The organism is Saccharopolyspora elongata (assembly GCF_004348985.1).
Classification (GTDB): domain Bacteria; phylum Actinomycetota; class Actinomycetes; order Mycobacteriales; family Pseudonocardiaceae; genus Saccharopolyspora; species Saccharopolyspora elongata.
This window is the reverse complement of record NZ_SMKW01000074.1, coordinates 1-46,787: the sequence shown is the minus strand read 5'-3', so window position 1 is coordinate 46,787 and position 46,787 is coordinate 1. Positions and strand designations below refer to the sequence as shown.

At 70.1% G+C, this 46,787-nt stretch carries 42 protein-coding genes; 23 read left to right on the top strand and 19 right to left on the bottom strand.

Going from position 1 to position 46,787, the window contains the following annotated elements; translation table 11 throughout:
* On the top strand, nucleotides 1-1,876 hold a 1,876-nt coding region (locus E1288_RS36595; RefSeq protein WP_235884065.1), incomplete at its 5' end, for a GH116 family glycosyl hydrolase.
* Here the strand turns inward: E1288_RS36595 and E1288_RS36590 are convergent.
* Nucleotides 1,859-2,986, bottom strand: coding sequence for a hypothetical protein (locus tag E1288_RS36590; protein WP_132493267.1), 1,128 nt, complete (start codon nucleotides 2,984-2,986; stop codon nucleotides 1,859-1,861). The genes E1288_RS36595 and E1288_RS36590 overlap by 18 nt on opposite strands.
* Before the next feature lie 158 nt (nucleotides 2,987-3,144).
* The gene (locus tag E1288_RS36585; RefSeq protein WP_132493266.1) at nucleotides 3,145-3,963 is read right to left on the bottom strand and encodes an alpha/beta fold hydrolase; all 819 of its coding nucleotides are present in this window, start codon (nucleotides 3,961-3,963) and stop codon (nucleotides 3,145-3,147) included.
* Nucleotides 3,964-4,041: 78 nt separating this feature from the next.
* On the opposite strand from E1288_RS36585, the gene E1288_RS36580 reads away from it, so the two are divergent.
* Both E1288_RS36580 and E1288_RS36575 read left to right on the top strand, forming a co-directional pair.
* Nucleotides 4,042-4,569 (top strand): CGNR zinc finger domain-containing protein, encoded by a 528-nt coding sequence (locus E1288_RS36580; RefSeq protein WP_132493265.1) that lies wholly within the window; start codon nucleotides 4,042-4,044, stop codon nucleotides 4,567-4,569.
* Between the two features lie 36 nt (nucleotides 4,570-4,605).
* Nucleotides 4,606-5,082 carry a hypothetical protein gene (locus tag E1288_RS36575; protein ID WP_132493264.1) on the top strand — a complete coding sequence of 159 codons (477 nt, stop codon included), beginning with the start codon at nucleotides 4,606-4,608 and terminating at the stop codon, nucleotides 5,080-5,082.
* 83 nt (nucleotides 5,083-5,165) lie between these two features.
* On the opposite strand, the gene E1288_RS36570 is transcribed toward E1288_RS36575, so the two are convergent.
* Both E1288_RS36570 and E1288_RS36565 read right to left on the bottom strand, forming a co-directional pair.
* A complete protein-coding gene (locus E1288_RS36570; RefSeq protein ID WP_165968449.1) occupies nucleotides 5,166-8,225 on the bottom strand; it encodes a TIR domain-containing protein in 3,060 nt (1,019 codons plus the stop codon).
* A gap of 82 nt (nucleotides 8,226-8,307) precedes the next feature.
* Nucleotides 8,308-10,671 (bottom strand): xanthine dehydrogenase family protein molybdopterin-binding subunit, encoded by a 2,364-nt coding sequence (locus tag E1288_RS36565; RefSeq protein WP_132493262.1) that lies wholly within the window; start codon nucleotides 10,669-10,671, stop codon nucleotides 8,308-8,310.
* Nucleotides 10,672-10,940: 269 nt separating this feature from the next.
* Between E1288_RS36565 and E1288_RS36560 the strand changes: the two genes are divergently transcribed.
* The 3 genes from E1288_RS36560 to E1288_RS36550 all read left to right on the top strand — a co-directional run bounded on the left by E1288_RS36560 (nucleotide 10,941) and on the right by E1288_RS36550 (nucleotide 12,617).
* Complete coding sequence (locus tag E1288_RS36560; protein WP_132493261.1) at nucleotides 10,941-11,516, top strand: GNAT family N-acetyltransferase; 576 nt, start codon at nucleotides 10,941-10,943, stop codon at nucleotides 11,514-11,516.
* A 257-nt stretch (nucleotides 11,517-11,773) separates the two neighbouring features.
* The gene (locus E1288_RS36555) at nucleotides 11,774-12,139 is read left to right on the top strand and encodes an STAS domain-containing protein (protein WP_165968448.1); all 366 of its coding nucleotides are present in this window, start codon (nucleotides 11,774-11,776) and stop codon (nucleotides 12,137-12,139) included.
* A gap of 259 nt (nucleotides 12,140-12,398) precedes the next feature.
* Complete coding sequence (locus E1288_RS36550) at nucleotides 12,399-12,617, top strand: hypothetical protein (protein ID WP_132493259.1); 219 nt, start codon at nucleotides 12,399-12,401, stop codon at nucleotides 12,615-12,617.
* 72 nt (nucleotides 12,618-12,689) lie between these two features.
* On the opposite strand, the gene E1288_RS36545 is transcribed toward E1288_RS36550, so the two are convergent.
* Complete coding sequence (locus tag E1288_RS36545) at nucleotides 12,690-13,133, bottom strand: DUF4383 domain-containing protein (protein ID WP_132493258.1); 444 nt, start codon at nucleotides 13,131-13,133, stop codon at nucleotides 12,690-12,692.
* A gap of 169 nt (nucleotides 13,134-13,302) precedes the next feature.
* Between E1288_RS36545 and E1288_RS36540 the strand changes: the two genes are divergently transcribed.
* A complete protein-coding gene (locus tag E1288_RS36540) occupies nucleotides 13,303-14,703 on the top strand; it encodes an Nramp family divalent metal transporter (protein WP_132493257.1) in 1,401 nt (466 codons plus the stop codon).
* 52 nt (nucleotides 14,704-14,755) lie between these two features.
* Here E1288_RS36540 and E1288_RS36535 read toward each other — a convergent pair whose 3' ends face one another.
* Nucleotides 14,756-15,520 carry an SDR family NAD(P)-dependent oxidoreductase gene (locus E1288_RS36535; RefSeq protein WP_132493256.1) on the bottom strand — a complete coding sequence of 255 codons (765 nt, stop codon included), beginning with the start codon at nucleotides 15,518-15,520 and terminating at the stop codon, nucleotides 14,756-14,758.
* 124 nt (nucleotides 15,521-15,644) lie between these two features.
* On the opposite strand from E1288_RS36535, the gene E1288_RS36530 reads away from it, so the two are divergent.
* The 4 genes from E1288_RS36530 to E1288_RS36515 all read left to right on the top strand — a co-directional run bounded on the left by E1288_RS36530 (nucleotide 15,645) and on the right by E1288_RS36515 (nucleotide 19,167).
* Nucleotides 15,645-16,136, top strand: a complete 492-nt coding sequence (locus E1288_RS36530; RefSeq protein WP_132493270.1) for a GNAT family N-acetyltransferase — start codon at nucleotides 15,645-15,647, stop codon at nucleotides 16,134-16,136.
* Nucleotides 16,133-16,600, top strand: coding sequence for a GNAT family N-acetyltransferase (locus E1288_RS36525; protein WP_132493255.1), 468 nt, complete (start codon nucleotides 16,133-16,135; stop codon nucleotides 16,598-16,600). Before E1288_RS36530 ends, E1288_RS36525 begins: the two co-directional genes overlap by 4 nt.
* Nucleotides 16,597-17,133, top strand: a complete 537-nt coding sequence (locus tag E1288_RS36520; RefSeq protein WP_132493254.1) for a GNAT family N-acetyltransferase — start codon at nucleotides 16,597-16,599, stop codon at nucleotides 17,131-17,133. The genes E1288_RS36525 and E1288_RS36520 overlap by 4 nt, the downstream gene beginning before the upstream one ends.
* Before the next feature lie 72 nt (nucleotides 17,134-17,205).
* Nucleotides 17,206-19,167 (top strand): P-loop NTPase fold protein, encoded by a 1,962-nt coding sequence (locus E1288_RS36515; protein WP_165968447.1) that lies wholly within the window; start codon nucleotides 17,206-17,208, stop codon nucleotides 19,165-19,167.
* Here the strand turns inward: E1288_RS36515 and E1288_RS36510 are convergent.
* Entirely contained in the window at nucleotides 19,158-20,834 is a 1,677-nt protein-coding gene (locus E1288_RS36510) for an acyl-CoA dehydrogenase family protein (protein WP_132493252.1), read from the bottom strand. The two genes, E1288_RS36515 and E1288_RS36510, sit on opposite strands and share 10 nt — an antisense overlap.
* Before the next feature lie 175 nt (nucleotides 20,835-21,009).
* On the opposite strand from E1288_RS36510, the gene E1288_RS36505 reads away from it, so the two are divergent.
* Nucleotides 21,010-21,498, top strand: a complete 489-nt coding sequence (locus tag E1288_RS36505; RefSeq protein WP_132493251.1) for a SixA phosphatase family protein — start codon at nucleotides 21,010-21,012, stop codon at nucleotides 21,496-21,498.
* 58 nt (nucleotides 21,499-21,556) lie between these two features.
* Here E1288_RS36505 and E1288_RS36500 read toward each other — a convergent pair whose 3' ends face one another.
* The 5 genes from E1288_RS36500 to E1288_RS36480 form a co-directional block, all read right to left on the bottom strand.
* A complete protein-coding gene (locus E1288_RS36500) occupies nucleotides 21,557-23,128 on the bottom strand; it encodes an alkaline phosphatase D family protein (protein ID WP_132493250.1) in 1,572 nt (523 codons plus the stop codon).
* A gap of 135 nt (nucleotides 23,129-23,263) precedes the next feature.
* Nucleotides 23,264-25,348: an acetate--CoA ligase family protein gene (locus tag E1288_RS36495; RefSeq protein ID WP_132493249.1), complete on the bottom strand. Its 2,085-nt coding sequence runs from the start codon at nucleotides 25,346-25,348 to the stop codon at nucleotides 23,264-23,266.
* Nucleotides 25,345-25,782 (bottom strand): Zn-ribbon domain-containing OB-fold protein, encoded by a 438-nt coding sequence (locus E1288_RS36490; protein WP_132493248.1) that lies wholly within the window; start codon nucleotides 25,780-25,782, stop codon nucleotides 25,345-25,347. Before E1288_RS36490 ends, E1288_RS36495 begins: the two co-directional genes overlap by 4 nt.
* Nucleotides 25,783-25,785: 3 nt before the next feature.
* Nucleotides 25,786-26,931, bottom strand: a complete 1,146-nt coding sequence (locus tag E1288_RS36485) for an acetyl-CoA acetyltransferase (protein WP_132493247.1) — start codon at nucleotides 26,929-26,931, stop codon at nucleotides 25,786-25,788.
* Nucleotides 26,928-28,100 carry an acyl-CoA dehydrogenase family protein gene (locus tag E1288_RS36480; RefSeq protein WP_132493246.1) on the bottom strand — a complete coding sequence of 391 codons (1,173 nt, stop codon included), beginning with the start codon at nucleotides 28,098-28,100 and terminating at the stop codon, nucleotides 26,928-26,930. Before E1288_RS36480 ends, E1288_RS36485 begins: the two co-directional genes overlap by 4 nt.
* A 268-nt stretch (nucleotides 28,101-28,368) precedes the next feature.
* On the opposite strand from E1288_RS36480, the gene E1288_RS36475 reads away from it, so the two are divergent.
* From E1288_RS36475 to E1288_RS36455, 5 genes are all read left to right on the top strand, one after another.
* Nucleotides 28,369-28,998, top strand: a complete 630-nt coding sequence (locus E1288_RS36475) for a TetR/AcrR family transcriptional regulator (RefSeq protein ID WP_132493245.1) — start codon at nucleotides 28,369-28,371, stop codon at nucleotides 28,996-28,998.
* Nucleotides 28,998-29,807 (top strand): thioesterase family protein, encoded by an 810-nt coding sequence (locus tag E1288_RS36470; protein WP_132493244.1) that lies wholly within the window; start codon nucleotides 28,998-29,000, stop codon nucleotides 29,805-29,807. The genes E1288_RS36475 and E1288_RS36470 overlap by 1 nt, the downstream gene beginning before the upstream one ends.
* 120 nt (nucleotides 29,808-29,927) lie before the next feature.
* Nucleotides 29,928-30,683 carry a DddA-like double-stranded DNA deaminase toxin gene (locus E1288_RS36465; RefSeq protein ID WP_132493243.1) on the top strand — a complete coding sequence of 252 codons (756 nt, stop codon included), beginning with the start codon at nucleotides 29,928-29,930 and terminating at the stop codon, nucleotides 30,681-30,683.
* Nucleotides 30,684-30,685: 2 nt separating this feature from the next.
* Entirely contained in the window at nucleotides 30,686-31,132 is a 447-nt protein-coding gene (locus tag E1288_RS36460) for an Imm1 family immunity protein (protein WP_132493242.1), read from the top strand.
* Between the two features lie 157 nt (nucleotides 31,133-31,289).
* Nucleotides 31,290-31,745 (top strand): Imm1 family immunity protein, encoded by a 456-nt coding sequence (locus E1288_RS36455; RefSeq protein WP_132493241.1) that lies wholly within the window; start codon nucleotides 31,290-31,292, stop codon nucleotides 31,743-31,745.
* Nucleotides 31,746-31,786: 41 nt separating this feature from the next.
* Here the strand turns inward: E1288_RS36455 and E1288_RS36450 are convergent, their stop codons facing one another.
* Both E1288_RS36450 and E1288_RS36445 read right to left on the bottom strand, forming a co-directional pair.
* Nucleotides 31,787-32,461 (bottom strand): PHP-associated domain-containing protein, encoded by a 675-nt coding sequence (locus E1288_RS36450; RefSeq protein WP_165968446.1) that lies wholly within the window; start codon nucleotides 32,459-32,461, stop codon nucleotides 31,787-31,789.
* Entirely contained in the window at nucleotides 32,458-33,375 is a 918-nt protein-coding gene (locus tag E1288_RS36445; protein WP_132493239.1) for an SDR family oxidoreductase, read from the bottom strand. The genes E1288_RS36450 and E1288_RS36445 overlap by 4 nt, the downstream gene beginning before the upstream one ends.
* Before the next feature lie 157 nt (nucleotides 33,376-33,532).
* On the opposite strand from E1288_RS36445, the gene E1288_RS36440 reads away from it, so the two are divergent.
* From E1288_RS36440 to E1288_RS36430, 3 genes are all read left to right on the top strand, one after another.
* Nucleotides 33,533-35,014: an MFS transporter gene (locus tag E1288_RS36440; protein ID WP_207954753.1), complete on the top strand. Its 1,482-nt coding sequence runs from the start codon at nucleotides 33,533-33,535 to the stop codon at nucleotides 35,012-35,014.
* A 70-nt stretch (nucleotides 35,015-35,084) separates the two neighbouring features.
* Nucleotides 35,085-35,675: a cysteine hydrolase family protein gene (locus tag E1288_RS36435; protein ID WP_132493237.1), complete on the top strand. Its 591-nt coding sequence runs from the start codon at nucleotides 35,085-35,087 to the stop codon at nucleotides 35,673-35,675.
* A gap of 208 nt (nucleotides 35,676-35,883) precedes the next feature.
* Nucleotides 35,884-36,789, top strand: coding sequence for a GlxA family transcriptional regulator (locus tag E1288_RS36430; RefSeq protein WP_132493236.1), 906 nt, complete (start codon nucleotides 35,884-35,886; stop codon nucleotides 36,787-36,789).
* 89 nt (nucleotides 36,790-36,878) lie between these two features.
* Here E1288_RS36430 and E1288_RS36425 read toward each other — a convergent pair whose 3' ends face one another.
* The 4 genes from E1288_RS36425 to E1288_RS36410 all read right to left on the bottom strand — a co-directional run bounded on the left by E1288_RS36425 (nucleotide 36,879) and on the right by E1288_RS36410 (nucleotide 40,677).
* On the bottom strand, nucleotides 36,879-37,319 hold the full coding sequence (locus tag E1288_RS36425; protein WP_132493235.1) for a hypothetical protein: 441 nt from the start codon (nucleotides 37,317-37,319) through the stop codon (nucleotides 36,879-36,881).
* Nucleotides 37,320-37,321: 2 nt separating this feature from the next.
* Entirely contained in the window at nucleotides 37,322-38,275 is a 954-nt protein-coding gene (locus E1288_RS36420; RefSeq protein ID WP_207954752.1) for a ribonucleotide-diphosphate reductase subunit beta, read from the bottom strand.
* Nucleotides 38,276-38,279: 4 nt separating this feature from the next.
* On the bottom strand, nucleotides 38,280-39,545 hold the full coding sequence (locus E1288_RS36415; protein WP_165968445.1) for an MFS transporter: 1,266 nt from the start codon (nucleotides 39,543-39,545) through the stop codon (nucleotides 38,280-38,282).
* A 241-nt stretch (nucleotides 39,546-39,786) separates the two neighbouring features.
* Nucleotides 39,787-40,677 (bottom strand): LysR family transcriptional regulator, encoded by an 891-nt coding sequence (locus tag E1288_RS36410; protein WP_132493233.1) that lies wholly within the window; start codon nucleotides 40,675-40,677, stop codon nucleotides 39,787-39,789.
* A 155-nt stretch (nucleotides 40,678-40,832) separates the two neighbouring features.
* On the opposite strand from E1288_RS36410, the gene E1288_RS36405 reads away from it, so the two are divergent.
* Nucleotides 40,833-42,554: an AMP-binding protein gene (locus tag E1288_RS36405; RefSeq protein ID WP_235884064.1), complete on the top strand. Its 1,722-nt coding sequence runs from the start codon at nucleotides 40,833-40,835 to the stop codon at nucleotides 42,552-42,554.
* 3 nt (nucleotides 42,555-42,557) lie between these two features.
* On the opposite strand, the gene E1288_RS36400 is transcribed toward E1288_RS36405, so the two are convergent.
* Nucleotides 42,558-43,703: an FAD-dependent monooxygenase gene (locus E1288_RS36400; RefSeq protein WP_235884063.1), complete on the bottom strand. Its 1,146-nt coding sequence runs from the start codon at nucleotides 43,701-43,703 to the stop codon at nucleotides 42,558-42,560.
* A 171-nt stretch (nucleotides 43,704-43,874) separates the two neighbouring features.
* Between E1288_RS36400 and E1288_RS36395 the strand changes: the two genes are divergently transcribed.
* Together E1288_RS36395 and E1288_RS36390 are read left to right on the top strand one after the other, a co-directional pair.
* Complete coding sequence (locus E1288_RS36395) at nucleotides 43,875-45,248, top strand: M20 family metallopeptidase (protein WP_132493231.1); 1,374 nt, start codon at nucleotides 43,875-43,877, stop codon at nucleotides 45,246-45,248.
* Nucleotides 45,249-45,355: 107 nt separating this feature from the next.
* On the top strand, nucleotides 45,356-46,630 hold the full coding sequence (locus E1288_RS36390; RefSeq protein WP_132493230.1) for an MFS transporter: 1,275 nt from the start codon (nucleotides 45,356-45,358) through the stop codon (nucleotides 46,628-46,630).
* The last annotated feature ends 157 nt before the right edge of the window (nucleotides 46,631-46,787 follow it).

The following is a 46,787-nucleotide window of genomic DNA, read 5'->3' as shown; positions in this document are numbered from 1 at the left end:
AAGAGACATGCCGGAACTGCCGGACCACGGCAGCGTCACCCTGGCCGTGCTCGGCGCCGACCGGGCGCGGGTCTGCCCGGCGACGGAGACCTTCGAGTCACCGAGCGACGTCTTCGCACCGGCGCCAGGATCATCCACAGTAGACGGACTGACGCGACGCGGCGCCGGAGTGGTCGCGGCGGCCGTGATGCTGAATCCGGGTGAACAGCGGACGATCCGGTTCGCGCTGGCCTGGTACTTCCCGGTGCCGGACCGGGAAGGGCTGGCGTTTCTGGAGCACGGCCTGGAGCTGCTGCGGCACTACGCGAACCGCTTCGGCAGCGCGCAAGACGTCGTCGTGCAGCTGGCTCGCGAACAGGATCGGCTGCTCGGCGCGACGCGGGCGTGGACTCGCGCCTGGTACGAGGATTCGACGCTGCCGCACTGGTTCCTGGAGCGGATCGCCGCGAACACCACGATCCTGTCGACGTCGACCTGCTACCGCTTCGCCGACGGCCGGTTCTACGGCTGGGAGGGCGCCTACTGCTGCGCCGGCACCTGCACGCACGTGTGGCACTACGCGCACGCGCTCGCCCGGCTGTTCCCGGCCATGGAGCGGGACACGCGGGAACGCGTCGACCTGGGCATCGGATTCCACGCCGCGACCGGACAGCTGAGCATGCGCGGCGAGGCCGACCGCAGCCCGGCCGTCGACGGGCAGGCCGGGACGGTCCTGCGGATCTACCGCGAGCACCAGATGTCACCGGATTCCGGCTGGCTGCGACGCGTCTGGCCGCGAACCCGGCAGGCGGTCGAGTACCTGATCGGCTCCGACGCCGAGCCCGACGGGATCCTCGACGGCGCGCAGCCCAACACCCAGGACGCCACCTGGTTCGGCCGCAACAGCTGGCTCTCCGGGCTGTACGTCGCGGCGCTGCGGGCCGGGGAGGCGATGGCCCGCGAGGTCGGCGACGACGCGTTCGCCCGGCGCTGCGCCGGACTGGCCGCCAGCGGGACCGAGGTGATCGTCCGGGACCTGTTCAACGGCGAGTACTTCGTGCACGAGCTCGACCCGGCGCACCCGGGCTCGGTCAACACCAACCGGGGCTGCTTCGCCGACCAGCTGCTCGGGCAGAGCTGGGCCGCCCAGCTCGGGTTGCCCCGCGTGCTGCCGCCCGAGCCGACCAGGTCGGCGTTGCGCAGCATCTGGCGGCACAACTTCGTGCCCCGGCCGATGGAATACCGGGAGCACAGCCCGATCGACGGCGGGCGGATCTTCTACGACGCCGACGTCCCGGCGCTGGTGATGTGCACCTGGCCGGACGGCGGCGGCGACGAGGCCGGCGACAACTGGTCGACCAGCTACTTCAACGAGGCCTGGCACGGCATCGAGTACCAGGTGGCCGCGCATCTGATCGCCGAGGGCATGGTCGGCGAGGGCCTGGCGATCGCCCGCTCCGTGCACGACCGGTACGGCCCGCTGCGGCGCAACCCGTACAACGAGATCGAGTGCAGCGACCACTACGCGCGCTCGATGGCCAGCTTCGGCACCTACCTGAGCGCGCTCGGCTTCGAACACCACGGCCCCAACGGGCATCTGGGTTTCGCCCCCAAGATCCGCGCCGAGGAGTTCGCGGCGGCCTTCGCGACGGCCGAGGGCTGGGGCCGCTACCGGCAGACGCGCAGCGAATCCGAACGCACCAGCACGATCGAGCTCCACCACGGCCGCCTGGAGCTGCGGACCCTCCGCCTCGACGCGACCACCGCCGAGCCGCGAGCCACCCTCGACGGCGCTCCGGTCGACGTGCGAGCGAGCGCCGACGAATCGGGCCCGCTGCTCCGATTCCCCGAGACCTGCACGATCAGCGCAGGTCAGTGCCTAGACGTCCACCTCTGACCGCCTCGAGTCGAGCGCCCGCAGCGCCTTCGCGTACCGGTCGACCGAGTCGTGCAGCTCCTCGGCCGACCTGCCGAGGATGGTGGGATCGCGATCGCCGGCGGCAGCGCAAAGCTCGTGCAACGGGGTCACGATCAGCTGGAAGGCGTCCGGGGTGTTGGGCCGGATCTTCGGCATCCAGTCGTCCGCGTCCCCCACCAGGTCCTGGTAACCCCAGTGGTTCGGCCCGTTCCGGATCAGCGTCTCGCCGAGGTAGCGAACCGCGCCCACGACGAACGGATCCTTGGCGGCCTCGCGGACCGCCGACCGGTCGGGGAACCGGTCGAGCACGAGCCGCCCCAGCGCGCCCAGGGAGCTCATGGAGAAGTCGAAGGGGAAGCCCTCCGGCAGGAACCCGGAACGCCACCGGTCGAGCGCACCGTCCATATCGGACAGCCACTGGTCGAGGAACTCCTTGGCCGATTCGGTCATGAGCCGGCGGTCTTCCTGCAGGTACCACTCGACCGTGCCCGGCTCCGCCGTCGGTGCCGCCCCGCGACGCGGCCACTCCACGTCCGGCCCGTAGAAATCGAGGCCGAACTCGTCGCGAAGCGTCCTGGCCTGCGCCGGCGACGCCAGGACGTGCACATCGTCCTGACATGCCTCCACCGCCTCCCGCCGGAGTTGGTAGAACACGCGCGGGTCGCCGCCGCCCGGGGTCAGGTCGATGATCTGCGTCGCCACTGCTCCCTGGTCCGCGTAGTCATCGGACTGGTGCTCGACCGACCACCAGACGGGCTCGCCGTTGCGCAGGAAGTGCAGGAACTCGTAGTCGTCCTCGTCGCGTACCAGCACGAGATCCGAGACGACCACCGCGCCACCCGTGCACGCGGACACTTCCCGTTCCAGCAGGTAACGGTAGTAGTCCTCGACGTAGTCGACGTCTTCACCGTGCACCGAGATCGCGATGCCGAATTCCGGCAGCCAACCGAAGATGTCGTGTTCCGCCAGCTCCTCGTCCAGATCGTTCCGCTTGCCGATGCCGGCCAGCACCTCGGCGGACTTCTCCTCCGCCACCATGCCCGAACGAACCAGCAGGCCGGCCAGCTCCCGAACCGTTCTCCTCGCCATGCCGCGAGATTCTGGCACCGACCTCCGACATGACGATCAAGCCAGGCCGCCATCCGCAACCGGTCAAACCCGTCCTACGGGCCGGGAGGGCTGGCTGCTCTCCCGATCATGCTCAAGGGCTTCAGCGGCTTCGACGCGAGCCCTGGGGCGCCTCGCACTCACCGGTCGAGGAAGCCGGTGACGAGCGCGGTCACCTTCGCCGGGTTGTCCTCCTGCACCAGGTGACCGGCTTCGCCGATCCAGGCCAGCTCGGCGTGCGGGATCCGCTTCGCCAGGTCCTTCGCGCGCTCCGGCGGCAGCCACGCGTCCTGGTCGCCCCAGGCGATCAGGACCGGGCAGTCGAGTTCCCCGTAGCGGTCCTCGACCTCGCGGGTGAAGCGTTCGTCGGCCTGGGCGATCTGCCGGTAGAACGCCGGCCGGCCCGCCTCGCCGAGCCAGGGCGCGACCAGCGCGTCGAGCACCTCGCCGCGCAGCTCGCGGTGCGCCGCCGTCGTGATGTAGCGGCGGACCAACGCCTCGTGCAGGTTCGGCGGCAGCGCCTCGAAGACCTCGTGGTCGTCATGCACCAGGCGGAAGAACTCCGAACCCCACGGGCGCACGCTCACCGCGTCGATCAGCGCCAGAAGTCCATATTGGACACCGTCCAGCAGCGCCGTCCGCAGCGCCACCGCGCCGCCGAAGTCGTGGGCGATCACCGATGGGGCGTGCAGACCCCAGTGCCGCAGCAGGCCCGTGAACACCTCCTGCTGGGCGGCCAGCGAGACGTCCTGGCCGTCGCGCTTCTCGGACTGCCCGTAGCCCGGCATGTCCCAGACGAACACCTGGTGCCGGGCGCTGAGCGCTCCGGCGACATCGCGCCAGACGTACGAGGAGAACGGCGTCCCGTGCATCAGCACCACCGGATCGCCCTGCCCCAGGCTCGCCCAGCGCACCGTTCCGTGCGGCGACTCGTGCCGCTCCGGCAGCTCCCAGTTCATCTCGACCTCCTCGTTACTAGCTCAAAGCCTATGGCGGTAACGTTACCATCAGATTCGACATGCCGGTAATCTGATGTCGTGGCATACGACCGACCGGCCGCACCGGGCGAGCTGGAAGCAGTCGAAGCGTTCGGCAACTCCGCGCGCTTCCTGCACGACGAGGACGCCTTCGCGGACGTGACAGGCGCCCAGGCCTGGCTGCGCGCGCACGACTGGCCCCAGGCGGCCGACGAGCTGGACGAACCCGGGCGTCAGGAGATGGTGCGCGCCCGGGAGGCGATCCGCGACCATCTCGCCGGAACCGGCTCCGCGGAGTTGAACCACTACGCGAGCCGCCTGCTCGAGGCACCTCAGTGGCAGGACGGCCAGGTGGTGATCCCGACCGCGCACGGGTCCGCCGTCGAGCGGCTCGTCGGCCGGCTCATCGCGACCCTGGCGGTCGACGGGCTGGCCGGCAAGCAGGGCCGGCTCAAGGTCTGCCGGGCCGACGACTGCCGCTGGCTGTACTACGACAGGTCACCGGGCAACAACAGCATCTGGTGCAGCATGGACATCTGCGGTGCGCGCCACAAGATGCGCGCCTACCGAACGCGCCGCAAGGCCTGATCCGACCGGCGTTCACCACGAGGAAGAGGACGTTCGATGCGGGTTGCGATCACCGGGCACAGGGGCTTGCCTGCGGAAACCGCCCGAATGGTGGCCGACGGGCTGCGCGCGGAGATCGGCGGCTACCAGGCCGCCGAACTCATCGGGCTCACCTGCCTCGCCGACGGCGCGGACAGCATCTTCGCGCGGCTCGTGCTCGACCACGGCGGCCGGCTCGCCGTGATCCTCCCGGCCAGCGAATACCGCGACTCGCTGCCCGAATCGCACCTCGCGACCTTCGACGCGCTCCGCGCAGAGGCGTCCGAGACCGTCGAGCTCGACTACGTCGCCGCGGAACCGCAGGCCTACCTCGCGGCCGGGCTGCGCATGCTCGACACGGCGAACCACCTGATCGCGGTCTGGGACGGCCGCCCGCCCGCCGGACCCGGCGGCACCGCCGACATCGTCGCGGCCGCCCGCGACCGCGGGCTCCCCGTCACGGTCATCTGGCCGGCGGGCGCCCGCCGCGCCTGACCCGAACGCTCGTGAGCGCTCACGGTTCTCACCGGCATGGCCCACTCACGACCCCGGGCAAGGATGAACGGAGCCTCCACTGCTCAGGGCTGTTGGCATGGTGGGGCGTAGGGGCGGTTCGGCAGGTACCACTGCCACTGTTGCGGGGAGATCGGGTCGCCGATCGCGTTGCAGAGCTCCGGGATGATCCGCGAGGGATCGGTGTCCCAGAGGTCGACGCCCGCGTCGGCACGGGTGACGGCGAGGGTTCGGCCGTCGGGGCTGTACGCGAACGAGTAGAAGCTCGCTCCGGCGCTGGGAAGGTGGAACTGCCGGACCGGCGCCCCGGGGACGGACACGTCCCAGATCTCGATGCGCTGTTCGGACGAGTCCGTTGTGCTGATCAACGCGAGGTGCGTGCCGTCCGGGCTGAAGGTCAGCTTCCCGCTCTCGCCGACGCGCACGTTGACCGGTTCGCCGACGAGCCGGTGCTGATCGACGTGCCACAGCTGGAGCAGCCCGGCGCTGGTGTACATCGCGAACAAGGCGCCGTCCGGCCGGTATTCGAAGGAATCGTAGGCGAGGCCGTCACGCGCGGGAAGGTCGTGCGTCCACAGTTCGGTGGGGTTTGCGGGATCGGTGATGTTCCACGTCCGCAGCTGAGTCCAGACTTCTGCGCGCTTTTCGTCGGGGATCGACTGGGTGCGATCCGCGCTCGCGGTGAGCGCGGCTCCGTCCGGGGAGAAGACGACCGAGGTCACAGTCACCGGAAGCTGGGCGAGCTGCCGCGGTTGCCGGGGATTGGCGATGTCATACATCCGGAGGGTGGGCGGCGCGTGGTTGTTGGCGTCCACACCGTTGTAGTCCGAGATGACGAGGATGGGTGCCGTCGGGCTGAAGGCCAGCACGCCGATGCCGTTGTCCAGTTCCGTGATGGTCGACAACGGCTCGCCTTCCGGATCGGCGGTGCTGCGCAGCCGCACGCCCACGTCCCCGTCTTCGCTGATGACCTCGGCCGCGGCGAGCATGCTGCCATCGGGGCTGAGCGAGATGTCCTGGCCGATGTACATGTTCGGTGCCGGGCTGGCGCCGAGTAATGCGCGGTTCTGCGGATCGGTCACGTCCACGAGCGTGTTCGTGGGACCGCCGGAGTAACTCTGGTACGCGATCAAGTGCCGTTGCCCGAAGGCTCGGTAGCTGATCTTGGCTCCGGGGGCCGGCGGCACCGGAAGGAAGGACTTGGCACCGGGCTGGGCGGCGTTGGAGAGGTCCCAGACCAGCACGCCGTGGTCGGTGGCCTGCAGCAACCGACGTGAGGTACTGGGATCGAACACGACCAGATTGCCCTGCATGCCTCCGGATGGTGCTGTGCTCGTGGCACCACGCCCGATCACGTCGGGGTTGTCGCGTCCGTAGGACCAGACCTGCCAGTTGACCCCGCACGCGCCGACGATGTGCTGGTTTGCCGGGCTGAACGCCAGCGAGGAGACGCCTTCCCAGCAACTACTCCCACCGGGGCCGAAGCCCGAGTCCTCGGTGGTGGCGCTGCTCAGGCGCGGATTCCGCGGATCCTCGATTCTCCACAGGTTCAGCTTGTCGTCGCCGTCCTCGGAATCCCCTGGTGTGGCGAGCAGATCGCCGGAAGCGTCGAAGGCTACGCGGTGCAGCGGTTTCGCCTCGCTCAATCGCCTCTCGTACGCCGCGCCGGCGAGTTCGGTGACCGGAACCGGACTCGCCGCATTCGCGACATCCCACAGCCGGACCTTGCCGTCGACACCCATGCTGGCGAGCAGTTTGCGTTGCGGCGCAACGGCAAGCGAGTCGACGGTCGCCGCATGTGCACCGAGCGTCGGCAGGCTCGTCGGCGCTTGGTCGCGGACGTCCCATAACAGGATTTCGCCGACCGCCGTGCCTGCGTAGAGGGTCGAGTCGTTCAAGGTGAGCGCGGTGATGGCGGCGTTCTGCGTCGACGCGGCGATCTCCCTGGGATGGGTGAGGTCCGTGATGTCCCACAGCCGCAGGGTGGTCGACCCCGAGACCGGCCCCGTCTCGGCGTTGTCGTACGTCGCGGCGGCGAGGGTTCTCCCATCTCGGCTGAGCGCAATCGGCCCGACCAGCTGGCCATCGATCCGCCCGGAGCCGGTGCCGCGGCCGTCGCGCAGGACGATTTCATTGCGCGTGGAGATCGCGAGCACCCGGCCGTCCGAGCTGGTGGCGAGGTCGGTGGCGGGTTGCCCTTCGTTGATGACGCCAGGGGTCTGCTGGCTGTTGGACAGCGCGTCGCGGCCGGCTTCCCGGTCCATCTGGTAGGAGAGCAGGCTCAGTTGTTTGGCCAGACCGGGCTGGCGTTCGCGGATCACCTCCGCCTCGGCCGCGAGGAACCGGGCGAGGTTCCGGTTTCCTTCCTGCTCCGCTTGTCGCTGGAACATGATCGAGCCGGCCAATCCCGCGGTGGCCAGCAGCATCAGCACCACGAGGGTCGTCCCCGCGATCCTAGCGGTGCGCATGGTTCTGCGGTGCTCGCGGATGTGCCCGCCGATCAACGTGTCCTTGTCCACGCCGTGCAGCGGGGCGGCGAGATCGGCGACGGCTTCGCGGAAGCGCGGATCCTCCCGGTCGATGTGCTCGACCTTGTTCAGGTTTCGCAGATCGATCCAGCGCGGCTCGTGGGGCAGACGATCACGCAGCACCTCGGGCAGCGCGTCGGTCCGCGACCAGTCGACCTCGCCGTTCTCGTCGAAGGCCAGGTCGCCGCTGGTCAGCGCGATGAGGAAGGTGTCCGCGGACCGCTCCCGCAGCCATAGATCGACTTCCTTCGCGACCCACTTGGACGCGGCCGCCTCGGGCGAGGCCAGCAGGATGAACCACCGCGACGCCCGCAGCGCGTTCTCGATCGCCGGCCACAGACCGGGGTTGGCCCCCATCGTGGCTTCGTCGCGGAAGACACGCAGCACCCGGGGCCGATACCACGGCTTGGCGAAGCGTTCCAGCTCGTTCTGCACGGCCGGCGCGAGCTTGTCGTCCAGTGCATGGCTGTACGAGATGAATGCGTCGTACTGCGCGTTCCGCTCCCGATTCACGGCGCGATTGTGGCACCAGAGTTCCGCCACCAAGCCGAAAACCGTTGCGAGGGACGGAATACATAACCCGAACAGACCACCCACAGGAGTCGTACGAGTGAACGGGGAAGGGCATCCCCGCCGAGTTGCTCGGTGGGGATGCCCTTCGCCCACCCCTCGAACCTGATCAGGCGACGGCCTCGTCGGCGTCGTCCGGGGCGTCGTCCGGACGCAGCGGCAGCGCCTCGAACGCCGCCGGCGGCTCCTGCCAGTGCGTCGCGGACGCGCCGGCCTCGATCGCCCGCCACACCCGCTCCGGGGTGGTCGGCATGTCGATGTGCCGGACCCCGAGGTGCTTGAGCGCGTCCACCACGGCGTTCTGCACCGCCGGGGTCGAGCCGATGGTGGCGGACTCACCGATTCCCTTGGCGCCCAACGGGTTGTGCGGGCTCGGGGTCTCGGTGTTCGACACCTCGAAGGACGGCAGGTCCGCCGCCGACGGGATCGTGTAGTCGGCAAGGGTGCCGGTCTCCGGGTTGCCCTCGGCGTCGAAGGTCACCTGCTCCCACAGCGCCTGCGCGATGCCCTGCGCCGCGCCGCCGTGCTGCTGGCCGCGCACGAGCATCGGGTTGAGCACCCGGCCGCAGTCGTCCACCGCGACGTGCCGCAGCGGCCGGACGAACCCGGTCTCGGTGTCCACCTCCACCACCGACACGTGCGCGCCGAACGGGAAAGTCGCGCCACCGGGCGCGAAGTCGACGTTCGCGGCCAGCCGGTCGCCGTCGCCGGCGGCGGCGCGGGCGAGCTCCGCCCACGCGATCGTCGCGCTCGGCACCCCGGCCACGCCGAGCTCGCCGCCGTCGGTCACCTGGATGTCGTCGACGGACGCCTCCAGCCGGGACGCCGCGAGCTCCTTGGCCTTCTGCAGCACCGTGGTGCCGGCCTCCTGCACCGCGCTGCCCGCGATCTGCAGCGACCGGGACCCGCCCGTGCCGCCGCCGCGCGGCACCTGCGCCGTGTCGGACTGCACGAACTCGATCGACTCCATCGGGATGCCCAGCGTGTCGGAGACGATCATGGCGAACGAGGTCGCGTGCCCCTGCCCGTGCGCGGACGTGCCGACCTTGATCCGGGCGCCGTCCTCGTGCACCTCGACCTCGGCGTACTCGCCCGAGCCGCCGCCGGTGATCTCCACGTACGCGGCCACGCCGATGCCCAGCAGCACCTTCTCACCGGCCGCGATGCGCCGGGCCTGCTCGGCGCGCAGCGCGTCGTAGTTGGCCAGCCGCAGGGCCTCGTCGAAGGGCAGCTCGTAGTCGCCGCTGTCGTAGTTGGCGCCGACCACCGTCTTGTACGGGAAGGACTCCGGCACGAGGAAGTTCTTGCGCCGCAACGCGACCGGGTCCACGTCCAGTTCGGCCGCGGCCAGGTCCATCATCCGCTCCAGCATCGCTGCGGCCTCCGGCCGCCCCGCGCCGCGGAACGCGCCGGTCGGCGTGGTGTTGGTCATCGCGGCGACGGCGTCGTAGCTGATCTTCGGGATCTGGTAGACGCCCTGTGCCATCATGCGCGTCGAGCCCATGGCCAGGATGCCGCCCCAGCCCGCGTAGGCACCGGAGTCGCCGATCACGCGGCAGCGCAGGCCGACGATCGTGCCGTCGCGCTTGAGGCCCAGCTCCGCGAACTGCACCTGCGCCCGGCCGTGCGGCATCGCCTGCATGTTCTCCGAGCGCGTCTCGATCCACCGGACCGGCCGCCCCAGGCGGTTGGCGACCGCGACCGCCACCGCGTGCTCGGGGATCACCCCGGCCTTGCCGCCGAACCCACCGCCGACGTGCGGGGAGATCACCCGCACCCGCTCCGGCTCCCAGCCGAACGCCTTGGCCACCCCGTCCCGCAGGCCGTGCGGCATCTGCGTCGAGACGTGCACCGTGGCGTCGTACTCCTCGTCCGGGCTGCCCGGCTGCACCGCGATCGCGTTGCCCTCCAACGGAACCACCGCGACGCGCTGGTTCTCGATGCGGGCGCGGACCACGACGTCCGCCTCGGCCAGCACGTCCGCCCCGACCGCGTCGCGATATCCGGCGGCCACGTTCGAACCCAGCTCCGGGAACTGCTGCTCCGCCTCGGGGGCCAGGGCCTGCTCCGGGTCGGCGACGGCGGGCAGCGGGTCGTAGTCGACGTCGACCAGCTCGATCGCGTCGGCGACCGCCGCGGCGCTCTCGCCGACGACCACGGCGACGGCTTCGCCGACGAACCGGACCCGGTCGGTGGCCAGCGGCGGCCGCGCGCACTGCGCGTTGAGCTCGATGAACGGCGGCGGAATCGGCACGTCCAGGTCGGCCGCCGTGAAGGCCGCGACGACGCCCGGCGCGGCGGCGGCCGCGGTGACGTCCACATTGCCCAGCCGCGCGTGCGCGAGCGGCGAGCGGACGAACCCGAGGTGCAGCATGCCCGCCAGTTCGAGGTTGCCGACGTAGGTGCCCCGACCGCGGAGCAGTTCCGGGTCCTCGACCCGTTGGACTTCGGTCCCCAGCAATGAACCCACCATGTTCGAAACCCTATCCGTCCCGTCGCCGACAAGCACCGGAAATCCGGTTGCGGTCGGAGCCCAACGCCGATCACCCGCCGGAAATTCCCGCTCCGTCCGGAACCTGGCGGCACCGGGACCGACCGACCGCGCCGGATGGTCCGCCATGGCGAACAGCCTCTTGTTTCCCTGCTGCTATCCAGGTTCCGGCGAGCACCCCGGCTCTGCGCGGACTGGGCGGTGCCCGCGAAGACTGCATTGGCCCTGGAATGGGCGGCTATCCTGGCAGCATGGCTCGGCAGCTGGTCACGGACAGGTTGCTCCTGCGGCCCTGGCGCATCGAGGACGCAGAAGCGGCGCTCGACGTGTACGGCAACGCCGAGGTGACGCGGTGGCTGAGCCCGATCATGGAGACGGTTCCCGACATCGTGGCCATGCGCCTGTTGTTGCGGCAGTGGATCGCCGAGGACGTCAGAGCCATCCCGCCCGTGGGACGTTGGTGCATCCAGCGACGCGAGGATGACCGTGTGATTGGTGGTGCGTCCCTGCTGCCGCTGCCGCCGGGCAATCAGGACCTCGAAGTGGGATGGCACGTGCATCCGGAACTCTGGGAACGGGGTTACACCGGTGAGGCGATGTTCGCGCTGGTTCGGTGGGCGTTCGAGCACGAGGTCGATGAGCTCTTCGCGGTGGTCCGGCCGGACAACGTCCAGGCTGCGGAGACGGTGCGGGACAACGGCATGGAATGGGCCGGGAAGACCGACAAGTACTTCGGGCAGACCGTGGAGCTCTACCGGCTTCGGCCGGCGGACCTGGACCGGTTGGCGCCGCGTGCGGACCTGCCGCCTGGCTACGGCGCGCAGTGACCGACGGTAGCTTTCCGCTTTTTCCGGTCCCGGAAGCGTAGGGTTGCAGGTAGCTGGCTGAACTGGTTGCTCCTGCAATCGACAGGGCTGCTCCCACCACGTCACCCGTTGACACGACGCAGGGCCGCTCTCCTCACAGCTCTAGCGAGCCGACCGACCATCCTGTTCGGCTTGGATTGGATCAATCCATGACCATCCGAACGCCCGTGCGTGCCCTGCGACGCCCGGGACCTCTTCTCGCCCCCGCTGAAAGGCCCGTGCCAACGTCGCCTGGCCTGCACTCGGAAACCATCGAGTTCGAATCCGCTCTTCGGCTCCGCCTCAGCTATCCCAGCCACGACGTGGTCGTGCTGACCGCGACCGGCGAAATCGATACCGCAACGGCCCCACGAGTGGCCGCCCTGCTGTGGCCTCGGCTGCTGACCAAGCTGTCGACCGTTGTGCTGGACCTCAGTGGCGTGACCTTCCTGGGCGTGGCGGGGTTGGAACTGATCACCGCCGCCCTCGCCTACGCGCCCCACCGGGACGTGGAGTTCATAGTGGCCGGCGGTTCCACCGCCGTCGAACGAGCGTTGCGCGCAGGCGGGCTGGACAGGTCCAGCCCGGCCCTTCGCACGGCCTGAACCATCAGACGTTCTGAACAACAACGAGGCGGCTCGCCAAAGCTTCAACGAGTGCTCGACGGACTCACCACCGAACACGTCAACGCGAGAAGCCTTCGGTCGCCGTTCGAGCGCTTTCGCTGCTGCGTTCCCCGCCCACGCGACGCCCGATCGACTCGGCGTCCGGCGGGGCACCACCTCACCGGCCCGAGGTCGTAATGCCCTGTGCTTCCAACCTGCGGCATTCGCATGCTGAGGCGAGAAGGACGAAGGTACCGAAATGGACGGTTTCGTGATCCGGTACGGGCCGCAGGACTTCGAGGCGCGGCTATCGGTCACCCGGACGGTCGGCGGGGCCTGGCGGCTCACTTACAGCTTGCCGGGTCATGCCGACGTGAACGTCGGGTTCGACACCGAGGACGAACTGCGCCACGAGATCAACACCGTGTTGGCAGTGTCGATGGAACCGGCCATCGACCCCTCTGCTGAAAACCTCTGACAGCGGGCCCGCACGCCAGGCGTCCGCCCGAAGCGGCCGGTGCGGTCCCGGATGTGGTCAATACCTACCGCCTCAATGCCGGGGGACCATGCGGCGCGGCCGGACCGGGCGCGGCGTCGATTCCACGCCGCACAGGATGATGAAGCCGAGCACGGCCAGGCCCGCGTGCAGGAAGTTCTCGGCCGGGTGCAAGAGGAACGGCGTTCTCCCTTCCCCCGCAGTGCTTTCCGCGGTGCCGTAGACGAACAGCATCACGCCGCCGACCATCTGCACCGCCGCGAACAGCGCCACCCCGCGCCGCCACGGCGCGGCGACCAGCGCCAGCGCACCGGCGATCAGCAGCAGAACGCTGTGCGCGGTGTTGAGGTGGAAGACCACCAGCACCGTGGCGCCTCCCGCCTGCCACCCGGCGTTCACCAGTCCCAGCAGGCCGAGCAGGATCAGCAACAGGCCTTCCGCGCCCAGCAGCAACTGCCAGCGTGTCAGCGGGCGCTGCCATCGCGAACGGGAAACCATCTGGCACCTCCGGACGCACTCGCCTCCCGAATGCCCGTCGCGGGGCGATCGAAAACCTGCGTCGAACCGTGCTTCCCAGTCCGTTGACCGGCCCCGTTCGCGACTGTAGTTTTCACATCCACAAATCCAGCTTCACAACTGTGAAATTCCGAGCACAAGGGAGTGCCCGATGGGAACATCGGTCGCGAGCGGCGACGATCCGTACGTTCTCACCGCGGACGGCGTCAAGGAACCCCCCAAGGGCTGGAAGTCCAGCCTCCGCTACCTCGGCCCCGGCCTGATCGTGAGCGCCTCGATCGTCGGTTCCGGCGAGCTCATCGCCACCACCGCGCTCGGCGCGGAAGTAGGTTTCGCCCTGCTGTGGATGGTGATCCTGTCCACCGCCGTCAAGGTGGCGGTGCAGGCAGAGCTCGCCCGCTGGACGATCATCACCGGCAAGCCCGCGCTCACCGGGTTCAACCAGGTTCCGCCGAGGATCGGCCGGGTCGGCTGGATCAACCTGCTGTGGATGCTCATGGCGCTGTCGAAGCTGCTGCAGGTCGGCGGCATCGTCGGCGGCACCGCGGTCGCGATGAGCATGCTGATCCCGGTCGGCGGCGAACCGCTCGGCGCCACCTCGCTCACGGTGTGGACGATCATCATCGTCGCCGGCAGCATCGCGCTGCTGTACTCCAACAACTACAACCTGATCGAACGCGGCGCCTTCGCGCTCGTAGCGGTGTTCTCGGTGGCCACCGTGGTGATCGCGCTCGGCCTGCCGTTCACGCCGTTCGGCTACAGCGGCGGCGACCTGCTCAGCGGACTCACCTTCACCATCCCCGCCGGGGCGATTGGCGCCGCCGTGGCGATGTTCGGCATCACCGGCGTCGGCGCCGACGAGATCACCTTCTACACCTACTGGTGCGTGGAGAAGGGCTACGCGCGCTGGGTCGGCCCGAACGACGGCAGCGAGGCGTGGCAGAACCGCGCCCAGGGCTGGATCAAGGTGATGTACAAGGACGTCTTCCTGTCCTGGGTGATCTACACCTTCAGCACCCTGGCGTTCTACATCATGGGCGCCTCGGTGCTGAACCCGCAGGGCCTGGTGCTCGAGGGCAACGAGATGATCACCACGCTGTCGCAGATGTACACCGACGTCATCGGCGAGTGGGCGGCCGTGGCGTTCCTCATCGGCGCGATCGCGGTGCTCGGCTCCACCCTGTGGGCCTCGATCCCGAGCTGGTCCCGGATGTACGTCAACGTCCTGGCGGAGCTGGGCGTGATGGACTGGCAGAACGCCCGCTCCCGGCAGAAATGGATCCGCGGCTTCACGGTGGCGCTGCCGATCCTGTGGGGCGCGGCCTACCTGTTCGTCAACTCGCCGGTGGTGATGGTGCAGATCGGCGGCATCATGACCGGCATCTTCCTGCCGGCGGTGGTGGTCGCGACCTGGTACCTGCGCAACACCCAGGTCGACAAGCGCCTGCACGGCTCGAAGGCCTTCAACGCCCTGCTGGTGATCAGCAGCATCGCGATCAGCCTGCTGGGCGTCTACAGCCTCCTCAGCGTCTTCGGGGTCTCCTTCGACTGACGAATGCTGAAGGGCACCTCCCGGCGGGAGGTGCCCTTCAGCACGTCGCGGATCAGCGGGGGGCCATGCGGATGGCGCCGTCCAGGCGGATCGTCTCGCCGTTGAGGTACGGGTTCTCCACGATGTGGCAGGCCAGCGCGCCGAACTCGGCCGGCTCGCCGAGGCGCTTCGGGTTCGGCACCGAGTCCTCCAGCGACTTGCGCACGTCCTCGCGCAGCCGCCCCAGCAGCGGGGTGTCCATGATGCCCGGCGCGATGGTGCACACCCGGATCGCCTTGCTCGCCAGGTCGCGCGCCGAGCACAGCGTCATGCCGACGATCGCCGCCTTCGACGCGGTGTAGGCGATCTGCCCGATCTGCCCGTCGAACGCCGCCACCGACGCGGTCAGCACGATCGCGCCGCGCTCGTCGTCGACGGCGTCGTGCTTCGCCATCCGCGCCGCGCCGAGCCGCAGCGCGTTGTAGGAGCCGACCAGGTTCAGCTGGATGACGTCCTCGAAGGGCTCCAGCGCGCCGGGCTGGCCGTCCTTCTCCACCAGCCGGATACGGGCCCCGCGCCCGGCGCAGTGCACCAGCGCGCGCAGCGGCCCGACCTCGTCCGCGACGTCGAGGGCCGCGGCGAACTGCTGCTCGTCGGTGATGTCGGCGGCCGCGAAGCGCGCGGCGTCGCCGAGTTCCTTGGCGACCTCCGCGCCCTGCGACGTCGGCAGGTCGATGATGGTGACCTTGGCCCCCGCCTTGACCAGCTTCTGGGTGGTGGCAAGGCCGAGACCGGACGCCCCGCCGGTCACCGCCGCCGAAATACCTTCCAGGCGCATGCGCAGATCCTTTCCACACCGGTGTGCTCGGCCCATTCAAAGCACGCCCCTCGACGCCGGTCAAAGTCCGGTTCGCGAACGGAACCGAAGGCCCGGCCTATATCCGGTGGACAGGCCGGTGAGAATGCATGACGTGAACCAGCACTGGACCGTCGAGCCGGTCGGCGTGGACGAACCCGTGGTCGTCGCGCTGCTGCGCGAGTACATCGACGAAATCGCCGGCCGCTACTACGGGCGCCCCGCCACCGCGGCCGAGGTCGACGAGGCGATCGCGGAAGATCCCAACGACGGCCTGCACCCGCCGGAAGGCGTGTTCCTGGTGGCCCGCGGCGCGGAACCGTTCGGCTGCGTCGGGATCCGCCCGATGGAACCCGGCATCGCGGAGCTCAAGCGGATGTACGTCCGGCGACAGGCCCGCGGCCTTGGCGTCGGCACCGGGCTGCTGGCCGCCGTCGAGCGGCACGCGAAGGAGCTGGGGTTCCGCTCGATCCGCCTGGACACCCGCGACGATCTCGTGGAGGCCCGCAACCTCTACGCCAAGAACGGCTTCGCCGAGATCCCGGCCTACAACAACGACAAGTACGCCGAGCACTGGTTCGAGAAGAAGCTGTCTTGAGCGGGCAAATCGAGCGCCTGACGGTCGCGGACGCCGGCGAAGTGCTGACGTTGCAACGCGCGGCGTACGTGACCGAGGCGCAGGCCCACGACGACGTCCGGCTGCCGCCGCTGATGCAGACCCTCGACGACGTGCGCGCCGACCTCGCCCGGCCGTCGTGCCTGGCGTGGGGCTGCCGCGAGGCGGGGCGGCTGGTCGCGTCGGTTCGCGTGGAGCTCAACGGGGCGACGGCGGAGCTGGGTCGGCTGATGGTCGCGCCCGACCGGCAGGGCCACGGCCTCGGCACCGGCATGGTGCTGCACGTCGAGCGGAACCTCCCGGCGCAGGTCGAGGCGATCGAGCTGTTCACCGGCGAGCACAGCACCGCGAACCTGCGGCTCTACCGGAGCATGGGCTACGTGGAGACCCACCGGAGCCCGGCGGGGCACTACGAGCTGATCCACTTCCGCAAGAGCCTGCGATGAGCTCGGCGGGCGGCATCCGGCCGCAGGTGATCCGGACCGAGCGGCTCGACCTGATGCCCCTGCGCATCGACCACGCCGCGGAGATGGCGAGCGTGCTGGCGGACCCGGAGCTGTACGCCTTCATCGGCGGCGCCCCGCTCACCCCGGAGGAGCTGCGGACCCGCTACGAGCGGATGCTCGCCGGCCCACCGGATCCCGAGATGTCCTGGTGCAACTGGGTGATCCGGCTGTCCGGCGAGGCGAGCCTCGTCGGCACGGTGCAGGCGACGCTGAGCCCGGCCTACCCGGGACCGATCGCCGAGATCGCCTGGATCGTGGGCACGGACTGGCAGCAGCGGGGCATCGCGACGGAAGCGGCGCGAGGCCTGGTGGACTGGCTCCGCCGGAAACCGGTGCGCGCGGTCCTCGCCCACATCCACCCGGACCACCACGCATCGACGGCGGTGGCAACGGCGGCGGGCCTGCGACCAACGGACCAGTGGCACGACGGAGAACGCACCTGGCGCCTGACCCTCGACCGGACGACGGGCTGACCGACCTCGATCGTTTTCCGGATCCGCGCGCCGACGAGCTGCGATACTCCTCGACGTCTGGCGGAACCGGAGGTGGCGTTGACCGAGGCGGTGACCACGCGGTTCGTGGTGCTCAACGACCAACCGGTGGAAACCGGCGAGGACGACCTGCTCGACGCCGCGGCCACGGCACGCGCGCTGGTCGAGCTCATCTCCGACTCCCACGTCTCCACCCCGTTCACGGTCGCCATCGACGCCGGGTGGGGCATGGGCAAGAGCAGCCTGATGCGGCTGATGCGGGCGCGGTTGGAGGAGCGGGGCACCCCGACGGCCTGGTTCAACGCCTGGACGTCCGGCGCCGACGCGCTGGAAGTGCTGATCAAGTCGGTGCTGCTGACCTTCGACCGCAACATCGTGCGGCGGGCCTACCACCGGCTGGCGAAGCGGCGCCGGGCCGTGCGGTTCGTCCGGCTGCTGCTCAAGGTCGTGCTCAGGTTCTTCGGGGTGCACCGGCTGGTCGATGAACTGTGGCGGCAGCTGTCGGTCGATGCCAAGTCGCGCAACGAAATCCGCGACGTCGTGCACGACATGGCCAAGGACTGGGCGGACGGCGGGGACTCGGACGGTCGTCAGCTCGTGGTGTTCATCGACGACCTCGACCGCTGCTCCGGCGACGTGGTGCTGGCGGTGTGCGAGGCGATCAAGCTGTACCTGGACGTGCCGGGGCTGGTGTTCGTCATCGGCTGCGACCAGGCGGTCCTGGCCCGCAACATGCAGGAATCCGGTGGCTCGGCCGGGCATGCGCTGGGGCACCTGGAGAAGATCGTGCAGGTCTACTACCGCACGCCCGCACCCGACCAGGAAAGCGTGCGGCGGCTGATCGACGGCTTCGCCGGCCGGTCCGGCACGAAGGAGCTGTTCGGCGACGGCGTGACCGCGCTGATCGCCCAGCGCACCAGGCGGAATCCGCGCCGGATCAAACGGCTGATCAACAGCTTCGTCCTCGAATACCACCTGAACCGGGACTGGCAGCGCTTCGGCGCCTCCGCGCTGGTCCGCGTCATCCTGCTGCAGCACTTCTACCCCGAGTTCTACCGGAGCCTGACCGGCACCGGTGACCGGGACATCGTTTCGGAATTCCTGGCCTACACCTCGGTTCGCGAGCACTGCAAGGCGGGCAACCATCCCGGTGACGACGAGTTCTTCACCAACCACCAGGTGGCGCCGCCGCCCGCCCGCGCGGACCACGACGTGCTCCTGTCCTCATTGGACAGGGTCGAGCAGGAACTGCCCGTCTTCTTCCCCGAACTGGCGGCGAACCCGGACTTCGTGTCGCTGATCGGCGAGCTCGCCCAGGAGGCGGACTTCGACGAACTGCGGAGGTACCTGCAGCAGGGCCGCCGCGGCAGCTTCTCGTTGCCCAGCCTGCTCACCGACGACGAGTTCCCGCAAGCATTCCTCCTGAACCGGCCGACGGAAAGCCTCGACGCCCTCATCTCGCCGGAGTCCTGGGCTTCGCGGCACGACCTGTGGCGCTTGGTGGACGAACTGCGGCACCACCACGACCCGCGAAGCCTGCACGATCTGCTCCGCCAGGGCATCGACCTCGTGCGAGTCCCCGCACCGGAAGAGACCGACGCCTCCCCCGGTCTCCGAGTGCTGTGGGTCGATGACTCATTCAAACCCGACCTGCTGGGCGACGCGAAGCTCGACCTGATCGCCGACGCAGACCGCCGAGGCATCCGGGTCCTCCGGACGAACGACCCGGAATCCTTGAAGGACAACCTCCGCCGGTTCGAACCCGACCTGCTGATCTCGGACATCACCCGCGACGGCGACCCGAACGCGGGACTGGACGACCTCGCCGCGCTGCGATCCGACGGGATCTACGACGGCCCCGCCATCTTCTACACCAGCAGGGTCACCCCGTCCCGCGTCAAGCGCGCCGAGGAGCTCGGAGCGCTGGGCGTCACCGCCGATCCGCGCGAGCTCATGTCCTGGATCGAGCGTTTCGTGGCCGACCGCACGGACGGCCACGACTCCGCTCAGGACTGAGCCGCTTCGGCGGGGACGTCGCCTCCGTCGGCGAGTTCCGAGAGCCAGCGGAGGGCTTCCGGGACCGGGTCCGTTCCGCGCATCGCGTGGTGGAGATATGTCTTCGCCACCAACAGCTTCCGGTATCCCCGGCCACTCCTGGCTTCGTGGTCCGCCTGCTCGAACAGCAGAGATGCCATCGTCGTGCACGCCGCCAGCATCGTGAAGTCGCCGCACATCGCCTGGGCGTACTCGTCGGATTCCGACAACAGGGCCTTGCCCAGGGTTCGCAACCCCTCCACCTCGGTGAGGAGTTGCTCGGCCGCTGCTTTGACGTCCGCGTCCGCGATGCGTTCCAGGCGCTGCTGCGCCGAGTCCGCCAGGAGTTCGTGGGCGTTGTCCTTGCGGATGCAGCGCAGGACGTCCAGCGCGATCACGTTGCTGGAGCCTTCCCAGATCGAGCCCAGGTGCGCGTCTCGCAGCAGGCGCGGGTTGACCCAGTCCTCGATGTAGCCGTTGCCACCCCGGATCTCCATCGCCTCGCCGGTCACCTCGCGCGCCAGCTTGCACAGGTGGTGCTTGCCCAGCGGCGTGAGCACCCGGATCAGCCGGCTCGCGTCGGCGTCCCCCGCGTCCGCCCGGTCCAGCGTCGCCGCCGCCTCCAGCACGAACCCGAGGCCCGCCTCGGTGTGCAGCATCATCGGCAGCAGCGTTCGCCGCATCAGCGGCTGGTCGAACAGCGGTTTGCCGAACGCCACCCGCTGTCGCGTGTGGACGATCGACTCGTGCAGCGCGCGCCGCATCAGCGCCACCGCGCGCATCGCGTTGGACAGCCGCGACACGTTGACCATCTCCGCCATCTGCACGAAGCCGCGCGAGAGGTCGCCGACCGGCAGCGCGTAGCAGTCCTCCAGCGTCACCTCGCCGCTGGCCATCGAGCGGGTGCCGAGCTTGTCCTTGAGCCGGTCGATCCGGTAGGTGTTCCGGCTGCCGTCCGGGCGCAGCCTCGGCACCATGAACAACCCGAGCCCCTTGGTGCCCGCCGGCCCGCCGGGAACCCGGGCCAGCGTCAGGATCACGTCCGCGTTCACGTTGGAGGCGAACCACTTCTGACCGCGCAGCGTCCAATGCGACCCGTTCGGGGTGGCCTCCGTCGAGGTCTGGCCGACGTCGCTGCCGCCCTGCTTCTCGGTCATGAACATCGCGCCGGTCAGCAGCGAGTCGAACCGGGGCGAGCTCAGCCCGTCGATCTCGCGCTCGAAGACCTCCGCGTCGCCGAACCTGCGCAGCACCCGGGCCGCCGAGTCGGTCATCGAAACCGGGCAGAACAGCCCGAACTCGGACTGCACGAACACGTACGACAGGGCGTACTTGACCACGTGCGGGATCTTGGTCGGCCAGCCGTGCACGCCCGGGCGGTGCGACATCGCGGCGAAGCCGAACCGCTCGAACGCCAGCCGCGACATCTCGGCGTACGCCGGGTGGTAGACGACCTCGTCGACGCGGTCGCCCGCGGCGTCGTACTGGCGCAGCCGCGGCGGGTTGACCTCGGCGACCGCGGCCAGCCGGTCCAGCTCGCCGGCGGCCACCTCGCCGACGTCGCGCAGGAGTGGCTCGACGCGGTCCATCTGGTCGACGTAGCGGGCCAGCAGCGGGCGCAGGGCGGGATCGAGGTCGGCGAAGTTCATGCCCAGCACGTTTCCACCGGGCCGCGGGGCTGTCCAATACGGAATCGGCGCCGCGCTGAGACTCCCGGCGACTCAATGCGTTCCGCGATGCGGAAGCGCGCCGGGTGCGGCAGCGGGTCGGCTCGGCCTCTACCGTGGGGAGCAGGAATCCCGGCGAGCAGGTGGGCGGCGCGACATGACCGAGGTGCAACGGAAACTGGTGCTGATCCGGCACGCGAAGTCGGCCTGGCCGGACGACGTCGACGACTTCGACCGGCCGCTGACCGAGCGGGGCCTCCGCGACGCGCCGGCCGTCGGCCGGTGGCTGCGCGAGCACGCCGCGGCGGTCGAGATCGCGCTCTGCTCCCCCGCCGTGCGCGCCCGGCGGACGTGGGACCTGGCGGCCCAGGAGATCCCGGCGGAGCCGGTGCTCAAGCACGACGACCGGATCTACGCGGCCTCGGCCCGCGAGCTGCTGGCCGTCATCCGCGAGATCCCGCCCTCGGTCATGACCGCGGTGGTGGTCGGCCACAACCCGGGGCTGGAAGACCTGACGGCGCTGCTCACCGGCGAACCGGCGGAGCTCAAGACCGCGGCGATCGCGCTGCTGTCCAGCGCCGCGGAGTGGTCGGAGATCGCGGAATCCTGGGCGAGCGCCGCGACCTACGCCAAGCCTCGCGGCTAGGCCCACCGCTCGTGAGTGCGAAACCGGGCTCCAGCCCTGTTTCGCACTCACGACCGGGTCAGGCGGGCTGGACCCCGGGGCGGGTGTCCTCGACGACGTAGCTGGCCCGGGTCGAGATCGGGGCGTCGGGTCGCGAGATGAACGGGACCACCCGGTAGTCGCTGCGCCACAGCTCCGGCGTCAGCGTGCAGCGAACGTAGCCGCGCTGGGCGTTGAAGAACTTCATGTGCGGGTTCGCCGCGAGCATCGTGCGGCCCTCGTCGGTGATGTCCGCGCCGTCGCCGCCGCTGCTGATCGAGGTGCCGACGAACTCGCTGGCCACCGTGGGCGAGCCCGGGTCCTCGAAGTCGCGCTTGAGGTCCCAGGCGTAGTTCTGGTGCCGGTCGCCGGTGATCACCACCAGGTTGCGCACCCCGCGGTGGGCCGCGCCCGCCAGCACCGCGTTGCGCTCCGCCACGTAGCCGTCCCACGGGTCCATGAACAGCTTCTTCGCCGGGCCGGCGTCGAGGTCGGTCTCGCCCATCGGCGCCTGGTTGCCGAGGATCTGCCACCGCGACCGGTTCTTGGAGAAGCCGTCCAGCAGCCATTCCCGCTGCTGCTCCCCGAGGATCGTGCGGCTCGGGTCCAGCCGGTCGGTGCAGTCGTACTTCGAGCCGTCGCCGCAGGGCTGGTCGTCGCGGTACTGGCGGGTGTCGATCATGGTCAGGTCGGCCAGGTCCCCGAACTTCAGCCTGCGGTGTAGGCGGACGTCCGGGCCGCTGGGCATCGCGGTGCGGCGTAGCGGCAGGTTCTCGTACATCGCCTGGAAAGCCGCGGCCCGGCGCTGCAGGAACAGCGCGGGATCGTCGTTGTCCTGGGAGAGCTCGTCGGCCCAGTTGTTGTCCACCTCGTGGTCGTCCATCGTGACGATCCACGGGAACGCCGCGTGCGCGGCCTGCAGGTGCGGGTCGGACTTGAACAGCGCGTACTGCAGCCGGTAGCGGTCGAGCCGCTCGGTCTCCGACTTGAACTCGTCGCCCAGCACGACGCCGCGCTTGTTGTTCGTCTGGTCGTATTCGTAGAGGTAGTCGCCGAGGTGCACGACGAAGTCGAGGTCTTCGGCGGCCATGTGCTGGTAGGCGGTGAAGAAGCCGTCCTTCCAGTGCTGGCAGGAGGCGAAGGCGAAGGACAGCGAGGCCAGCGCGGCGCTCTTCGCGGGCGCGGTCCTGGTCCGGCCGACCGGGCTGAGCTCGCCACCGGCGCGGAAGCGGTAGAAGTACTCGCGGCCCGGCTGCAGGCCGGCGACCTCGGCGTGCACCGAGTGGCCGAGCTCCGGTGTCGCGGTGGTCTCGCCGCGCCGCACGACGTCGCGGAACCGCTCGTCGGTGGCCACCTCGTAGCGCACCTTCACCGGTTTGTCCGGCATGCCACCGGAACCGTCGGCGGCCAGCGGCTGCGGCGCCAGCCTCGTCCAGAGCACCACGCCGTCGGGCATCGGATCGCCAGAGGCGACGCCCAGCGAGAACGGGTATCCGCCCCGCAGCCGGGTGTCGGCCGCCGCGCTGCTCCACGCTCCCGTGCCGAGCAGCACCGCGGCCGCGCTCGCGCCGCCGAGACCCAGCACCGTGCGGCGATTCAACTTTCCTGACATGCGTCGCTCCATCTGTCGCGAATTGGACAACGCAGCGATCTTGCGCACCGGGAGCATCCGGCAAGCCGCGTTCAGCCGTCGCGGAGGTGAACGCCGGGCGAGCTGCGGCCGGATATGGCCGCCAGCCCGCCCGGGTCAGTGCCAGGTCACCAGCGCGTCCAGGGCTTCGACGCGGTCGCCGTCGACCAGCAGCGGGTTGACCTCCAGGGATTCCAGGCCGTCGCCGAGCGCCTGGGCGAGGCGTCCGATGCGCACCACGACGTCGGCCACCGCGTCCAGGTCGGCCGGGGTCGAGCCGCGGGCGCCCTGGAGCAGCGCGGCGCCGCGCAGTTCGCCGAGGGCCTGCCGGACCTGGGCGTGGTCGACCGGGAGCAGGCGCAGCGCCGAATCGCGCAGCACCTCGACCCACACCCCGCCGAGGCCGATGGCCATCGTCAGCCCCCACGACGGGTCGCGGACGACGCCGACCAGCAGCTCCACGCCGCCGCTGCGCTGCGGCTGCACGAGCGCGCCGATCCCGCTCGCGCCGGATTCCCGCAGCGTCGCGCACACTTCCTCATGCGCGCGGCGCACGTCCTCCGGGCCGGACAGGCCGAGCCGGACGCCGCCGATGTCGCTCTTGTGGCCCAAACCGTCGGCGACCGCCTTGAGCACCACCGGGTAGCCGAACCGCTCGGCGGCAGCGACCGCGGCATCCGCATCCGCCGCCGGCTCCGAGGGAACCACCGGGATCCCGTTGGCGGACAACAGGGCCGCCGCCTGGTGCTCGGTCCAGATCCCGGAACCGCGCACGTCCAGCGGCTCCGGATCGTCCACATGGGACAACGCGGCCTCGGACCAGCGCGCCGCGGCGCCCAGCGCGGTCATGCCGTGCTCGATCCCGCCCGCCACGTAGGGGAAGCCCGACTTCTCCTGGATCATCCGGCCGAACTCGCTGACGTCGGCGCACACGTTGCCGATCACCGCCACCGGGCGCGGCGACTCGCGGATCCGGCGCGCGTTCTCCCGGAACGCCGCGATGCTCAGCTCCGGGTTCGGCGGCGGCACCCGCGGCAGGTCGGCGAGCAGCAGGACCGCGTCGATGCCCGGGTCCTCGGCCACCACCTCCAGCGCCCGGCCCAGCAGCGTCCGGTCGACCACCACGTACCCGGTCACGTCCAGCGGGTTCTGCACGGTGGCGAACTCCGGCACGATCTCCTTCAGCCGCGCCACGGTCTCCGGGGCGTACTCGGGGAGTTCGAGCCCCTCCTCCGCCGCGCGGTCGGCGATGATCTCCGACGCGCCGCCCGACGGCGTGACGACGCCGATGCGGCGCCCCGGCAGCCGCCCGACCTCGGCCAGCAGCCCCGCCGTGATGAGCAGGTCCTCCAGCGAGCGCACGCGGATCACGCCGAGCTGCCGGAACGCCGCGTCGACCACCGCGTCGTCGCCGACCAGCGCGCCGGTGTGCGCCTGCGCGGTGTGCGAGGCGATCTCGCTGGACCCGATCTTCAGCGCCACGATGGGCTTGCCGGCCTGCGCGGCCCGGCGGGCGACCCGCGCGAACTCGGCCGGGTGGCGCACCTGCTCCAGGAACAGCGCGATGACCTTGGTCGCCGGGTCGTCGACGAGGTAGTCGATCACATCGGTCACCGACAGCACCGTCTCGTTGCCCATCGCGGTGAGCAGGCTGATGCCGACGTTGCGGGCCTGCGCGAAGTTCAGCACCGCGCTGGCCAGCGCGCCGCTCTGCAGCACGACCCCGATCGGGCCGCTGACCAGCGGCGCCGGGATCGGCAGGCCGTACGGGGTGCTGCCGGCGGCCGCGTTGATGTAGCCGTTCCCGTTGGGCCCCAACAGGATCAGGCCGTGCTCGCGGGCGAACTCGGCCACCTCGCGTTCCAGCCGGCGGCCCTCGGCGCCGGTCTCGCCGAACCCGGCGGTGAGCACCACGTAGCTGCGGACGCCCAGTTCCGCGCCCTCGCGCAGCACGTCCAGCAGCGCGTGCGTCGGAACCATCACGTACGCCAGGTCGACCTTCTCCGGAATCGCCGACAGGCTCGGGTGGGCGCGCTCGCCGTGCACGACCTCGGTGCGCGGGTTGACCAGGTGCACCGGGCCGGGGAAGCCGTTGTTGCGCAGGTTGTCGAAGGTCGCCAGCGACCACCCGGACTTGTCGGTGGCGCCGACCAGGGCGATGGACCGCGGGTTGAACAGCTCCCGCACGGCTTCCGCGCTCATCGCGCCACCACCCGGAAGCACGGCAGCTCGGGCCCGTCCGCGCCGAGGCTGGTGATCACCAGCTCCACCCGGTCCCCGATGCGCACCCGCCCCTCATCCGCGCCCGGCTCGTGGGACCGCAGTTTCAATTGAAACTGCGGGCCGACGATCCGGGTCAGCATCCGCGGGCCCTCGTCCAGATCGACGAGCGCGACGGTGAACGGCGCCTGGTCGGCGAACTCGCCGAACGCCTTGTGCGCGACCGTCCAGGAATAGACCGTGCCGCGGCCGCTCGCGGTGAACCAGTCGAGCCGGTCGCCGAAGCAGCCCGGGCACACCGAGCGCGGGTAGAAAACGGCGGCTCCGCAGTCCGCGCACCGCTGGAGGCGTAGTTCGCCCGCGGCGATGCCGTCCCAGAACGGACGCGTCTCGGCGTCCGGGATGATCTGCACCATCGGTCAGCCCCTTCCCAGCACGATGGTCGATGTCGACGACAGCACCCCGCCGGTGCCGTGGGCCAGCGCCAGCTCGGCGCCGTCCACCTGCCTCGGCGTGCCGGCGAAGTCGTGGCGCAGCTGCCGGGTCGCCTCGATCAGCAGGAAGATCCCGTACATCCCGGGATGCGTGCAGGACAGGCCGCCGCCGTTGGTGTTCATCGGCGCCTCGCCGCCGGGCGCGGTGCGGCCGTCCGCGACGAACGCGCCAGCCTCGCCGGGCTTGCAGAACCCGAGCGATTCCAGCGTCAGCAGCACGGTGATGGTGAACGAGTCGTAGATCTCCAGCACGTCGATGTCGTCGTGCCCGACCCCGGCCATCTCCAGCGCCGCCGGGCCCGACCGGGCGGCGCCGGTGACGGTCAGGTCGGGCATGTTGGCGATGGTGTTGTGCGTGGTCGCCTCGCCGTGCCCGAGCACGATCACCGGCCGCGTGGCCAGGTCCGGCCACCGGTCCTCGGCCGCGACGACCAGCGCGCCGCCGCCGTCGGTGACCAGGCAGCAGTCCAGCTTGCGCAGCGGCTCGCAGATCATCGGCGACGCCAGTACCTCGTCCACGGTGAGCGGATCCCGGTGGTACGCCTGGGGATTCAGCCGCGCCCACTCCCTCGTGGACACCGCGACCTCGGCGAGCTGCTCGCTGGTCACCCCGTGCTCGTGCATGTACCGGTTGGCCGCCAGTGCGTAGGCGCCGACCGGCGTGGGCAGCCCGTACGGCCGCTCGAACTGCTCGGTCAGGGTCGCCGGGCGCGGCTGGTTGCGGGACCGGTCGCTGCGCTGCGTGCTGCCGTAGGCGATCACCGCGACGTCGATGACGCCCGCCTCGATCGCCGCGGTGGCGTGGCCGAGGTGCGCCTCGAACGACGAGCCACCGATGTTGGTGCCGTCCAGGTACCGCGGGCGCATGCCGAGGTATTCGGCCAGGGCCAGCGCCGGTGCCCAGGACCAGCCGCCGGCGACGAACAGCCCGTCGACGTCGTCGCGCCGCAGGCCGGCCTCGGTCAGCGCGGCCTTCGTCGCCTGCGCCTGCTGGGACAGCACGGTGAGGTGCGGGGTCTTGCCCAACTCGGATTCGGCCACCCCGACGATGGCCGCGCGACGGCGTGTCACTCCGCGATCCCTCCCAGCTTGACGTGGCCTTTGAGCAGGTTGCGGGCGATGGTGCGGCGCTGGATCTCGTCGGTGCCCTCGTAGATCCGCAGCAGCCGCAGCTCCCGGTACCAGCGTTCGATCGGCAGCTCGCGGGTGTAGCCCATGCCGCCGTGGATCTGCAGCACCCGGTCGACGACCTGGTTGGCCATCCCCGCGCCGTGCAGCTTGGCGATCGACGACCAGTGCCGCGCGTCCATGCCCTGCTGCACCCGCCACGCGGCGTGCAGCGTGAGCCACTTGGTGGACTCGATCTCGACCTGGGAGTCCGCGATCTGCCACTGGATCGCCTGGTACTCGGCGATCGGGCGGCCCATCGATTCGCGGATCTTGGCGTGGTCGATGGCCATCTGCAGCATCCGCTCCGCCGCGCCGATCGCCCGCGCCGGGATCATGTAGCGGCCCTGGCCGATCCAGCGCAGCGCCAGCGGGAAGCCCCGGCCGACCTCGCCGAGCACGTTCTCGGCCGGCACCCGCACGTCCTCGAACACCAGCGACGCCGGGCCCCACTGGCCCATGGTCGGGATGGGTTCGGACTTCCAGCCCATGTCCCGGTCGGCCAGGAAGCACGTCACGCCGTTGTCGGCGCTCGCGTCGGGGTCGGTGACGGCGAAGACCATCACGAAGTCGGCCTCGTTGCCGCCCGTGATGAAGGTCTTCTCGCCGTTGATCACCCAGTCGCCGCCATCGCGGACCGCGCGGGTGCGGATGTTGCGGGCGTCGGAGCCCGCGCCGGGTTCGGTGATGGCGAAGCAGGACTTCCGCTCGCCCTCGATGGTCGGCACGAGGTACCGCTTGCGCTGCTCGTCGTCGCCGGCGTAGAGGATGTTGTCGGCGCTGCCGCCGAAGGTGAACGGCACGAACGTCCGGCCGGTTTCCATCGCCAGGATCGCGGACATGACCGCGCCGAGGTTCATCCCGCCGTACTCCTCGGGCGTGTTGACGCCCCAGAAACCGGCCTTCTTCGCCTTCTTCTGGAGCTCGCGCAGCACGTCCGGGTCCACCGACGGCTTGCCGGCGCGCTCGTTGCGCAGCACCTCTTCCTCCAGCGGCCGCACTTCCCTGGTGATGAAGCTGCGGACGGTGTCGCGGATCTGCCGTTCCTCTTCGCCGAGTGCGAAGTCGACCATCGCGAAGTCCTTTCGACTCGGGCCCCGTTGCCCGGCGGTGCGAAGACTTTCTAGAACCGCACTCTAAATACTTGGACGGCCCGCGCCTAGCGTCCGTCCGAGGTAGCCACGCCGACGGCGGACACGTTCTAGAATGTGATCCCACTACTCGAACACCGGTGGGGCGGACGTTTCCCCAGGCCGGGCCCGTGAGTACTTTGTGCTGCCATAGCGACAGGAAGTACGCACGGCCCCGACCAGGGCCGATCAGCACGACGGGAAGGTGGTCATGGCACGGAAGACGAGCCGCTCCAACGCCTGGCAGTGGAGCCGAACCGCGGAGACCCGCCGCGTCCTGCTGCAGGCCGCGCGCGAGGTGTTCACCGAGAAGGGGTTCGCCGAGGCCAGCGTCGCGGAGGTCGTCGAACGCGCCGGATCCAGCGTCGGCAGCCTCTACCACCACTTCGGCGGCAAGACCGAGCTGTTCCTGGCGCTGTGGGAGGACCACCAGGCCACCCACGAGCAGAACGCGATCAGCGCCGTCGCCAAGGCCCGCGCCGGCGGCGAGGAAGACCCGCTGACGCTGTTCAACGTCGGCGCGCGGGCCTTCCTGGAGGGCTCGTGGGCGCGCCGCGACCTGGTGCGGCTGTTCATGGACGGCGACGGGCCGCCCGGGTTCGAGCTGATCCGCCGGACCCGCGGCCGCGAGTGGGTGCGGCAGAACGCGGTGCTGCTCGGCGCCGGCACCGACCCGGTGGACCGGGTGACCGTCGCCGTGCTGACCACGATCATCGGCGAGGCGGGCCGCGAGATCGCGACGTGCTCCAGCAAGCGGGAGGCGAACAAGGTCCTGGAGGCGACGCTGCGGCTGATCCGCCGCCTGGACCCGCTCCGCGACGAAGACGAGGAGGAGGATTGATGGCCGAGACCAACGGCGCGGAACCGTTCTTCACCATCGACGGGGACGGGCTGGTGCCCGGCCCGCACGCGGGCAGCCCGTGGGCGCCGGACATGATGCACGGCCGGCTGTTCGGCGGGCTGCTCGCCCGCGCGCTGGAGCAGGAGCACGCCGAACCGGACTTCCACTTCACCCGGCTGACCGTCGACCTGTTCCGCAACACCAAGCTGGTGCCGGTGCGGGTGGAGACCCAGCGGGTCCGCGACGGCCGTCGCATCCGCATCGCGGACGCGACGGTGTACGCCGGGGACACCCCGGTGGCGCGGGCGAGCGCGGTGCTGCTGCGCCGCGGCGACCAGCCGACCGAGACCGTGGCGCAGACACCGGCCTGGGACGTCCCGAGCCCGGCGGAGATCGGGACGCCGGGTGTCCAGTCGTCGGGGTGGCCGCCGCCGTTCGACATCTGGATGCTCGACGCCGACGGCGAGCCCACCGACTCCTGGAGCGCCGACAGCCGGCGCCGCGCCTGGCTGCGGGACAACAACGACCTGGTGGCGGGCGAATCGCCGTCGCCGTTCGTGCGGGTCGCGCTGGCGGGCGATTTCGCCAGCCCGCTGGCGAACTTCGGCACCCACGGCAAGCTGGAGTTCATCAACGCGGACTACACGCTGACGCTCAGCCGCCTCCCGCTGAGCGATGCGATCGGCATCGAGGCCACGGGCCACCTCAGCGAGGACGGCATCGCGGCGGCGAACTGCACGTTCCACGACACCAGCGGCCCGATCGGCTACTGCACGGTGACAGCAGTGGCCAACCCAGCATCGAAGTAACCCGTTCCGGGCTGCTTCGGCAACACGATCGCACGATCCACGCCGAAGCAGCCCGGAAAACTGTCGGGCCACCCCGAAACGATCTCCAACGCCCTGCACCCAGCAGCGAAGGAGACCGGCGTGTCAGCAGTCAGCGACCTCGACCAACTCCTCGGCCAAATCATCGCCAAGCTCACCGAGGCGCTCGAAACCTTCACCGCGGCGCAGAACGCGCTGGACGAAAGCGAACAAGCCCTATCTGTCCTGCACGGCACGAACGCCCCCGAAGCGCTGGAAGTCCTGACCACAGCCCAAACGATCAGCGACCAACTGTTCGAGCAATGGGATCTCGTCAAAGGCGTTCGAACCATCGTCGAGACCTACCGCCACAACCTCGCGGTCGAGGAAGCCGCCAGCACCCCACCTAGCACCCCGCACCCATCAACGACGCCCAGGCTCGCGGCTGATCCCGCTACAAACTCCAGGTGGGCGAGAACCGCGCAATGGCGTCTGCCCAAGTGGACCATGGGCAACCCGACTAAGGGCTTGTTCCTCGATCCAGACGGCCATGAGGTTGAGATCACCAGCGGCCGAGACGAGCAGCGGGATGACGTAGCGGCTCGGGCCGAGTTGGTGCTCCTGAACTCAACCCGATTTCCGAAACATCCTCTGTCGTCGCATGCCAGCCCCGAGGTGGCAAAACACGTGGAAGTCAAGGCTGCGCAACGCATGCGGGAGCAAGGTATCCCCTATGGGGTGATTGCGATCAACAACGCCGTGTGCGAGGAGGAATATGGTTGCCGAACAGCCGTGCCCGCGATACTGCCACGGGGGTTCGCGCTGGCAGTTTGGGAACCGGGAGCAGAGCACCCGATCGTTTTCAGAGGAGAGGCATAGACATGGCTACGAAGACGCGGACGGTGGTCACTGCACTGTTCGGGAAGGACCGCCGTTTCGCCTCCGACATGATTGGCGTCCGTGAATTGATACGCGACGGTCTGGGACAGGAGCGAATTCGTGGTGTGTGCTTCTACGTTTGGGATCGTCCGCACGACATGTCCACCGACGATCGCCCCGGGCATCAACTTCGCGTGAATGTTGACGAATCGGCAGCCTGGGGCGCGATCAACTTCGTGGAGGAAGGCGAAGGAGGCGGGGTTTGGGACACCCACAATCCTGAACCACCTGCCAATGTGCCAACCGTGTGGTTCGACGCGACGACTCCGACCCCGTTCGAGCGATCCGCAGTCCTGCCGATCGATGCGATCCACGACGCAGTTGCGGAGTTCTGCCGCACCGGGCGGCGCCCCGAGTGCCTGCAGTGGCAGGGCGCTCGGTGGTTCTGAGGTCGCGGGTGAGCGCGGTCGCGTAATCATTAGCACGATGCGCGATCGGGCTTTCAGCTGCATAGCCGCCGTGGAAGCGATCTTGCCGAATGGATCCGCGATGGTTGCCTGGGAGCGGGAGAGACCAGGCCAGTCACTCTGAAGGAGCAGCAACGCCATGACCGCAGCAACGCAAACCGTGGTGACCGCGATCGTCGACAAGCGGTTCCACTACTCCCCGCCTGCTGCGATGGATGACTTGATCCGCGCTGTGGTGGACGAACCTCACCACTTGAACTCATCGCAGGTCTACGTGTGGGATCGACCTTGCCGATCTTGGCGCGCCGATGACGGGCCAGCGTTCCCCAAGTCCCGGCTGGTCGTGTACACGCTGCCAGAATTCGGATGGGGCGCGCTCAACCACGTGGACGCAGACAACGACGAAGTCGTTGATTCGTACAACCCCGACAATCCACCGCACATTCCTCAGCTTTGGTTCGACCCGGACGGACAGCTCCAGTACCCGGCCACAGCGGCTATCCCGCTTGATCACGTCCGCAACGCTGTCGCGGAGTTCTGCCTAACCGGAAAGCGGCCGACTTGTGTTCGCTGGCAGCCGGGACGGTGGTTTTGAGGCCGTGAGCGAGGACAGGTCTTTGGGGCGACCAGATTCACTCACGACCCTCGCCCCGGCTGCCAGCCGACGTGGTCTCGGTGTTCTCCCCAGATTCGGGCTTCCGGGAGTTTTCGCAGGAAGTCGGTGGGGCCGTCGAAGTCCGGCATGTGGAGGTAGGCCGCTCCTATTCCCTGGGGATCGTGGGCGTCCGAGCCCGCTGCCGCGGGGATGTCGTTCCGGGCCGCGAAGTTCGCCGCTGCCGCATTGTGCTCCGGGTCGCTGATCTTGGCGTTGCAGACTTCCACGACGTCGAGCGCGCCGTGTTCGTGGAGTTCTCGCAGGCCTTCGGCGCCGAGGCTGGTTCGGTTCGGGTCGAGGGGGTGGGGCGCGTAGATCACGCCCCGTTGATCGCGGATTCGGCGCACCACCTCGGGCAGCGGCAGGACGTACGGGATTCGCTCCGCCAGGAACAGGCCGATCACCTCGCCCGCTCGGGTGCGGATCTCCTCCCCGACCACGACCCGCGCGCCGATGTCGCGTTCCACGGCTTCCCACGCGCCGTCGAGGCTGTGGTGATCCGTCACGCACAACACGTCGATCCGCTCCGCCGCCACCCGCTTCGCAATCTGCTCCACTGTGGACACCGCGTCGCCCGAGTGCACCGTGTGGACGTGGCAGTCGACCCGGACCCGGCCCGGCGGGACGGGTCCGGGGTCGGGCAGCCGCCAGGTCACTCCGCGCCCGGGACCTTGCCGTTGGTCAGCGCGTTCTCCCGCGCCCCGGCCACCAGGCCCGGGATCACGTCGTCGAGTTCCGCCGGGTCCCAGCGCTCGCCCTTGTCGACGCCCGGCCCGGCGATCCATCCTTCCGCGACGCTGATCGAACCGCCGCGCACGTTGAACACCCGGCCGGTGATGCCCTTGGCCTTCTCGCCCGCCAGCCACACCACCAGCGGCGCGATGTTCTCCGCGTTCGAGACGTCGAACCGGCCTTCCGTCGCCCTGACCTGGCGCCCCAGGCCGTCGGTCATGCGGGTCAGCGCGGCCGGGGCGACGGCGTTGACCGCGATGCCGTAGCGCTCCATCTCGCGGGCCGCGATGACGGTCAGCCCGGCGATGCCCGCCTTCGCCGCGCCGTAGTTGCCCTGGCCCGGGTTGCCGTAGATGCCGGAGGACGAGGTCGTGTTGATCACCCGGGCGTCGACCTCCTCGCCTGCCTTGGCCTTGGCGCGCCAGTACGCCGCGGCGTGCCGCAGCGGGGCGAACGTGCCCTTCAGGTGCACGCGGATCACCGCGTCCCACTCCTGCTCGGTCATGTTGAACAGCATCCGGTCGCGGAGGATGCCCGCGTTGTTGACCAGCACGTTCAGGTCGCCGTAGTGCTCGACGGCCGACTCGACGAGCCGCTTGGCGCCCTCGAAGTCGGCGACGTCGTCACCGTTGGCGATGGCCTCGCCACCGGCCGCGCGGATCTCGTCGACGACCTCACCCGCCGGCCCGGTGGAGGAGCCGGTGCCGTCGACCTCCGCGCCGATGTCGTTCACCACGACCTTCGCGCCCTGCCTGGCGAACTCCAGGGCGTGGCCGCGTCCGATGCCGCGCGCCGCGCCGGTCACGATGACGATCCGCCCGTCGACGATGCCGCCCATGCAGTCCTCCCGGAAGCTGGTTTTAGAGCCACCTTCTAGAAACACTGACGAGTGATTCCTGCCACTGTCAATGCTTTTTGCACAGATGGACGCTTCCTCGGCGGACCCGGATGAGAATACCGTTCTAGTATTGCCCGTTCGAGGAGGAGGCCCGGCCGTGGACGATCAGCTGCGCTACGCGTGGCGCGTGTTGTCCGTGGTCAGCATCGCCAGCGTGCTGACCGGCCTGGGCACCAGCTCGCTCAACGTGGCGCTGCCCGAGGTTTCCCGGCACTTCCAGGCCAGTTCGACCGCCGCGAGCTGGATGCTGCTGTCGTTCATGCTCGCCACGACCACGCTGATGGTCTTCTTCGGCCGGCTGGCCGACCTGTTCGGCCGCCGCACGATGTACCTGACCGGCCTGGCCGTCTACACCGCCGCGAGCCTCGCGCTGGGCTTCGCGCCGACCGCCTGGACCTTGGTCGGCCTGCGCGTCGTGCAGGCCGCCGGCGGCACGATGCTGCTCGCCAACAGCGCCGCACTGCTGACCACCGCCTTCCCGCGCCAGCACCTCGGCCGCGGCATGGGCATCTACATCGCGTCGTTCTCCGTGGCGCAGCTGCTCGGTCCGACGCTGGGCGGCTTCCTCAGCCACCGGTTCGGCTGGGAGTGGGTGTTCTGGAGCAACGTCCCGATGGGCCTGGTGTGCCTGCTCTGGGGCGCGATGGTGCTGCGCCCCGACAAGGGCCGGACCGGCGAACGCGGCGTCGACGCGCCGGGCAACATCCTGATCCTGCTCTGCCTGGGCAGCTTCCTGCTCGGGCTCTCGCAGATCGGCGAGCGCGGCCTCATAGATCCGCTGGTGCTCGGCTCGTTCGCGCTGTTCGTCGTGCTCGCGCCGGTGTTCCTGGCCGTCGAGCGGCGCCGCCGCAATCCCGCCGTGGACATCGGCCTGTTCCGCGATCCCGGCTACTCGTTCGGGCTCGCCGCGGGCCTGCTCAACACCATCGCGCGGATGGCCGTGCTGCTGCTGATCGCGCTGTTCTACCAGGCGGTGCAGGGCGACGACCCGGTGGCGGCCGGGCTGAAGGTCCTGCTGCTGCCGTTGACCACCATGATCGCCTCGACCGGCTCGGGCCTGCTGCAGGGGCGGATGTCGACGCGCTCGATCGCGATCACCGGCGGGGTGCTGACCGCCGTCGGCCTGGTGGTACTGGCGGTCTCGGTCTCCCCCACCGTCCCCTATGGACCGATCGCCGTCGGGCTCGTGCTGCTCGGCACCGGGTCGGGGCTGTTCATGCCCGCCAACGCCACCGCGGTGATGAACGGCCTGCCCCGCAACCGGGTCGGCATCGGCAACGCGATGCGGCTGACCGCGCAGAACATCGGGGTGATGGTCAGCACCGCGCTGGCGCTGGCGCTGATCACCGGCCCGCTGCCGGTGGAGCTTCGGGCCGACGTGTTCGCCGGGACGATCTCCGGGGTGTCCGGGCAGGCCGTCGACCAGCTCGTGCTCGGCTACCGGATGGCACTGCTGACCATGACCGCGATCGCGGCGCTCGGAGTCGTCGCGTCGGCGGTCCGCGGCCGTGCCCCCGAGCGGCAGGCGCCGGCTCCGGAACCCGCGCGCACCGACGCGCCCGCACAACGGTCGCGGTGACCAGATCGTTCCGGCATGCGGCGCGATCGTGCCTCCCGCCCGGGCGCGCGCACGACCAGACTCCTCAAGCGTGAACAAAGCACTTCTCGTCGTCGACGTCCAAGAGTCCTTCCGCCAGCGCCCGTCGTGGCGGGCCATCTCCAATCCCGGCATCGTCGAGCAGGTCAACCGGCTGGTGGCGCTGGCCCGCGCCGAGGGCGACCTGGTCGTCTGGGTCCTGCACAGCGAACCGGGCACCGGCAACGTGTTCGACCCGGTCAACGGCCACGTCCGGCTGCAGGACGGGCTCGCCCCGGCGGACGGCGAACCGCAGCTGACCAAGACCTCGCACAACGCGTTCACCACCACGAACCTGCACCAGACCCTCACGCAGCGTGGAATCCGGGAGCTGTCGGTGTCCGGGATCCGCACGGAGCAGTGCTGCGAGACGACTACGCGGGTCGCCTCGGACCTCGGCTACGACGTCACGTTCGTCACCGACGCGACGGCGACGAACCCGATCGCGCACCGGGACGCCCCGGCGGACCAGACGATCGAGGAGCTCCTGGCGGACCCGCGGACCCTGCACTCCGAGGACATCATCGCCCGCACCGAGTACGCCCTGTCGGGCCGCTTCGCGACCATCCGCACCGTCGCGGAACTCACCGGCACCCAGGGATGACGGCGAACCCGCCTGCGGAGGCGTTCGAGAACGCCCGATTTTAGGCAAAATCGGAAACCCGGCCCGGGGACGGTGTCCAATTTTAGGCAAAATCGGGAGCCGGACCCGGCCGGGTTGGGTGTCCAATTTTAGGCAAAATCGGGATGTGCGCCCTCGTGGCGGTTCGGTGGCTCGGGTGGTGGCGCGGGTTGGGTAGGATGACCGGATCGTGAGCCGCGTCGTGTTCTTGCTGCTGCCGGGACTGCACCTGCTGGACCTGGCCGGGCCCGCGCAGGTGTTCTCCACCGCCGCGGGCCTCGGGCACCGCTACCAGCTGTCGTACGTCGCGCAGGGCGGCGAGGTGGTGAGCGCGCAGGGCTTGCCGCTGCACGCCGACACCAGCTGGCCCGCGCTGACCGAGGACGACCTCGTCCTCGTACCCGGTTCGCACGTGGCCGATCCGCCGCGTTGGCCGAAGCTGCACGCCGCGTCCGCCGAGCGGCTGCGCGCGCATCACGCCGCCGGCGGAACGGTGGCCAGCGTGTGCTCGGGCGCGGACGCCTTGGGGCAGGCCGGGCTCCTGCGGGGGCGTCGCTGCACGACGCACCACGACCTGCAGGACGAGCTCGCCCGCCGGCATCCGGCAGCGAGCGTGGTGCGCGACGTGCTGTTCGTCGAGGACGACCGGATCATCACCTCCGCCGGGATCGCCAGCGGCATCGACCTGGCGCTGCACCTGGTCGCGACCAGGCACGGCCCCGGCGCGGCGGCACGGGTCGCGCGCGGCATGGTCGTCTACGCCCGCCGCAACGGCGACGACCAGCAGGCCAGCGCGATGCTGCGGCACCGCTCGCACCTCAACGACGCGGTGCACCGCGTCCAGGACCTCATCGACGCCCGCTTCACCGAGCCGCTCCCGCTCGCCGCGCTCGCCGCCGCCGCGGGCTGCAGCGAGCGCACCCTCACCCGCTCCTTCGCGCGCGCAACGGGGCTGACGCCCCTGCGCTACCAGCAGGTGCTCCGCGCGGAGCGCGCCGAGCACCTGCTCAGCCAGGGTGCGACGGTGGAGGCCGCGGCGCACGCGGTCGGCTTCGCCGACGCGCGCATGCTCCGCCGCCTGCGTTCCCGCACCTAGGCCGATGTCCTCCACCGCGTCGGAGCGCCGTTCAGGTCGACCCGCGGACCCGACGCGGTCGGCTGAGCGAGGCGAACGGGTCGTTCACCTCACCCGGCGGGCGCCGCCTCGGGCGGCATCGAGGCGGGGATCCGGCCGATCGCCGCGATGGACTCCACCACGAAGTAGATGCCGCGGAAGAACAGCAGGACGTCGCCGTGCACCAGCCTCATCCGGCGGTACATCAGCAGCCGTCCGGCGTCTTCGCCGGTGATGATGTCCCGCCAGGCGGCGGCGTCGGCGGTCAGCACGTAGTCCGCGTCCGGCTCCTCGCGGATCGACGCCTCGACGCAGTCTCCGTCGGCCCACCGCAACCGCAGGTACTGCCCCGTTTCCACGAGGCCGAGCGCCCAGGACGACGAGTACGACCCGCGCGCCCGGTCGATCCACTCCCAGTAGCTCGCCAGCTTCGTCGCCCGGATCGCCTCGTCGGGCCCGCGATCGACCACCTCGCGCGCCGCCTCCGCCCACTGTGGACTGAACAGCCGCATGCTCATCCTCCCGCCAGTTCGGGCTCGATCCCCTCGATCATCCGCTCGATGTCCGGCGCCAGGCCGATGCCGACGTCGGAGAGCTTCATGTTCAGCTGGCGGATCATCAGCCGCCGCACGTCCTCCGGCGACCAGCCCAGCGACTCCAGCGCCACCCGGCGGCTCGTCGCGCCGTTGATCGCCAGGATGGTGCGCAGCGTTTCGTGGATCTCCAGCAGCAGGCGGGGATCCTCGCGCACCGAGTCGCGCAGGAACCGCATGCCGGCCTGCACGTGGCGGGCCTCGTCGCGGCAGGTGGCGGTGAACCCCGCGTAGTAGCCGGGCAGGAAACCCCTGTTGCGGCAGTAGGTCAGGGTGATCTTCATGACCGACAGCGCCAGCACGCCCTCGATCCACAGGAAGTAGTTGGTGCCGTAGCGCACCCGCAGCGCCGGGTTCTCCGGGTCCGCGCGCAGCTCGTCGGCCTGGTAGGCGAGCAGCCCGAACGGTCCGACGAACGTTTCGGCCACGTGGTGGAAGGACGCGTCCAGCACGTCCTGGATCGACTCACCGGGCAGCCCGACCACCTCGCGGTAGAAGCGGTCGAAGAACACCGTGTGGCGGGCCTCGTCCTCGATCTGGCTGGACATGTAGATCTTCGATTCCTCGCTGCCGCCCAGCATGAACACCGGCAGCTCCACCTCGACCTGCCGCTCGCCGTGGTGGAATCCCGACGAGATCGCGACGAACGCCTCCCGCTCGACCTCGGTCATCCGCTCGGTCCAGTCCACCGCGTCGCGGGTGAAGTCCAGCTCGTAGACGTCCCAGCGCTGCCGCAGGTAGCGGCGGTAGAGGTCCAGGTAGCCGGGTAGTCGTTTCAGGTCGCGGTGCAGGTAGGCCAGCACGTCGTCGATGTCGACGCGGCCGAGGCCGGCCAGGTCGACCCGGTCCACCGCGTCCTGGGAAAGGTCGGTCATCTGCTCACCTCTCGGCTTTCTCGACGCCGGGCGCGACGTCCGCGCGGGCCGGCGAACGCCGCCACGGCCCGCGGAACAGCAGCATCACCGGCAGGAACAGCACCATGCAGACCAGCGCGATCGACAACCACGCCGACCAGCTGGTGGCGGCCACGACGCGCGGCATCAGGAACAGCACCAGCACCGCCATCACCCTGGTCAGGAACGAGAACACGCCCCACGCGCTGCCCTGCAGCCGCGGATCGATGTCCTCGGTGTTCTCCGAGTAGTTCGCCATCCACGGCGCGTACGCGGCGCCCATGCCCGCGCCCAGCAGCGCCCCGGTGATCAGCAGCTGCACGATCGAGATCGTCTCGCCGCCCATCAGCACCACCAGGTAGCCGGTCATCACCACCGCGACGACGGTGCCCACCGCGGTGATCGGCTTGCGCAGCTGCAGCCGGTCGGAGAGCCGGCCGACGGCGATCAGCGTGCCGAGGTTTAGCACCCAGAACCCGCTCATCACGGCCGATGCCGAGGCCGCGCTGAGCCCGAAGCTCTGCGCCAGCATCGTCTGCCCGAACAGCGACAGCGTCAGGTAGAGCACCAGCCACACCGAGATGCCGACGACGTGCGCCCACATCGTGGTGTGGCCGAACAGGTCCCGCATCCGCACCGGCCGGTCGGTGTCGGCCGCGGCCAGCGCCCGCTTCTCGGTCTGCTGGATCTGCGCCCGCAGCCGCGGCGACAGGTCGGCGATGTTGAACGCGATCACCAGCGAGATGACCAGCGAGATCGCGCCCATGATGACGAACTGCGAGCGCCACGAGTTGTCGAACAGCGGCAGCGTGAAACCGGCGATCACGGCGGCCAGGAAGTTCGCGCCCACCGGCCCCCAGGTCCAGAAGCCGAAGGCCTGCGCCCGGCCCATCCGCGGCGAGAAGTCCCGCACCAGCGGCGCGGTCGCGGCCATCACCACGCCGTCGAGCATGGACAGGAAGGCGCGGGCGACGAGCAGTTCGCCGGGCGTGCTGACGAGCGTCATCGCGAAGCACATCAGCGCGGTCAGCAGCATCAGCGGGACCAGCACCCGCACCCGGCCGAACTGGTCGGTCAGCCGTCCGCCGACCATCGCCGCGATCGCCCCGGCGATCAGCGCCAGGGCCGACACCGAGCCGTAGGTGATCAGGCTCATGTGCAGGTCTTCCAGCAGCAACGGCACTACGGGGGCGATCTGCCCCTCGTAGGAGCCGATGAGGCTGGCCAGCACCGCCATGGACAGGATGCGCATCCGTCGGGATCCGGTCGGATACTCCGAGAGTTCACGAACGTACGAGAGCCCCATTGCTCCGCCCTTCCGCGACCGGCTGTCGGCCTACCCCCACATCCGGCTCGGCCCGAGCCGCAACCTAGAACTTCGCTCTAAAATTCGTCGACCGATCAACAGGGTCGGAGCGATCTTCCCCCAGTGTCAAGGGTTTCGGGCACATTCCCCCCGAACGTCGAGGAGGAACGCGGCGAACGACCGGCCGTCAGCCGCCGTCGCGGATGGTGGCGATCAGGTGGTCGACGAAGAGCCGGACCGGGGCCGGGAGCCGGCGCTGGGCCATCGTCTGGATCTGGAGGTTGCGCTCCAGCAGCTCCGGGTTCGTCAGCGGGATCGACACCAGGCCCTCCGCGTCGAGGCGGCGGCGCACGCTCAGCCGCCCGGTGAGGGTCACGCTGCCGGAGAGCCGCGCGAAGCTGTGCAGGGCGATCGTGTGGTTGCTGACGAAGACCGGGTCGAACTCCAGGCCCTCCATGCTGCAGCAGATGTCGAACAGCTGCCGCAGCGTGGTGCCCTCCTCCATCAGCGCCAGCGGGTACGGCAGCAGGTCGGCCAGGGCGGCTTCCGCGCGCTCGGCCAGCGGGTGATCGGCGCGGACGAGGGCCCGGATGTCGTGGCGCTCGGAGTGCTCGACGCGCACGCCCTTCTCCGGCGCCGTGCTGAAGGTGACCGCGACGTCCGCGGTGCCCTCGCCGACCTCCCGGGTCGCCGCGGCCGGGGTGGTGACGTGCAGCCGGAACCGGACGCCTGGGTGCTCCGCGCGGAAGGAGGCCATCGCCTCCGGCAGGAAGTCCTGGGCGAAACCCTCCGAGCTGACGACCTTCACCGTGCTCCGGTGCGACTGGTGCAGCTCGCGCATCTCGGCGAGGACCTGCTCCTCCTCGCGCATCCGCCGCCGCGCGTAGGCGGCCAGCATCTCGCCGGCCTCGGTCAGCACCATGCCGCGCGGCTGCCGCTCGAACAGCGGCATGCCCGCCTCGTTCTCCAACTTCGCCACCTGGCGGCTGATCGCCGAGGTCGCCACGTGCAGCCGCTCGGATGCCTCCCGGATCGATCCGGTCCGAGCCACCTCCAGGAAGTACCGGAGCTGGTTCATCGGGCGAAAGCCGGGCGGCCGCAGGACATGGCCGGGACGCTACCGCATCCGCCGCGCGGGCCGGCGCCGGTCGGGACGCGGTGGACTGTTGACATGCGGCCGGTTCGGCACGACGCTGAGCACCGTCGACCGACTAGTCGGTATGTTCCGGACGAGTGGCGGGAGCCGAGATGGACGTGGTCAGCTACCTGGCGGATCTCCGCGCTCGACAGCAGCGCAGCTGGCCGCGGGACATCCCCCGCGACGTGACCTACCCGCTCGGCGAGGTGCCGGTGACCGACCACCTGCGGCACTGGGCCCGGCACGAGCCGCAGCGCCCCGCGATCGTCTTCTACGGCCGCGAGATCACCTACGCCGAGCTGGACGAGGCGTCCGACCGGTTCGCGGGCTGGCTGGACGGCGCGGGCGTGCGCGCCGGCGACCGGGTCGGCGTGCTGCTGCCGAACTGCCCGCAGTTCGTGATCGCGATGATGGGCATCCTCAAGCTCGGCGCGGTGCACGTGCCCGTGAACCCGATGTTCCAGCAGCACGAACTCCGCTACGAGCTCACCGACGCCGGCGTCGAGGTGCTCGTCGTGAGCACCGAGCTCGTGCCGCTGGTCGAGCAGGTCCGGGCGGAGACGCCGCTGCGCGAGGTGCTGGCGACCTCGCCCGCCGACCTGCTGCCCGCCGAGCCCGTGCTGCCGCTCCCGGACACGCTGCGCACCGACACGACGGGCAGTCAGTGGTCGCGGGTCGGCGCCAGCCCGCGCGCCGAGCGCCGCGAGGTGGACCTGGATGCGCTGGCCGCGCTGAACTACACGGGCGGCACGACCGGCCTGCCGAAGGGCTGCGAGCACACGCAGCGGCACATGCTCTACACCGCGGTGACCGCCGGTGCCGCGCGCCCGCCGCGACGGAGCACCGAACCCGACGTCTACCTCTGCTACGTGCCGATCTTCTGGATCGCCGGAGAGGACATGGGAATCCTGGTGCCGCTCGTGCACGGCGGCACGGTCGTGCTGCTCGCCCGGTGGGACGCCACCGCCGTGCTCGACGCCGTCGAGCGCTACCGCGTGACCGACATGATCGGCACCGTGGACAACTACGTCGAGCTGATGGAGCACCCCGGCTTCGCCGCCCACGATCTGTCCAGTTTGGACAACGCGCGGTCGATGTCGTTCGTGCGCAAGCTGACGCCCGACCTGCGGCGGCGCTGGGCGGCGGCCGTCGGCGAGCACAGCGTCCTGCGCGAGGCGTCCTACGGCATGACCGAGACGCACACCGCCGACACCATCACCTACGGCTTCTCCGACGACGACCGGGACCTGCGCTCGGAGCCGGTGTTCTGCGGGCTTCCGGTGCCCGGCACCGAATTCATGGTCGTCGACCCCGAATCCGGCGAGCCGGTGCCGATCGGCGAGCGCGGCGCGATCGCGATCCGGACGCCCTCCCTGCTCACCGGCTACTGGAACCGCCCGGAGGCCAGCGCCGAGGCGCTGCGCGACGGCTGGCTGCGCACCGGCGACGTCGGGATGGTGGACGAGGACGGCTGCCTGCACTTCCTCGGCCGCAACAAGGAGATGATCAAGATCAGCGGCATGAGCGTCTTCCCGTCGGAGGTCGAGGCGCTGCTGGCCCGCCACCCGGAGGTGCTGGGCGTGGCGGTGGTGCCGATGCCGCACCGCGCCAAGGGCCAGCTGCCGCTGGCCTACGTGCAACCGGCCCCGGGAACCTCGCTGACCGCGGAGGCGCTGACCGGGTGGGCGCGGGAGAACATGGCCTCGTACAAGGTGCCGCGCTTCGTGCTGGTGCCGGAGCTGCCGATGACCGCGACCGGGAAGATCAAGAAGGGCGACCTGCTGGAGCGGGCGCAGCGCCTCGCGGAGAGCTCCTGACCGTCAGCTGTCCAGCCCCTCGATCTGCGGCGGGGTCCAGCCGCTGACCCGCATGAACGTCTTGATCGCCGCGCTGCTCGGGGCGAGCCGCGCGGCGGTGTCGCGCAGCGCGACCGCGACCGGATTGGCCAGGAACGGGCCGAAACGCCCGGCCCAGTACGAGGCCCGCGCGATCTGCTGGGTGCGGGGGCGGCGCTCGGCGTCGTAGTGCGTCAGGGCCTCGGCCACGTCGTCGAACCTCGCGCAGGCGGCGACCAGCACGACGGCGTCTTCGAGCGCCTGGCAACCGCCTTGGCCGAGGTGTGGGGTCATGGCGTGCGCGGCGTCGCCGAGCAGCGCCACGTTCCCGGTCGCGTACGACTTCAGCCGGCCGCCCAGGTGCCGGATGTCGTTGCGCAGCACCGCTTCCGCCGGGGTGCCGTCGATCAGCTCCGGGATCGGCGAGTGCCAGGACGCGAACTGCTCGCGGAGATACGCGCGCTCGTCGGGGTTGCGGGCGCCTTCGGGTGCGGGCATCGCGACGTACCAGTACGTCCGGCCGTCCACCAACGGCACGATGCCGAACTCCCGGCCCCGCCCCCAGCTCACGCCGATCTCGGTCAGATCCCGGCGCTCGCAGATGGCGCGCCACGCGGCGAAGCCGGTGTAGCGGGGGCGCGGCGCGTCCGGCCAGTACCGCGCACGTACCTGGCTGTTGATGCCGTCGGCGCCGACGACGAGATCGGCGGGCGGCAGGTCCAGTCCCGGCACCGCGCCGTCCCGGCCGACGGCGGTCACGTGGACGCCGGTGTGCAGGCAAACCGCCGGGAGCTCGTCCAGCAGCATCCGGTGCAGCTGGGCCCGGTGCACTCCGAGCATCGGCCTGCCGAGCTCCCGCTCGATCTCCGCGCCGTCGAGCCGGCTGAGCCACCGGCCGTCGCTGGAGCGCATACCGGCGGACTCCTGCGGCTTCCCCAGCTCCCGGACCCGCTCGCCGAACCCGAGCGCCTCCAACGCGCGCAATGCGTTGGGCCACAGCGTGATCCCCGCACCGATCGCGTCGATCTCGGCGGCCTGCTCGACCACCGCCACCCGCCAGCCGATCCGGTGCAGGCCGACCGCCGCGGCCAGCCCGCCGATCCCCGCACCGATCACAGTCGCGCTTCGCACCACCTCACGCTACGCCACGCACCCACGCTCCCGTTGCCGATCCGGCAACGCTGCCTTGTCTTTTTGCTGCTGGTCATGCGGCGTTCCGCGTGGTTGAGTTTGCGAAATCCAGGTAGCGCATCCGGCACGGAAAACCCTTGGTGCGCAAGCGAATTCGGGGAGGACATCGCGGTGAGCCGGGAAGTGACGGTCGAGCGGGCGACGCAGTACTACGACTCCGGCGCGTTCCGCACGGACCTCGCGCGCCGGGTCGCCTTCCGCACCGAGAGCCAGGACCCGCAGCGCGCCGACGTGCTGCGGCAGTACCTCGCCGACGAGATCACGCCCGCCGTCGAGAGGCTCGGCTGCACCGCGCGCATCGTCGACAACCCGGTGCCCGGCGGCGGGCCGTTCCTGATCGCCCACCGGCACGAGGACGACGTCCTGCCCACGCTGCTCACCTACGGTCACGGCGACGTCGTGCTGGGGCACGACGCGCAGTGGCGCGACGGGCTGGACCCGTGGCGGATCACGGTCGAGGGCGACCGCTGGTACGGCCGCGGCACCGCCGACAACAAGGGCCAGCACACCATCAACCTCGCCGCGCTGGAGCAGGTGCTCGAAACCCGCGGCGGCAGCCTCGGCTTCAACCTCAAGATCCTGCTCGACATGGGCGAGGAGACCGGATCGCCGGGGTTGAGCGAGGTCTGCGCGGACCTCGCCGACGATCTCGCCGCCGACCTGCTCATCGCCTCGGACGGCTGCCGACTCTCGGCGCAGCAGCCGACGCTGTTCCTCGGTTCGCGCGGCGCCGTCAACTTCTCGCTGCGCGTGAACCTGCGCGACAGCGCCTACCACTCCGGCAACTGGGGTGGCCTGCTGAGCAACCCCGCCAGCATCCTGGCCAACGCGCTGGCCAGCATGATCGACCCCCGGGGGGCCGTGCGGGTGGAGGGCCTGCGGCCCGCGCCGATCCCGGAATCGGTGCGGGCCGCACTGGCCGACATCACCGTCGACGGCGGCCCGGGCTCCCCCGAGATCGACGCCGATTGGGGCGAGCCGGGGCTGACGCCGAGCGAACGCGTCTTCGGCTGGAACACCCTGGAGGTGCTGGCGTTCACCGCGGGCACCCCGCAGGCGCCGGTGAACGCCATCCCCGGCAGCGCCGAGGCGCACTGCCAGCTCCGGTTCGTCGTCGGCACCGACTGGCAGGACGTCGAGCGGATCGTGCGCGCGCACCTCGACGACCACGGCTTCTCGATGATCGACGTCGAGGTCACCAGCAGCGTCGCCGCCACCCGGCTGGACCCGGCGGACGAATGGGTCCGCTGGGCGCTGGAGTCGCTGCGGCGCACCACCGACGCCAAACCGGCGCTGTTGCCGAACCTGGGCGGCACCCTGCCCAACGACGCCTTCGCCGACGTGCTCGGGCTCCCCACGATCTGGGTCCCGCACTCCTATCCCGCCTGCGCCCAGCACGCCCCGAACGAGCACCTGCTGGGCACCGTCGCACGCGAAGCGCTGGCGATCATGGCCGGCCTGTTCTGGGATCTCGGCGAGCGCTGATCTTCCCGAGGCATGCGGCGATTTCGCGCGAAATCGCCCACCGCCCCGCACGGATACCACCGATTTCGCGCGAAATCGCGCTCCTACTTGAAGACCTGGAGGCCGTGATGGCCACTTCCACCGCCTCGGCGAAATCGCACAAACCGTTCCGGGTGATCGCGGCCGCCTCGATCGGCAACGCGCTCGAGTGGTACGACATCGCGGTCTACGCGATCTTCGCGACGGTCCTGTCGAAGGTGTTCTTCCCGGCGCAGGACGAGACGGTGTCGCTGCTGCTGACGCTGGGCACCTTCGGCGTCTCGTTCCTGATCCGCCCGATCGGCGCGGTGGTGCTCGGCGCCTACGCCGACCGCGCCGGGCGCAAGGCATCGCTGACGCTGTCGATCCGGCTGATGGTGCTGGGCACCGCGATCATCTGCCTGATGCCCTCGTACGAGACGGTCGGCCTGGTCGCGCCGATCGGCATCCTGCTGGCGCGGCTGATCCAGGGCTTCTCGGCGGGCGGCGAGTTCGGCAGCGCCACCGCCTTCATGGTCGAGCACGTGCCGGGCCGGCGCGGCTTCGTGGCCAGCTGGCAGTTCGCCAGCCAGGGCCTGAGCACGCTGGTGTCGGCCGGGATGGGCGTGCTGCTGACGGCCACGCTGAGCCCGGAGCAGCTGGAGTCGTGGGGCTGGCGGATCCCGTTCGCGGTCGGCCTGCTGGTCGGCCCGGTGGGCTACTACATCCGGCGGTTCGTCGACGAGGCACCGGAATTCACCGCGGCGCAGACCGCCGAACCGCACTCGCCGGTGCGCACGGTGCTGCGCACCCAGAAGGTCCGGATCCTGCTGGTCGTCGGCGCGCTGCTGGTCTCCACGGTGCTCAACTACACGATCACCTACATGCCGACCTACGCGATCAAACAGCTCGGCCTGCCCGCGTCGACCAGCTTCACGGCCACCCTGGTCACCGGCGTCGTGCTGACCGTGGTGACGCCGCTGGCCGGGCACCTGTCGGACAAGATCGGCCGGGTGAAGCTGATGGGCGTGTTCGCCGCGCTGATCCTGCTGCTGATCTACCCGATCTTCGCGACGCTGGTGGCGTTCCCCGGATTCGGCGTGATGGTCGGCATGATGCTGCTGATCGGGCTGCTGAAGGCCTGCTACTTCGGGGCGCTGCCGGCGCTGATGTCCGAGCTGTTCCCCACCGAGACCCGGGCGACCGGCATGTCCATCGGCTACAACATCGGGGTGAGCGTGTTCGGCGGGTTCACGCCGTTCATCAGCACATGGCTGATCGGCCTCACCGGCACCAGCCTGGCCCCGAGCTTCTACCTGATGTTCGCGGCGGCAGCCAGCCTCCTCAGCCTGCTGGTAATCCGCCGCCGCCTCGGCCTCCGCTGAGCTCGTGAGTGGTTATGGCCGTTCTGGCGACCTGTCCTCGCTCAGGACCTCGTGAACAGTTTGTGTCTCAGGACCTCGTGAACACTGGCTGGCCTGCTTTCTGTGATCATCAGTGGTGGGCGGAACAGGGTTTTCGATGGATCCAGACCTGGTCGCG

Excerpts from the sequence above, each read along its gene's own strand:
- E1288_RS36590 (WP_132493267.1), bottom strand. The coding sequence starts at position 2,986 with ATGGCGAGGAGAACGGTTCGGGAGCTGGCCGGCCTGCTGGTTCGTTCG.
- E1288_RS36585 (WP_132493266.1), bottom strand. The coding sequence starts at position 3,963 with ATGAACTGGGAGCTGCCGGAGCGGCACGAGTCGCCGCACGGAACGGTG.
- E1288_RS36575 (WP_132493264.1), top strand. The coding sequence starts at position 4,606 with ATGCGGGTTGCGATCACCGGGCACAGGGGCTTGCCTGCGGAAACCGCC.
- E1288_RS36565 (WP_132493262.1), bottom strand. The coding sequence starts at position 10,671 with ATGGTGGGTTCATTGCTGGGGACCGAAGTCCAACGGGTCGAGGACCCG.
- E1288_RS36560 (WP_132493261.1), top strand. The coding sequence starts at position 10,941 with ATGGCTCGGCAGCTGGTCACGGACAGGTTGCTCCTGCGGCCCTGGCGC.
- E1288_RS36550 (WP_132493259.1), top strand. The coding sequence starts at position 12,399 with ATGGACGGTTTCGTGATCCGGTACGGGCCGCAGGACTTCGAGGCGCGG.
- E1288_RS36545 (WP_132493258.1), bottom strand. The coding sequence starts at position 13,133 with ATGGTTTCCCGTTCGCGATGGCAGCGCCCGCTGACACGCTGGCAGTTG.
- E1288_RS36540 (WP_132493257.1), top strand. The coding sequence starts at position 13,303 with ATGGGAACATCGGTCGCGAGCGGCGACGATCCGTACGTTCTCACCGCG.
- E1288_RS36535 (WP_132493256.1), bottom strand. The coding sequence starts at position 15,520 with ATGCGCCTGGAAGGTATTTCGGCGGCGGTGACCGGCGGGGCGTCCGGT.
- E1288_RS36530 (WP_132493270.1), top strand. The coding sequence starts at position 15,645 with ATGCATGACGTGAACCAGCACTGGACCGTCGAGCCGGTCGGCGTGGAC.
- E1288_RS36520 (WP_132493254.1), top strand. The coding sequence starts at position 16,597 with ATGAGCTCGGCGGGCGGCATCCGGCCGCAGGTGATCCGGACCGAGCGG.
- E1288_RS36510 (WP_132493252.1), bottom strand. The coding sequence starts at position 20,834 with ATGAACTTCGCCGACCTCGATCCCGCCCTGCGCCCGCTGCTGGCCCGC.
- E1288_RS36505 (WP_132493251.1), top strand. The coding sequence starts at position 21,010 with ATGACCGAGGTGCAACGGAAACTGGTGCTGATCCGGCACGCGAAGTCG.
- E1288_RS36500 (WP_132493250.1), bottom strand. The coding sequence starts at position 23,128 with ATGTCAGGAAAGTTGAATCGCCGCACGGTGCTGGGTCTCGGCGGCGCG.
- E1288_RS36495 (WP_132493249.1), bottom strand. The coding sequence starts at position 25,348 with ATGAGCGCGGAAGCCGTGCGGGAGCTGTTCAACCCGCGGTCCATCGCC.
- E1288_RS36490 (WP_132493248.1), bottom strand. The coding sequence starts at position 25,782 with ATGGTGCAGATCATCCCGGACGCCGAGACGCGTCCGTTCTGGGACGGC.
- E1288_RS36480 (WP_132493246.1), bottom strand. The coding sequence starts at position 28,100 with ATGGTCGACTTCGCACTCGGCGAAGAGGAACGGCAGATCCGCGACACC.
- E1288_RS36475 (WP_132493245.1), top strand. The coding sequence starts at position 28,369 with ATGGCACGGAAGACGAGCCGCTCCAACGCCTGGCAGTGGAGCCGAACC.
- E1288_RS36470 (WP_132493244.1), top strand. The coding sequence starts at position 28,998 with ATGGCCGAGACCAACGGCGCGGAACCGTTCTTCACCATCGACGGGGAC.
- E1288_RS36460 (WP_132493242.1), top strand. The coding sequence starts at position 30,686 with ATGGCTACGAAGACGCGGACGGTGGTCACTGCACTGTTCGGGAAGGAC.
- E1288_RS36455 (WP_132493241.1), top strand. The coding sequence starts at position 31,290 with ATGACCGCAGCAACGCAAACCGTGGTGACCGCGATCGTCGACAAGCGG.
- E1288_RS36445 (WP_132493239.1), bottom strand. The coding sequence starts at position 33,375 with ATGGGCGGCATCGTCGACGGGCGGATCGTCATCGTGACCGGCGCGGCG.
- E1288_RS36425 (WP_132493235.1), bottom strand. The coding sequence starts at position 37,319 with ATGCGGCTGTTCAGTCCACAGTGGGCGGAGGCGGCGCGCGAGGTGGTC.
- E1288_RS36420 (WP_207954752.1), bottom strand. The coding sequence starts at position 38,275 with ATGACCGACCTTTCCCAGGACGCGGTGGACCGGGTCGACCTGGCCGGC.
- E1288_RS36415 (WP_165968445.1), bottom strand. The coding sequence starts at position 39,545 with ATGCGCATCCTGTCCATGGCGGTGCTGGCCAGCCTCATCGGCTCCTAC.
- E1288_RS36410 (WP_132493233.1), bottom strand. The coding sequence starts at position 40,677 with ATGAACCAGCTCCGGTACTTCCTGGAGGTGGCTCGGACCGGATCGATC.
- E1288_RS36390 (WP_132493230.1), top strand. The coding sequence starts at position 45,356 with ATGGCCACTTCCACCGCCTCGGCGAAATCGCACAAACCGTTCCGGGTG.